The sequence below is a fragment of the Longispora urticae genome (genome assembly GCF_053902585.1).
This window is the reverse complement of record NZ_JAQZSH010000019.1, coordinates 57672-114115: the sequence shown is the minus strand read 5'-3', so window position 1 is coordinate 114115 and position 56444 is coordinate 57672. Positions and strand designations below refer to the sequence as shown.

General features: G+C 73.0%; 54 protein-coding genes and 1 riboswitch (2 of these 55 cut by a window edge). Of the genes, 25 read left to right on the top strand and 29 right to left on the bottom strand.

What is annotated here, in order from left to right; all coding sequences use genetic code 11:
• Positions 1-162: the final stretch of a BTAD domain-containing putative transcriptional regulator gene (locus PT931_RS09915; protein ID WP_456245410.1), read on the top strand. Its footprint begins 2961 nt before the window's first position; only the last 162 of its 3123 coding nucleotides appear in the window; its start codon lies beyond the left edge, outside the window; it ends in the stop codon at positions 160-162.
• 36 nt (positions 163-198) lie between these two features.
• On the opposite strand, the gene PT931_RS09910 is transcribed toward PT931_RS09915, so the two are convergent.
• The 4 genes from PT931_RS09910 to PT931_RS09895 all read right to left on the bottom strand — a co-directional run bounded on the left by PT931_RS09910 (position 199) and on the right by PT931_RS09895 (position 3061).
• Positions 199-948, bottom strand: a complete 750-nt coding sequence (locus PT931_RS09910; RefSeq protein WP_456245409.1) for an ABC transporter permease — start codon at positions 946-948, stop codon at positions 199-201.
• A complete protein-coding gene (locus tag PT931_RS09905) occupies positions 945-1883 on the bottom strand; it encodes an ATP-binding cassette domain-containing protein (protein ID WP_456245408.1) in 939 nt (312 codons plus the stop codon). The genes PT931_RS09910 and PT931_RS09905 overlap by 4 nt, the downstream gene beginning before the upstream one ends.
• Before the next feature lie 310 nt (positions 1884-2193).
• Positions 2194-2667 (bottom strand): DUF1772 domain-containing protein, encoded by a 474-nt coding sequence (locus PT931_RS09900; RefSeq protein ID WP_456245407.1) that lies wholly within the window; start codon positions 2665-2667, stop codon positions 2194-2196.
• Position 2668: 1 nt separating this feature from the next.
• Positions 2669-3061: a DUF4267 domain-containing protein gene (locus tag PT931_RS09895; RefSeq protein ID WP_456245406.1), complete on the bottom strand. Its 393-nt coding sequence runs from the start codon at positions 3059-3061 to the stop codon at positions 2669-2671.
• Positions 3062-3149: 88 nt separating this feature from the next.
• Here PT931_RS09895 and PT931_RS09890 point away from each other — a divergent pair, with 88 nt between their 5' ends.
• Positions 3150-3725, top strand: a complete 576-nt coding sequence (locus tag PT931_RS09890; RefSeq protein WP_456245405.1) for a TetR/AcrR family transcriptional regulator — start codon at positions 3150-3152, stop codon at positions 3723-3725.
• 503 nt (positions 3726-4228) lie between these two features.
• The gene (locus tag PT931_RS09885; RefSeq protein ID WP_456245404.1) at positions 4229-4747 is read left to right on the top strand and encodes an NUDIX domain-containing protein; all 519 of its coding nucleotides are present in this window, start codon (positions 4229-4231) and stop codon (positions 4745-4747) included.
• 355 nt (positions 4748-5102) lie between these two features.
• Here PT931_RS09885 and PT931_RS09880 read toward each other — a convergent pair whose 3' ends face one another.
• The 10 genes from PT931_RS09880 to PT931_RS09835 all read right to left on the bottom strand — a co-directional run bounded on the left by PT931_RS09880 (position 5103) and on the right by PT931_RS09835 (position 14225).
• Complete coding sequence (locus PT931_RS09880) at positions 5103-5537, bottom strand: VOC family protein (protein WP_456245466.1); 435 nt, start codon at positions 5535-5537, stop codon at positions 5103-5105.
• Between the two features lie 261 nt (positions 5538-5798).
• Positions 5799-6527 (bottom strand): dienelactone hydrolase family protein, encoded by a 729-nt coding sequence (locus PT931_RS09875; RefSeq protein ID WP_456245403.1) that lies wholly within the window; start codon positions 6525-6527, stop codon positions 5799-5801.
• A gap of 259 nt (positions 6528-6786) precedes the next feature.
• Positions 6787-7623: a phosphotransferase family protein gene (locus tag PT931_RS09870; protein ID WP_456245402.1), complete on the bottom strand. Its 837-nt coding sequence runs from the start codon at positions 7621-7623 to the stop codon at positions 6787-6789.
• A gap of 124 nt (positions 7624-7747) precedes the next feature.
• Positions 7748-8332, bottom strand: coding sequence for a DUF4352 domain-containing protein (locus tag PT931_RS09865; protein WP_456245401.1), 585 nt, complete (start codon positions 8330-8332; stop codon positions 7748-7750).
• Positions 8333-8386: 54 nt separating this feature from the next.
• The gene (locus tag PT931_RS09860; RefSeq protein WP_456245400.1) at positions 8387-9415 is read right to left on the bottom strand and encodes a hypothetical protein; all 1029 of its coding nucleotides are present in this window, start codon (positions 9413-9415) and stop codon (positions 8387-8389) included.
• Positions 9416-9578: 163 nt separating this feature from the next.
• Positions 9579-10445: an SDR family oxidoreductase gene (locus tag PT931_RS09855; RefSeq protein ID WP_456245399.1), complete on the bottom strand. Its 867-nt coding sequence runs from the start codon at positions 10443-10445 to the stop codon at positions 9579-9581.
• 96 nt (positions 10446-10541) lie between these two features.
• Complete coding sequence (locus tag PT931_RS09850) at positions 10542-11036, bottom strand: hypothetical protein (protein ID WP_456245398.1); 495 nt, start codon at positions 11034-11036, stop codon at positions 10542-10544.
• Positions 11037-11135: 99 nt separating this feature from the next.
• The gene (locus PT931_RS09845; RefSeq protein ID WP_456245397.1) at positions 11136-11654 is read right to left on the bottom strand and encodes a MarR family winged helix-turn-helix transcriptional regulator; all 519 of its coding nucleotides are present in this window, start codon (positions 11652-11654) and stop codon (positions 11136-11138) included.
• Positions 11655-11670: 16 nt separating this feature from the next.
• Positions 11671-12546 (bottom strand): acyl-CoA thioester hydrolase/BAAT C-terminal domain-containing protein, encoded by an 876-nt coding sequence (locus PT931_RS09840; RefSeq protein WP_456245396.1) that lies wholly within the window; start codon positions 12544-12546, stop codon positions 11671-11673.
• Between the two features lie 197 nt (positions 12547-12743).
• On the bottom strand, positions 12744-14225 hold the full coding sequence (locus PT931_RS09835; protein ID WP_456245395.1) for a diguanylate cyclase domain-containing protein: 1482 nt from the start codon (positions 14223-14225) through the stop codon (positions 12744-12746).
• Between the two features lie 284 nt (positions 14226-14509).
• Between PT931_RS09835 and PT931_RS09830 the strand changes: the two genes are divergently transcribed.
• From PT931_RS09830 to PT931_RS09810, 5 genes are read left to right on the top strand one after another with little or no spacing between them, the layout of a single operon-like run.
• Complete coding sequence (locus PT931_RS09830; RefSeq protein WP_456245394.1) at positions 14510-15805, top strand: serine hydrolase domain-containing protein; 1296 nt, start codon at positions 14510-14512, stop codon at positions 15803-15805.
• Positions 15805-16551, top strand: a complete 747-nt coding sequence (locus tag PT931_RS09825; protein ID WP_456245393.1) for a GNAT family N-acetyltransferase — start codon at positions 15805-15807, stop codon at positions 16549-16551. Before PT931_RS09830 ends, PT931_RS09825 begins: the two co-directional genes overlap by 1 nt.
• The gene (menC, locus tag PT931_RS09820) at positions 16548-17663 is read left to right on the top strand and encodes an o-succinylbenzoate synthase (protein ID WP_456245392.1); all 1116 of its coding nucleotides are present in this window, start codon (positions 16548-16550) and stop codon (positions 17661-17663) included. The genes PT931_RS09825 and menC overlap by 4 nt, the downstream gene beginning before the upstream one ends.
• A gap of 51 nt (positions 17664-17714) precedes the next feature.
• Entirely contained in the window at positions 17715-19289 is a 1575-nt protein-coding gene (locus PT931_RS09815) for a helix-turn-helix domain-containing protein (RefSeq protein WP_456245391.1), read from the top strand.
• Positions 19286-20812, top strand: a complete 1527-nt coding sequence (locus PT931_RS09810) for an N-acyl-D-amino-acid deacylase family protein (protein WP_456245390.1) — start codon at positions 19286-19288, stop codon at positions 20810-20812. The genes PT931_RS09815 and PT931_RS09810 overlap by 4 nt, the downstream gene beginning before the upstream one ends.
• A 111-nt stretch (positions 20813-20923) precedes the next feature.
• A riboswitch (M-box (ykoK) riboswitch) is annotated at positions 20924-21097 on the top strand.
• On the opposite strand, the gene PT931_RS09805 is transcribed toward PT931_RS09810, so the two are convergent.
• A complete protein-coding gene (locus PT931_RS09805) occupies positions 21077-21205 on the bottom strand; it encodes a hypothetical protein (RefSeq protein ID WP_456245389.1) in 129 nt (42 codons plus the stop codon). Its footprint overlaps the riboswitch before it by 21 nt.
• A 177-nt stretch (positions 21206-21382) precedes the next feature.
• Between PT931_RS09805 and PT931_RS09800 the strand changes: the two genes are divergently transcribed.
• Both PT931_RS09800 and PT931_RS09795 read left to right on the top strand, forming a co-directional pair.
• Entirely contained in the window at positions 21383-21670 is a 288-nt protein-coding gene (locus tag PT931_RS09800) for a hypothetical protein (RefSeq protein WP_456245388.1), read from the top strand.
• A 190-nt stretch (positions 21671-21860) separates the two neighbouring features.
• Positions 21861-23165: a pyridoxal phosphate-dependent decarboxylase family protein gene (locus tag PT931_RS09795; protein ID WP_456245465.1), complete on the top strand. Its 1305-nt coding sequence runs from the start codon at positions 21861-21863 to the stop codon at positions 23163-23165.
• A 4-nt stretch (positions 23166-23169) separates the two neighbouring features.
• On the opposite strand, the gene PT931_RS09790 is transcribed toward PT931_RS09795, so the two are convergent.
• Together PT931_RS09790 and PT931_RS09785 are read right to left on the bottom strand one after the other, a co-directional pair.
• Entirely contained in the window at positions 23170-23970 is an 801-nt protein-coding gene (locus PT931_RS09790) for a PaaX family transcriptional regulator C-terminal domain-containing protein (RefSeq protein ID WP_456245387.1), read from the bottom strand.
• The gene (locus PT931_RS09785) at positions 23967-24548 is read right to left on the bottom strand and encodes a GNAT family N-acetyltransferase (RefSeq protein ID WP_456245386.1); all 582 of its coding nucleotides are present in this window, start codon (positions 24546-24548) and stop codon (positions 23967-23969) included. The genes PT931_RS09790 and PT931_RS09785 overlap by 4 nt, the downstream gene beginning before the upstream one ends.
• A 51-nt stretch (positions 24549-24599) precedes the next feature.
• Here PT931_RS09785 and PT931_RS09780 point away from each other — a divergent pair, with 51 nt between their 5' ends.
• Positions 24600-25592 (top strand): alpha/beta hydrolase family protein, encoded by a 993-nt coding sequence (locus PT931_RS09780; RefSeq protein WP_456245385.1) that lies wholly within the window; start codon positions 24600-24602, stop codon positions 25590-25592.
• A gap of 81 nt (positions 25593-25673) precedes the next feature.
• Here the strand turns inward: PT931_RS09780 and dctA are convergent, their stop codons facing one another.
• Complete coding sequence (dctA, locus tag PT931_RS09775; RefSeq protein ID WP_456245384.1) at positions 25674-27014, bottom strand: C4-dicarboxylate transporter DctA; 1341 nt, start codon at positions 27012-27014, stop codon at positions 25674-25676.
• 142 nt (positions 27015-27156) lie between these two features.
• Between dctA and PT931_RS09770 the strand changes: the two genes are divergently transcribed.
• Positions 27157-28104, top strand: a complete 948-nt coding sequence (locus PT931_RS09770) for a TAXI family TRAP transporter solute-binding subunit (protein ID WP_456245383.1) — start codon at positions 27157-27159, stop codon at positions 28102-28104.
• Here PT931_RS09770 and PT931_RS09765 read toward each other — a convergent pair.
• From PT931_RS09765 to PT931_RS09750, 4 genes are all read right to left on the bottom strand, one after another.
• Positions 28080-29474 carry an ATP-binding protein gene (locus PT931_RS09765; RefSeq protein ID WP_456245382.1) on the bottom strand — a complete coding sequence of 465 codons (1395 nt, stop codon included), beginning with the start codon at positions 29472-29474 and terminating at the stop codon, positions 28080-28082. The genes PT931_RS09770 and PT931_RS09765 overlap by 25 nt on opposite strands.
• 13 nt (positions 29475-29487) lie before the next feature.
• Positions 29488-30153: a response regulator transcription factor gene (locus PT931_RS09760; RefSeq protein ID WP_456245381.1), complete on the bottom strand. Its 666-nt coding sequence runs from the start codon at positions 30151-30153 to the stop codon at positions 29488-29490.
• Between the two features lie 210 nt (positions 30154-30363).
• Positions 30364-30789, bottom strand: a complete 426-nt coding sequence (locus PT931_RS09755; protein WP_456245380.1) for a hypothetical protein — start codon at positions 30787-30789, stop codon at positions 30364-30366.
• A 389-nt stretch (positions 30790-31178) separates the two neighbouring features.
• A complete protein-coding gene (locus tag PT931_RS09750) occupies positions 31179-31805 on the bottom strand; it encodes a GNAT family N-acetyltransferase (RefSeq protein ID WP_456245379.1) in 627 nt (208 codons plus the stop codon).
• Positions 31806-31936: 131 nt separating this feature from the next.
• Here PT931_RS09750 and PT931_RS09745 point away from each other — a divergent pair, with 131 nt between their 5' ends.
• Positions 31937-32536 (top strand): hypothetical protein, encoded by a 600-nt coding sequence (locus tag PT931_RS09745; RefSeq protein ID WP_456245378.1) that lies wholly within the window; start codon positions 31937-31939, stop codon positions 32534-32536.
• Between the two features lie 88 nt (positions 32537-32624).
• Here the strand turns inward: PT931_RS09745 and PT931_RS09740 are convergent, their stop codons facing one another.
• From PT931_RS09740 to PT931_RS09720, 5 genes are all read right to left on the bottom strand, one after another.
• Positions 32625-34607, bottom strand: a complete 1983-nt coding sequence (locus PT931_RS09740; RefSeq protein WP_456245377.1) for an amino acid transporter — start codon at positions 34605-34607, stop codon at positions 32625-32627.
• Positions 34608-34699: 92 nt separating this feature from the next.
• Positions 34700-34999, bottom strand: a complete 300-nt coding sequence (locus PT931_RS09735; RefSeq protein ID WP_456245376.1) for a hypothetical protein — start codon at positions 34997-34999, stop codon at positions 34700-34702.
• A gap of 27 nt (positions 35000-35026) precedes the next feature.
• Positions 35027-35359, bottom strand: a complete 333-nt coding sequence (locus PT931_RS09730) for a YnfA family protein (protein ID WP_456245375.1) — start codon at positions 35357-35359, stop codon at positions 35027-35029.
• A 33-nt stretch (positions 35360-35392) separates the two neighbouring features.
• Positions 35393-36106, bottom strand: a complete 714-nt coding sequence (locus PT931_RS09725; protein WP_456245374.1) for a MerR family transcriptional regulator — start codon at positions 36104-36106, stop codon at positions 35393-35395.
• Positions 36107-36133: 27 nt separating this feature from the next.
• Entirely contained in the window at positions 36134-37561 is a 1428-nt protein-coding gene (locus tag PT931_RS09720) for a serine hydrolase domain-containing protein (RefSeq protein WP_456245373.1), read from the bottom strand.
• On the opposite strand from PT931_RS09720, the gene PT931_RS09715 reads away from it, so the two are divergent.
• Positions 37560-39851 carry a hypothetical protein gene (locus tag PT931_RS09715; protein ID WP_456245372.1) on the top strand — a complete coding sequence of 764 codons (2292 nt, stop codon included), beginning with the start codon at positions 37560-37562 and terminating at the stop codon, positions 39849-39851. The two genes, PT931_RS09720 and PT931_RS09715, sit on opposite strands and share 2 nt — an antisense overlap.
• A gap of 196 nt (positions 39852-40047) precedes the next feature.
• On the opposite strand, the gene PT931_RS09710 is transcribed toward PT931_RS09715, so the two are convergent.
• Together PT931_RS09710 and PT931_RS09705 are read right to left on the bottom strand one after the other, a co-directional pair.
• Positions 40048-40590: a hypothetical protein gene (locus PT931_RS09710; protein WP_456245371.1), complete on the bottom strand. Its 543-nt coding sequence runs from the start codon at positions 40588-40590 to the stop codon at positions 40048-40050.
• A gap of 449 nt (positions 40591-41039) precedes the next feature.
• Positions 41040-42017 (bottom strand): DUF2867 domain-containing protein, encoded by a 978-nt coding sequence (locus tag PT931_RS09705; protein ID WP_456245370.1) that lies wholly within the window; start codon positions 42015-42017, stop codon positions 41040-41042.
• A 72-nt stretch (positions 42018-42089) separates the two neighbouring features.
• Between PT931_RS09705 and PT931_RS09700 the strand changes: the two genes are divergently transcribed.
• From PT931_RS09700 to PT931_RS09650, 11 genes are all read left to right on the top strand, one after another.
• Positions 42090-42656, top strand: a complete 567-nt coding sequence (locus PT931_RS09700) for a TetR/AcrR family transcriptional regulator (protein ID WP_456245369.1) — start codon at positions 42090-42092, stop codon at positions 42654-42656.
• 214 nt (positions 42657-42870) lie between these two features.
• Positions 42871-43824 carry an NAD(P)-dependent alcohol dehydrogenase gene (locus tag PT931_RS09695; RefSeq protein WP_456245368.1) on the top strand — a complete coding sequence of 318 codons (954 nt, stop codon included), beginning with the start codon at positions 42871-42873 and terminating at the stop codon, positions 43822-43824.
• A gap of 679 nt (positions 43825-44503) precedes the next feature.
• Complete coding sequence (gene kdpF, locus PT931_RS09690) at positions 44504-44593, top strand: K(+)-transporting ATPase subunit F (RefSeq protein ID WP_363723174.1); 90 nt, start codon at positions 44504-44506, stop codon at positions 44591-44593.
• Entirely contained in the window at positions 44593-46254 is a 1662-nt protein-coding gene (gene kdpA / locus PT931_RS09685; protein WP_456245367.1) for a potassium-transporting ATPase subunit KdpA, read from the top strand. Before kdpF ends, kdpA begins: the two co-directional genes overlap by 1 nt.
• Positions 46255-46271: 17 nt before the next feature.
• Positions 46272-48416 carry a potassium-transporting ATPase subunit KdpB gene (kdpB, locus tag PT931_RS09680; RefSeq protein ID WP_456245366.1) on the top strand — a complete coding sequence of 715 codons (2145 nt, stop codon included), beginning with the start codon at positions 46272-46274 and terminating at the stop codon, positions 48414-48416.
• A 1-nt stretch (position 48417) separates the two neighbouring features.
• Positions 48418-49392, top strand: coding sequence for a potassium-transporting ATPase subunit C (locus PT931_RS09675; RefSeq protein ID WP_456245365.1), 975 nt, complete (start codon positions 48418-48420; stop codon positions 49390-49392).
• A 17-nt stretch (positions 49393-49409) separates the two neighbouring features.
• Positions 49410-51953, top strand: coding sequence for a DUF4118 domain-containing protein (locus PT931_RS09670; RefSeq protein WP_456245364.1), 2544 nt, complete (start codon positions 49410-49412; stop codon positions 51951-51953).
• A complete protein-coding gene (locus tag PT931_RS09665) occupies positions 51950-52633 on the top strand; it encodes a response regulator (protein WP_456245363.1) in 684 nt (227 codons plus the stop codon). Before PT931_RS09670 ends, PT931_RS09665 begins: the two co-directional genes overlap by 4 nt.
• A 96-nt stretch (positions 52634-52729) precedes the next feature.
• A complete protein-coding gene (locus tag PT931_RS09660; protein WP_456245362.1) occupies positions 52730-54613 on the top strand; it encodes an APC family permease in 1884 nt (627 codons plus the stop codon).
• Positions 54614-54781: 168 nt separating this feature from the next.
• Positions 54782-55045, top strand: a complete 264-nt coding sequence (locus PT931_RS09655) for a YbaB/EbfC family nucleoid-associated protein (protein ID WP_456245361.1) — start codon at positions 54782-54784, stop codon at positions 55043-55045.
• A 111-nt stretch (positions 55046-55156) separates the two neighbouring features.
• Positions 55157-56444, top strand: partial view of an APC family permease gene (locus tag PT931_RS09650; RefSeq protein WP_456245360.1) — the 5' portion only. 701 nt of this gene lie beyond the right edge of the window; only the first 1288 of its 1989 coding nucleotides appear in the window; its start codon is at positions 55157-55159; the stop codon falls past the right edge of the window.

Below are 56444 nucleotides of genomic sequence, written 5' to 3'. Positions count from 1 at the left end.
AGCGTCAGCGTGCGGGGACTGCCGGACCACGCCCACCCGGACGCGGCGCGGATCGAGCGGGACGCACGCGCGCACCTCGGCGGGGAACGGTTCGCCGAGGTGACGCGGGAGGGTGCGGGGGAGAACTGGTCCGAACTGGTCGAGGCGATCCTCGCGCCCTGAGGCCCGGCGCGCGGCCTCCGTGACGCGCTCGGGAGCTCAGGCCCGCCTGTTGAACGTGGACCGCGCCCACAGGTACCCGACGAGCGCGATCCCGACGCACCACGCGAGGGCGGCGATCGCGTCCCCCGTGTCCGGCGCCCCGTTGAGCAGCCCGCGCATGGTCTCGATGATCGGCGTGAAGGGCTGGTACTCCGCGAACTCCCGCAGACCCGGCCCCATCTTCTCCGCCGGCACGATCGCGCTGCTGAAGAACGGCAGCATCACCAGCGGTATGGAGGACAGCCCCGCCGTCTCCGGGGACTTCGCCGCCAGGCCCAGGGCGACCGTGAGCCAGCCGGCGGCGAATCCGAGCAGTACGACGATGCCGGCCACGCCGAGCCAGTCGAGGAGACCCGCCGACGGGCTGAACCCGAGCAGGAACGCCACCCCGACGAGTGCCGCGATGGCGATCAGGTTGGTCAGCACACTGGCGACGACGTGGCCCGTCAGCACCGCGCCCCGGGAGACGTCCATGACCTTGAACCGGTTGATGATGCCCTTGGTCATGTCGGAGTTCACCGAGGTCGCGGTGGCTCCCAGCCCGTAGCAGACCGCCAGCAGGATCAGTCCGGGCGTCGCGTAGTCGATGTAGTCGACGCCGACGTCGAAGGCGTCGCCCATCATGTACACGAACATCAGCATGATGACGATCGGCATCAGGACCGCGTTGAACACCGAGGTCGGGTTCCGGGCGATGTGTTTGACGTTGCGTCGCAGCATCACCATCGACGGGGACTTGGCGCTCATGTCGTGGCCTCCGTGGTGTGGCCCGTCAGGGCGAGGAAGACGTCGTCGAGGTCGGGGGTGTGCACGGAGAACTCCTCGGCGCTGAGGGCGTGCTCGTCGAGCCGGTCCAGCAGGGCCCGGAGCGACCGCGTGCCGCCGTCGCTGGGGATCCGCAGGGTCAGCGCCTCGTCGTCGCGGGTGGCACCGGGGAACAGCCGGGCGGCCGCGTCGAGTTCGGGTACGGCGGTGAACAGGAGCCGGACGTGGGTGCCGGGGATCTGGCGCTTGAGCTCGGTGGGGGTGCCCTGGGCGACGAGCCGGCCCTGGTCGAGCACCGCGACCCGGTCGGCGAGCTGGTCGGCCTCCTCCAGGTACTGGGTGGTGAGGAAGATGGTCACCCCGTCGGCCACCAGTTCGCGGATGATCGACCACATCGTGCGCCGGCTGCGCGGGTCCAGGCCCGTGGTCGGCTCGTCCAGGAAGATGATCCGCGGGTCGCCGACGAGCGTCATGGCCAGGTCGAGCTTGCGGCGCATGCCCCCGGAGTACGTCGACGAGGGCTTCCGCGCCGACTCCGTCAGGTCGAAGCGTTCGAGCAGCTCCGTGACGATCCGCTTGCCCCTGGCGGCGGGGACCCCGTTGAGGTCCACCATGAGCTGCAGGTTCTCGCGTCCCGTCAGCAGCTCGTCCACCGCCGCGAACTGGCCGGTGACCCCGATCGCCGCGCGCACCGCCCGGGCCTCGGTGGCCACGTCGTGGCCGGCGACGCGGACCGTCCCGCCGTCGGCCCGCATCAACGTGCTCAGCACGTTGACCGTCGTCGTCTTGCCCGCCCCGTTCGGGCCGAGCAGGGAGAAGATGGTGCCCGCGGGGACTTCCAGGTCGATGCCGTCGAGCACGACCTTGTCCCCGTAGACCTTGCGCAGTCCTGAGACCGCGATCGCTGGTGTTGGCATGCGGCCAACTATCGGCAGCCGGCCTGACACCACCCTGTCGCGAGCCTGACACGGCCTCTGTCACCGCGTCCTGACAGGGCCGCCAGGTCGTTGGCGTCGAGGCGCCGGGCTGCCGGGCTGGGCCACGGAGCCGTCGGGCCACCGCGTCCGTGGGCCGCTGAGCCACGGAGCCGCGAGCCGCCAGCCGCTAGACCGTGGGGCACTCGGGCTCCCGGCCCGCCGGGGCGGTCGCGTGGTCGGCGCCGGTCGCTCGACGGTGACCCGGCCCGACCCTGACCACCGGCCCCTCCGGCTCCTCCGGCCCCTCCGGTCACGGCAGCGCGAGCACAGCGCACAGCCCGGCGAGCGCGACTCCCTGCAGGACGACCCGGAGCACGATCACGCTGTCCCAGCGGGTCTGCAGCGCACGCGCGTCGACGGGTACCCGGTCCTCCCGGACCGCGGCGGTGAACTGCCGGTTGATCGGCTCGTTGACGAGTTTGTAGACCGCGAGCCAGGTGAGCAGCGCGACGGTGGCCACCGCGCCCGCCGCGAAGGCCGGCCACCGTCCCGCGAACGCCGACGCCGCGGTGGCCAGCACGGTGGCGACGATGCTGAGGATGCCGGGGACCGGGAACCGCCGGTCGCCGTAGTAGTGCGAGTGGCCGGCTACCGCGGTGAGGGTGCGGTCGTCGACCTTCGCCCAGGTGGGGCGCATGACGAGGGCGCCGAGCATGTCGGTGCCGTAGATGGCGCCGGCGGACAGTACCGCGATGACGGCGATGAGCTGGCTGAGGACGTACACGTCAGATCTCCTTCTTGGTGGTGGGCTCGCGGAGCAGCAGGCCGGCGGTGGCGGCCACCGCGACGGCGGTCAGGCCGTGGATGCCGAGGGCGACGGCGCGCGACCCGCCCTCGCTGAGCACGATCACCATGTCGCCGGCGGGGACGAACGTCAGCGCGAGCATCGCCCAGCCCAGCGCCCGGCGGTGCCCGGTGACCAGCAGGGCGAGGATGACCAGCCCGCTGGCGATGTCGCGGACTCCCTTGACGGCCAGGAAGGCCGTGCCGTCATGGGTCGGCCAGGTCGGCACCCCGAACCCGGCGGCGGTCCCGACCGGGTTCAGCAGGTAGCTGATGCCGATGTAGAGGATGAACAGGGCGCCGAGGACGGCGAGACCGGTGGCGAGGCGCTTCATGACTGCTCCAGAATCTAGCGGTGCTAGCAACTGGTGCGACGCTAGCATTAGCCATGCTCCCTTGGCTAGCGGTGCTAGGATTCTTTCCATGACCACACCCGCCCAGCAGCGTCGCGAACGCGAGCGCGCCCAGCGCCACCAGCTGATCATCAGTTCGGCCCGGGAACTGGCCGACGCCGAGGGCTGGGACGCCGTGACCACCCGCCGGCTCGCCGACCGGATCGAGTACAGCCAGCCGGTGCTCTACAGCCACTTCGCCGACAAGGGCGCCATCATCGACGCCGTCGCCCTCCAGGGGTTCACGGAACTCCTGGCCGTGCTGCGGTCGGCCAGGGAGGGCCGGGCGGACGCCGACCAGCTCGGCGCCGTCTCCGCGGCCTACCTCACGTTCGCCGACGAGCAGCCGGCACTCTACGACGCCATGTTCACCCTCGCGTCCGACCTGCCGTTCGGCACCCCCGAGGCGCCCAGCCCGCTGCGGGCGGCGTTCGGGGAACTGCGCGCGGCCTTCGCGGTGCACGCCGGCGGCCGGGACGTGGACGTGCTGACCGAGGTCGGCTGGAGCGCCCTGCACGGGCTCGCCACCCTCACCCGCGCCGCCCGGCTCCGCCCGGACCTCCGCGACCAACGCCTACCCCTCCTCCTGGACCTCCTCCGCGCCTGACCAGGTCCAACCCCGAAGCACAAACGTCATCCGGGTACCGGGTCGGCACAGCCCGAACCCCGAAGCCTGGGGGCGGGGGCCCGCAGTCGGGAGCTGGGAGCCGGAGTCCGCGGCCCGGAGCCCGGAGCCTGGAGCCCGGAGCCCGGAGCCGGGAGTCCGGAGCCGCGAGCCGGGGTCCGCGGCTCGGAGCCCGGAGCCGGAGCCGGAGCCGGGAGTCGGGAGCCCGGCGCTCGAAGCTCGGAGCCGGGAGGCGGGAGGCGGAGTCCGCGACCCGGAGCCCGCAGATCGGAGCTGGGAGCTGGAGCCGGAGCCGGGAGTCGGGAGCCCGGCGCTCGGAGCTCGGAGCTCGGAGCTGGGAGTCGGGGAGCCGGAGTCCGTAGCCCAGGTTCATAGCCCAAAGCCCGGGTCCGGAACCTGGAGCCCGCCGCCCGGACCTGGAGACGAGTCCCGGGCACGCAGGGCGGGCCCGCCGCCGGAGTGCCACGACGGATAGGCTCCCGTGTATGCATGGTCGCCTGCTCGCGGAGATCACCCATGGTGACAACCTGCTCCGGTCCGGACGGACCGTCGGACGTTCCTCGGCGCGCGGGATCGTCCGACGCGGCGGCCGGCTGCTGATGGTGTCCTCCCGCAACGGTGACTACAAGTTCCCGGGCGGCGGGGTCGAGCAGGGCGAGTCCGTCCCGGAGGCGCTGCGCCGGGAACTGGCGGAGGAGTGCGGCGCACGGGTCCTGGCCGTAGGCGACCCCTTCGGCCGGGTCGTGGAATACGCCGTGGCCAAGGAAGTCGGCTACGACCTGTTCACCAACACGTCCTGGTACCTGAGGTGCGAGATCGCCGACGAGCTCGGCGCGCAACAGCTGGAGGACGACGAGCGGGAACTCGGCCTGGCGCCGACCTGGGTGGACCTCGACGAGGCGATCGGGGTGAACTCCGCCCTACTGGCGGGGGGAGGGGCCGCGCCCCGCTGGCTCCGACGCGAGACCGCCGTCCTGCACCTGCTCCGGGACGAGCCCCACTGACCCCCGGGGACGGCACGTCCAGCACCGACGGCGCCGCCGGGACGGCACCGTCAACAACGGCGGCGCTGACCGGACGGCCCGATCACGCCGACCGCTTCGCCGGGACGGCACATCCAACGCGGACCATTCCGCCGAGACGACCCGGTCACGCCGACGTTCTGCGAGGACCTCCCGGCCACGCCGACCGCTGCACCGGGACGGCGCAGCCAACGCCGACCGCCCACCGGGACGACCCGGTCAGGTTGACGTTCCGCGAGGACCTCCCGGTCACGGCGACCGCTCCGCCGGGACGGCACAGCCAACGCCGACCACACCGCCGGGACGACCCGGTCACCCCGACCGTGGCACGGACCCCCTACACGACGCAGAACTCGTTGCCCTCCGGGTCGGCCATCACCGTCCACCCATGCCCGCCCTGCTCACCGTGCCCCGTCACGGACCCGCCCAGCTCCACCAGCCGGGCGACAGTCGCCGCCTGGTCGGGCACGTGCAGGTCCAGATGCAGCCGGTTCTTCACCGACTTCGACTCCGGGACGACCTGGAACAGCACCCGGCCGCCCTGCCCCACCGCGGGGGCGGCGACGGCCGGGTCACGGATCGCGGCGGCCGCACGGAAGGCCGGACGGCCGTCGACCTCGACCACCTCGTCGGGGCTGACCGCGCCGGCGTCGAGCAGCTGGCGGATCAGGGGCGAGTGGTCCTCGATCTCGTAGCCGAGGGCGGCGGACCAGAACGCGGCGAGCAGGTGCGGGTCGGCGCAGTCCACACAGATCTTGAACGAGGTGGTGATCTTCTCCATGTCGACCATCTTGCCCGCCGGGTACGACAAGTCGCGCCCGATCGGGTCGAAACCCCAGGCCAGGGGCACTAACCGCCCCCGGTCGCCGGCGACCCGACCGGGGCCGGCACCGCCCACGTGGCCGGGGTCGGCGCGCTCCGGGCGCGGTCGGCACAGCGACGCCGACCCCGTGCCCGAGGCCGGCCCCGCGCCCGACCGGCGAGGCGCGACTCCCTCCGCGTCGGGACCGCTCGACCCGGGCGCGTTTCCGGTCTAACGCAGGAACGCGCCGATCCGGGCCCACGCGTCGGCGGCGGCCTCGGCGTGCCCGTCCCGCCCGAAGTGGTCCCACTCGATGAAGCCGTGCGGCTGCCCGTCGAAGACCGCGATCTCGTGGGGTACGGCCGCGGCCGTCAGGTCCCGTCCGAGGTTCTCGTGTACCGAGCTGGGCACCTCGGTGTCGGCGCCACCGAACACGCCCAGCACCGGCACCCGGATCCCGGACGCGAAGTCCTCGGGGAGCGCCGCCGACGCGCCCATCGCCCCCACGTACGGGCAGATGCCGATCACACCGGCCAGGCCGAGGTCCGCGGTGCCCGCGTACAGCGCGTTGGCGCCGCCGATGCAGAAGCCCGCCGCGTACACCGGTCCGTCGCCGGACGCGCGCAGATGGGCCACGGCCGCCGCGATGTCCTGCAGCACGAGCTCGCGGTCAAAACCCTCACTGACCTTCTTGTCGTACTCCTCGCCCCGGGCGGCCGGCCCCAGCGTCCGGCCGTAGTAGTCGATGACCAGCACGTCCGCTCCGGTGCGGGCGAACCGGCGGGCCAGCTCGCGGAACGGGGAGCGCATCCCGCCGACGTCCGGGAGCAGTACCAGCCGCGCGCCGGTGGGCTCGGACGCGGTGGCCAGGTAGGCACCGAAGCGGGAGCCGTCGGCGGACGTGAGCTCGATCAGCGGCTCGGCGTCGGTGGGCACGGAGGCGTCGTTTTCAATGCACATACATGCACCCTAAACACGGGGTCAACGGAAAATCCCGCTCCCACGGACGCGGTGGCCCTTGCTGACCAGGCGCGTCATCCTTCTTGTCTGATCGCCTCCATCAGCAGCCCAGCAGCCCAGCAGCCCAGCAGCCCGGGAGTCCGGGAGTCCGGCAGCCCGGGAGCGCCGCCGGCCAGCAGCCCGAACGCCGCGGCCCCGCAGCCTCCGAGCCCCACAGGCCCCACAGGCCCCTCGGCTCCGCGGCCGCGCGGGCCCGTGGTCACCGGTAGCCGAGGAGCCCGTCGTCGAGGTTGGCGGTGTCCCCGCTGCGCGCGGCCGGCAGCGCCTGTTGGAGGGCGAAGGCCGCCTGGACGAGCTGGGCGCTCCGGAGCGTCCCGGTCGGGCAGCCGGCCTGTTCGGCCGCCTCGGTGGCGACGGCCCAGCCGTAGGTCGCGGCGATGGACGCCACGTCGTCGGCGGGACTGCCGAGGTGCAGCCCGTCCCAGTCGACGACGCCGGTCAGTCCCACCGGCGGCCCGGGTTCCCACAGCAGGTTGTCGCCGCCGAGGTCACCGTGGACCAGGACGGGAGCCCGCGGCGCGGGCAGGGCCACGACGGCGTCGAGCTGCTGCCGGGCACGCCGGCGGCCGGCTGCGGACATGAGGCCGAACAGTTCCGCCTCGACCTCGGCGGCGAAGCGCGCCCACCGGTCGGGCAGACAGGCGTCGACGGTCCCGGCCAGCCGCGGGGTGAGCCTGGACAGCGCGGCGAGGACCCTGCCGAGTTCGATACCCGTCCGGTGGTGGCCGTGGCCGGGGCCCAGGGGCTGACCCGGCACCCGGGTGGTCGCCAGGTAGCACCGGCCGACGGGCTCGTCGGGATCGACCGGCGCCAGCGGTACCGGCACGGCGAAGTCCGGACCGGCCCCGGCCAGTGCCGTCAGCACCCGTGAGCGGTGGGGGAGCAGGATCCTGGCCGCCTCGGTGCGCGGAAAGCGGTACACGGTGTCCGCGGTCAGCACCACGTCGTGGAACTGTCCCTGTCGGAGAACGCGTTCGCCGTGCGGGTGCAGTTCGTGCCGCTCACTGATCACGGCCGCGTAGCTGGACAGGTCCATGGCGCCAGTCTGCCGGGGGCGGAGGCGCACAGCCAGCGGGATTCACCCCGGTGCCGCGAGGACCAGACGGGAACGTCCTGGAAGCCGGTGGGTACCGACTTCCAGGACGTCGACCGCGGGGTGGTCAGACCGCCCAGGTCCCGACGGCCTTCTCCCCGTCCAGGATCTGGATCTTGGCACCGGTGACCTTGGCCGCCTCGGCGCCGAACACCACGAGGCCGGAGACCTTCTTGCCCGCCTCCAGGGGGCCGTCCTCCAGCGCGCCGGCGAAGGCCAGGCTGCCGAGCAGGTCGGCCTTGAACTGCTGGTCGGCCGTCGCCAGCTGGAACAGCGCGTTGGCGTCGATCTCGAGGGTCGGGCCGCTGACGTGCTCGATCTCGACCTTGGCGGTGGCGTACTTCTTGCCCTTGGACTTGAACGGCTCCTCGGTGGGGGCGTTCTCCGGCTTGACGTCACTGACGGTGACCTTGAGCTTCGTGGAGCCGACGGTCACCTCCACCGGGGAGCCGAGCTTGGCCGCCGAGCCGGCGGCCGGGGCGCCGGTGGTCGACGCCGCGCCGGGCGTACCCGTCGTGGAGGTCTTGACCTCGGGCTTGTCCGACTTGTTGTCCGAGCCTCCGCACCCGGACAGCAGGCCGAGCCCGACCAGGCCGGCTAGGGAGACGGCCGCGACACGACGGACGAGCACGGGGGACATGGATGCACGCATGGATTCTTCCTTTGTGGGGTGGGTACGAAACGGGCGGTCGCGTGTCGGCCGGACTCAGTTGAGTTCCTCGATCAGGGTCGCCGTGGTGGCGCCCTCGTAGCCGCGCTGTTCGGTGTAGGTCAGCAGGATGCCCGCGAAGGTGAGCATCGCCAGCGGAAGCTCCAGCAGCAGGCCGAGGAGCGCGGAGATCGCCCCCGCGGTGATGATCGCGGACGCGTCGTGGGTGACGTCGCCGGCCGCCGCGCCGATCTGGTCGAAGACGTTGCCGGCGAAGCTGACCGCGACCGTGGCGACGAGGAGCAGGGCCAGCCGGCCCAGGATCCGACCCAGGTTGTTGTTGAAGATGCTGAACGACCGGTTGATCGGGCTGCCGCCGCGCTCGAACAGGAAGATCGGGCCGACGAGGGCGGTCGCCGCGTAGACGTAGATGCCGGGCAGGATGCAGGCCAGGACCCCGAGCGCCGTGAGCAGTGCGACGACGACCTGCCAGCCGAACAGGCCGAGGCAACGGCGGAAGCCGTAGGACAGGGCCTCGCCGAGCCGCACCGGGATCCCGCCCGCCTGGCGGGTGGCCGCGTAGGTCGCGGCGGCGTAACCCGCCGACCGGAGCACGGTGAGGACGAGGATCACGATCAGGACGACGCCGAGCATGGGCAGCAGGGTGGACAGGAACCGGTCGTCGTCGAGCTCACCGTCCACGGGGTGTCCACCGCCGAAGGCCGGCAGGTCCAGCAGCGCGACGGCGAACACGATCCCGATCCCCGCGGTCGCCAGGATCGGCAGGATCTGGGTGATCGCGAAGATGGCCAGCAGCGACGTCCAGCTGCGCTTGAACATCGCGGCGATCCGGCGGAACCAGCCGTCGATGCCGGTGTGCGGCGGGTTGACCAGCGGGTCGTCCGCGGCCTCGGGGACGAACCCGGGGACCGTCCACTGGCCCTCGGGCGCGGGTGGAGCGCCCTGCCACCCGGGCGTCCCGGAACCGCCCTGCGACCCGGGGTCCCCGGACGGGGCCGGAACCTCGGGCGTTGCCCGGCCCTCGGGGGCGACGTGGTTCTCAGGACTGTGCGAGGGGTCGGTCACGAAGGCTCCATGCTCGGAAGGGGCCTTCATTATGTACGCGGCCGGCCGACGGCACTGCCCCGTCTGAACTGGGGCTTTTCTTCAGAATCATGGTGTTCGGAGGACCGGAGCCGTCTTCCCGGGGCAGGGGCCGGCCCGACGTGTCTCGGGCCGGCCCCGCCGGCTACCGGAACTGGTGCAGGTTCTCGCGCAGGTAGGCGGTCAACGACCGGGGCGGCCGGCCGAGGATCCGCGCGACGGTGTCGGTGGGCGTCTCCGGCCAGGTGACGGCGAGTTGCTGGATCTCGACGACGTGGGCGGCGAGCCAGTCGGGCATGCCGGCGTGGTCGACGAGGTTGCGGCGCATCGCGTCGGGCGGCAGGTCCACGTAGCGGACCGGTCGGCCGAGCAGGGAGCTGAACACCTCGGCGAGCTGCGGGTACGTGTAGGTCCGGTCACCCGTCAGCGTGTGGGACCCGCCCACGAACTCCGGACCGGTGAGGACGGCGGCGGCGACGTCGGCGATGTCGCGGCAGTCGACATAGGTGCAGGCCGCGTCGCCCATCGCGCCGAGGATGACGTCCTGTGCGGTGATGGTGGGCGCGAGGTGGGGGAGTTTCTGCAGGAACGCGTACGGCCGCAGCACCGTGTGCGCGAGGCCGGACGCCCGGAGGTGTTCCTCGATGGTGTGGTGCCAGCGGGAGAACCGCACCGGTGACGCGGGCCCGACCGCCGGGGCGGAGAGTTTCACCACGTGTCCGATGCCGGCTTCGGCGGCGATGTCGATGATCCGGGTCTCGAGTCCCACCTGCGCGGGACTGTTGGCCATGGTCAGGAACAGCTGCTCGGCGCCCTTGAACGCGACCCGCAGCGAGTCGGGGTCCCCGGCGTCGGCGGCGCGGATCTCGACCGGGCCGTCGGGGAGGCCGTCGAGGCGGGCCCGCAGGGTGTCGGGGTCGCGGGTCACCGCCCGCGACGGGACGCCGAGGGTGGTGAGCCTGGCCAGGAGTGCGCTGCCGGTGGATCCGGACGCTCCCATGATGACGATCATCGTGTGCCCTTCGGGTTGGTGCGGCGATAGCGCCGCAGGAGGTGGTACCGCGGCCGGGTTGGGTCCGGCCGTCGGTGGAATGGGCGTGGCCGCGGGTCAGGCGCCGGGCGTCGGGCCCGCCAGTTCGGCACGGCGTCGTGCTCCGCGCCACCGCCAGGGGATGACGGTCGCGGCGACCGCGGCGGACAACGGCAGGTCCCACTGGACGCGTGCCGGCAGCGGTCCGTCGAGGGGCCCGAACCCGTCCGGCAGCCAGGTCAGGGCGCCCCACGCGAGCAGGCCCGCGACGGTGGCCGCGACGGCGACGAACCAGACCACCAGTACCGGCCGGGGGGCCGTGGTGGTCCAGGGGCGCCGGACGCCCCGGCGTTGCAACCAGAGGCCGACCAGGGCCGCGACGACGGCCGAGGTGCCGGCGATCGACGTGAACGCGGCCAGCAGCAGGTCGCCCTGCCCGGTGATCAGGCCCCCGGCGCCGGCCATCACCGCCGGGGACAGGTAGGCGACGAGGACCTCGCGCCACAGGACGAACCGTCGCGGTCGGGACCGCGGGCGCCGGGCGGTGGCCGGTGACGCTGTGGTGGTGCTCAAGGTGACCCCCTGGAGATAATTAGCTGGCTAACTATATGGTCGCAGTGCGGGCGCGGTCGGATGGTTGCGTGGAGAAGAACCCTGACGGAACGGGTGGTACTAGTCCTCGGTCAGCGCCGCGACGCCCCGGGTGACCCTGCCGAGCAGCTCCAGGAACACCGTCCGCTCCCGCGCGCTCAGCCCCGAGACCATGGCCTCCAGGCGTCCGAAGTGCTCGCCGGCCAGGTCGCGGAGCTTCTGCGCGCCCCGGGCGGTGAGCACGACGACGGCGGACCGCCCGTCCTCGGCGGAGGACCTCCGCAGCACCAGGCCGTCGCGTTCGAGGCGGTCCACCAGCCCCGTCACCGTCGCCCGGGACACGCCCATGCTCGCCGCCAGGTCCGACGGGGACTTCTCGCCACCGTGGTCCTCGAGGTCGGCGAGCAGCCGGTACCGGCCCGAGGACAGGTCGAACCGCGCGAAGTGCACCTCCGCGGCCTGGCCGAGCCTGGCCCCGGCCGCCATCAGCCGCACCGCCACCAGGACCGCCTGGGGGTCGACGTCGAGACCGTACCGGCGGAGCTGGCGCGCGGCCTGGTCCAGACTCGGGGTGTCGATGGCCGGATCCTCGTTCACCATGAACATAGTATGGCAGCTAATTAGTTTGCCTGCCACTCCGGGGAGGCCGCGGCCCGCCGAGTGCGGCGAGGATGACCGGCCACGCCTCGGCGCCCAGGGCGGCGTCGGCCTCCGCCGTCCCGCCGTAGACGAACCGGCCCGGGGGACCCGACGGCCCTTCCCCCGGCAGGCGAACGCGGTGCCCGGCGTCGGGTGAGGTGACCGACCTGGCCGGCCGCCCCGCCGACGCGCGCCGCGCGGCCAGCTCCCGCGCGAAGACGACCGACGGCCACATCTGATCGTCCCCACCCGCGACCAGCACGATTTCGGCGGCCGACTCCTCGATCGGGATCACCGCCGCGCGCGCCGCCTCCGGAAAGGTCCGGAGGCTGGCCTCGTAGTGCGCCCGGTAGGCGACCGGTGCCCCGCCCGAGCCCCAGTCCTCGTCGTAGGGGACGAACGGAACGGGCTCACCCCGCCAGGTCCAGGAAGATCGATACGGGTACGTGACCCCGTCGGCTCCGGGCCCCACATTCGCCCAGGCCACGGAGGTGGGGGACAGGGCCACCACCGCCTGGACGCGCGGATCCCGGACCGCCAGCAGCAGGACGGCCTCGGCGCCCTTGGACACGCCGAGCGCGCCGATCCGCTCCGCACCCCTGGCCCGCAACAGGTCGACGGCCGCCACGAAGGTCTCCAGTGGAAGCTCACAGATCCCCGGAGGTTGGCCCCCGCCGCCGAACCAGCGGATCGACAGGGCGGTCAGCCCCTCGCGGGCGAGGACGCGGCAGCGTTCGGAGTCGACGCGGCCGCTCGAACCGGCCAGCACCAGTACGCCCGCCGGGCTGCCGCCCACCGGCTCGACCAGGACGCCCTCGAAGGGGGTGCCGACCGCGTACTCGACGACGTCCATGGTCCTCCCCGGGTGCTCGGGCCGCCGCGCGGAGCGGTTCGACGCTCCCGCCGGGGATGTCCCCGAGATTAGCTGAGAGCGCCCCAAGGCTCGGCGAACCGGCGAACCGGCGAACCGGCGAACCGGCGAACCGGCGGACCGGCGCACCGGACCCGGGTGCCACTCCCGGGCGCGGTGCCCGCCGCGTCCGCGCGCCCTCAGCCGGACTTCGCGTGCAGCATCGCGAGATCGGCGACCTCGAAGGCCCGGGTGAGTTCGGTGCGGCTGTCGAGTTCGGCCAGTCCGATCGTCAGCGTCACCGGCGTACCCGGGACGACGCCCGCCCAGTCGTGCGCCGCGACCGCCCTGGCCAGCCGGTCGCACACCTCGTCGGCCTCGCCGAGCCGGGTGTCGGGCAGGACGAGCACGAACTCGTCGCCCCCGTACCGGGCGAGGAAGTCCCCGCCCCGCAGTGTCCGGGTGAGAATGGCGGCGACCTGTTGGAGGACCACGTCGCCGGCGAGGTGCCCGTGCACCGTGTTGACGGCCTTGAACCCGTCGAGGTCGGCGACCCCGATCGTGCCGTACGTGCCGTGCCCGGTCAGGTCGGCCACGTACCGCTCCAGGTGCCGGCGGTTCGGCAGGCCGGTCAGCGCGTCGGTGTGCGCCTCGTCGGCGTACCGGGTGACACTGCCGCGCAGCTCGTCGTGGTCGAGGCGCGCCGTGATGCCCTCGAGGAACATGTTGACCATCCGGCCGGTGCTCCGGGCGAGCTTGCAGGCCACCACCCGCTCGGCGGCCAGGGCGGCGGCGTGGTCCCCGCGCGCCGTGTGGGCGAGGGACCGCAGCCGGGGCGCCTCGGCACCGCCGAGCATGCAGTAGGCGTCGGTGGCATCGTCGAGCAGCCGCAGGGCGAGGTCGGGTTCGCCCCGCCCGATGGCCAGGCACGCCTCGCCGAGCTGGCGCAGTTCGACGCACTCCTCGTACGGTTCGAGGTCCACGAGCAGGAGCGCCCGTGGGTCGGTGGCGGGCGGGTCGCCGAGTGCGGCGAGCCGGGCGGCCGCGTACCCCAGGTAGCGCAGTTCGAACGCCGACACGGTGCCGGGGCCGAGCGTGCGCACCAGGTCGCGGAGGACCCGGGCGCAGCCGTCGGTGTCGCCCTGGTGGTCGAGGGACACGGCGTAGCGGACCCGGATCTCGGGGTGCGCGAAGTCGACCGGGTCCAGGCCGGCGGCGAGGACCACCTCGTGGCAGCGTTGCTGGGTCTCGACGGCCAGTTGGGGGAAGCCGGCGCAGGAGTAGGTGACCGCCAGGTCGAGCCAGGCGACGGAGGCCTGGAAGTCGGGGGTGCGGGCCTGTTCGAGGGCGCGGGTGCCCTGGGCGAGGTGGTTCATGCACCGGCCGAGGGAGCCCTGGTGCAGGGCGACGTTGGCGGCGAGGGCGTGGAACTCGCCCCGGAGTGCGGGTTCGTCGCATTCGGCGAGCGCGGCGTGCACCCGGTCCAGGACCGGCGGGCACTCGTCGATCCGGCCGAGGTTGATCAGGGCCGCGAGTTGGATCACGCTCATCCGGACGCGGTCGACCGGGTCGGTGGCCAGGGCGGCGCCCCGCTCGGCCAGCGCGGCGGCGGCGGTGGACCGGCCGTCGCGGATCAGTTTGCCGATCTCGGTGACCGTCGGCGGGGCTTCGATCTTCTCCATCACCTAACGTCACCTCCTCTTCACTATCAGATCATCAATTGTCGCTCGCGACGCGGCCTGTCCGCTCGGCGGTTCGGTCAGCACCGGCCACCCGACCGGTAGGAAGGGTCCGGCGAACGGCCCGGACGCGCCGGCACCCCGCCCGGCGCACCCGCCCGGCGCACCCGCCCGCCGCGGCCCCGGCGCCGGCCCGGAACCCCCCTGTCCGCCGCCACCAACCACCCGGCCCCGACTGGTGCCGCCGGACCACGCGCGGGGGCACTCCCGGGTTCTAAGGTCGGGCGATGGACGACACCCAGCTCCTCCTCGACGACCTGGCCCGCCAGTACCAGGTCCCCGGCGCGGTCCTCGCGTTCCACGACGGGACGAAGACGCACGAGTACGCCACCGGGGTGCTGAACACGGCCACCGGCGTGCCGACCACCACCGACTCCCTCTTCCAGATCGGCTCGATCACCAAGGTGTGGACGGCCACCCTCGTGATGCAGCTGGTCGAGGAGGGCCGGGTGCGCCTCGACCAGCCGGTGCGGGAGGTGCTGCCGGAGTTCCGGGTCGCCGATCCCGACGCGACGGCCGCGGTCACGGTCCGCCAGCTGCTGACCCACACGTCCGGGATCGACGGGGACCATTTCGTGGACACCGGGCGCGGCGACGGGTGCGTCGAGCGGTACGTCGCCACCTGCGCCGACGTGGCCCAGATCCACCCGCCGGGCGCGACCCTGTCCTACTGCAACTCCGGGTACATCGTCCTGGGCCGGCTGATCGAGCATCTGACCGGCCAGACCTGGGACGCGGCCCTCCGCGAGCGCCTGATCGACCCGCTGGGCCTCACCCACACCGTCACCCTGCCGGAGGAGGCGCTGCTGTTCCGGGCCGCCGTCGGGCACCTGGACGGCCGGCCGGCGCCGGTGTGGGCCCCGCCGCGCTCGGCCGGCCCCGCCGGTCTGATCTGCGCCCGGGCCGCCGACGTGGTGGCGTTCGGCCGGTGGCAGCTGGAGAAGGGGCCGGCCGCGATGCGGGTGCCGCAGGCGGAGATCCCCGAGCACGGCAACACCGGTTCCTGGGGGCTGGGCTGGATGCTGGACACCTGGGACGGCCGGGAGGTCATCGGCCACAGCGGCGCCACGATCGGCCAGTACGCCCGGCTGTACGCGGTCCCGGACGCCGGGGTCGTCGCGTGCCTGGTGACCAACGGCGGACAGTCGGCGGCCTTCCAGCAGGCCGTGTTCACCACCCTGTTCGCGGACGTGTGCGACCTGCGGGTCCGCCCGCGCCCCGAGCCGCCGACGGCACCCCCCACGGTGGACCTGGAAACCCATGTCGGCGTGTACGAGCGGGCCGGCGCCCGGCTGACCGTCACCCTGGAGAACGGGGCCCTGAGCGTGTTGTCGGAGACCACCGGCGCGATGGCGGCGATGTCCCCGAGCGTGCGCGTCGAAGAGGTCGTGCCCGTCGGTGCAGGGGCTTTCGTGGGCCGGTTCCCGGGCGACCCGACCTGGTTCGCGCTCACCTTCTACCGGCTGCCCGACGGCACCCCCGCCCTGCACGCGGGCATGCGGGCCACCCCGAAGGTCCGCTGATGCGGATCGAGGAACTCGCCGACCCGGCCGCCCAACGCGAGGCGACCCACCTGCTCGGGAGCATCTGGCGGGCGCCCGTCGTGGATCCGGCGCTGCTGCGGGCCGTCGGCTACTCGGGCGGCTACGTGGCCGGCGCCTACGAGGGCACCGAACTCGTCGGGGCGGCCGTCGGCTTCCTCGGCGCGGGCGGCCACCTGCACGCGCACATCGCCGGGGTCGCCGCCGCCCGGCGCGGGGCCTCGGTCGGGTACGCGCTCAAGCAGCACCAACGTTCCTGGGCGCTGGCCCGGGGCATCAGCCGGGTGTACTGGACCTTCGACCCGCTGATCCGCTCGAACGCGTCGTTCAACCTGCGCAAGCTCGGGGCGCTCCCGGTGCGGTACCTGCCCGAGTTCTACGGGCCGATGACCGACGGGGTCAACGCGGGCGACGCCTCCGACCGGCTGTACGTCGCGTGGGACCTCACCGCCCCGCGCGTCGTGCTCGCGGCCGCCGGCACCCCGGCCGAGGTGTCCGACGACGGGGCGGAGGTGCTGCTCGACGAGGACGGCACCCTGATCCCGGGGGACGCGCCCCGGCTCACGGTGGCCGTACCCGTCGATGTCCTCGCTCTGCGGGCCACCGACCCGGCCGCCGCCCACCGCTGGCGGGCGGCCCTGCGCACGGCGCTCCTCGGCGCGCTCGACGGCGGTTACGTGATCACCGGCCTGACCCGACGGGGCCACTACCTCCTGGAGAAGTCGTGAAGATCGAGGGCGTCGAACTCCGCCGGATCCGGATGCCGCTGGTCGCGCCGTTCCGGACCTCGTTCGGGGTGTCCACCAGCCGCGAGGCCCTGCTGGTCCGGGTCGTCACCCCGGACGCCGAGGGCTGGGGCGAGTGCGTGGCCATGACCGAGCCGCTGTACTCGTCCGAGCACGTCTCGGGTGCCGCCGAGGTGATCCGCCGCTTCCTGCTCCCGGCCCTGCACGCGGCCCCCGCGCTCGACGCGCACGCGGTCGGGCCGGCGTTCGCCCCGGTCAAGGGGCACCCGATGGCCAAGGCCGCCGTGGAGATGGCCGTCCTCGACGCGCAGTTGCGGGCGGCGGGGCTGTCCTTCGGCCAGTTCCTGGGCGCGGTCCGGCCGAGCGTGCCGGCGGGCGTCTCCGTCGGCATCATGGACTCGGTCCCCGCCCTGCTCGACGCGGTCACCGGCTACGTGGCGGCCGGCTACCCCCGGATCAAGCTCAAGATCCAGCCGGGGTGGGACGTCGAACCCGTCCGGGCCGTGCGCGAGCGGTTCGGGGACGACCTCGCGTTGCAGGTCGACGCGAACACCGCCTACACGCTCGCCGACGCCCGGCACCTGGCTCGGCTCGACCCGTTCGGGCTGCTCCTGATCGAGCAGCCCCTCCCGGAGGACGACCTGCGCGGGCACGCGGCGCTGGCCCGGCTGATCAGTACCCCCGTGTGTCTGGACGAGTCGATCACGTCCGCGCGGGCCGCCGCCGACGCCATCGCGCTCGGCGCCTGCTCGGTGGTCAACATCAAACCCGGAAGGGTCGGCGGGTACCTGGAGGCCCGGCGCGTGCACGACGTGTGCGCCGCCCACGGGGTACCCGTCTGGTGCGGCGGGATGCTGGAGACCGGCCTCGGGCGCGCCGCGAACATCGCCCTGGCCGCCCTGCCCGGCTTCGTACTGCCGGGGGACACCTCCGCCTCCGACCGGTACTACGCGCGGGACATCACCGCGCCGTTCACCCTCGACGCCGGCCACGTGCGGGTGCCCACCGGCCCCGGCCTCGGCGTCGTCCCCGACCGGGACGCGCTGGACGACGTCACCATCGGCACCGAGTTCCTGTCCCCGAGCACCAACTGAAGGGGTGATTTTGGTGTCTGAGCACCAAGGGAGCGCGCGTAGGGTGCGGAGATGAGCTGTAGTCTGCGCCGGATCCTGATCGACCTGGGATCGACCGTGCTGGACGTCGCCGCGCCCGCCGGTGACCTGGACACCGAGGTCACCGGCGTGGTAATCCACGACGCGTACGACGAACCGGTCACCACCGCCGGCGGCCTGCTCCTCGGGGTCGGGGTGCGCGGCCCGGTGGCCGTGACGGCGCTGCTCGGCCAGCTCGGCCGGGCCCGCGCCGCCGCCCTCGTCGTGAAGGGCCCCGTCGAGGTCACCGACGGGATCCGCGCCGCCGCCCGCGAGTCCGGGGTCACCCTGCTCAGCCTGACCGCCGGCGCCGCCTGGGCCCAGGTCGCCGCCCTGCTGCGCGCCCTGCTCGACGAGGACGCGGCCGGCCTCGGGGACGACGCGGACGGGGACCTGTTCGCCGTCGCCAACGCGATCGGGGCGCTCCTGGACGCGCCGGTCACGATCGAGGACCGCTCCTCCCGGGTCCTGGCCTTCTCCGCCCGCCAGGAGGAGGCCGACCCGCCCCGGGTGGAGACCGTCCTCGGCCGCCAGGTGCCCGAACGCTACCGCCGCCTCCTCGACGAGGGCGGCTACTTCCACCGCCTCTACTCCGCCCGCGGTCCGGTGTGGATCGACCTCGGCGCCGACATCCTGCCCCGGGTCGCGATCGCCGTCCGGGCCGGCGACGAGCTCCTCGGCTCCGTGTGGATCACGGCGCGCGCACCGCTGTCCGAGTCCGCCGAGCGGGCGCTGCGGGACGCGGCCGGCGTGGTCGCCCTGCACCTGCTGCGCCGCCGGGCCGGGGCCGACGCCCGGCGCCGGGTCCGCACCGACCTGCTCAGCACCGTACTGGCCGGCGGGGCCGACGCCGCCGACGCGGCCGGCCGGCTCGGCATCGCCACCGGCCCGCTCTGCGTCCTCGCCGCCGAGATGGCCGACGCCGACGGGGGAGACCCGCTCGCCGTCGAACTCCAGCGCCAACGCCTCTCCGACGCCCTGGGCCTGCACCTGGCCGCGGTGCACCCGCGCACGGCCGCCGCCGGGATCGGCCGCACGGCGTACGCGGTCCTGCCCCTGCCCGACGGCGCCGACGAGTCCCGGGCGGTCCGGGTCGCCGCCAACCTCCTCGAACGGACCGGCCCGCTGAGCACGGCCATCGTCGGCGTCGGCCGGGCGGTCACCGGGCTGCCCGACATCGCCCGCTCCCGGGCCGACGCCGACCGCGTCCTGCGCGTCCTGCGCTCCCGGGGCGCGACCGGCACCGTCGCGGGCCGCGCCGACACCCACTTCGCGTCCCTGCTGCTGCACCTCGGGGACCTGACCGCCGCCGACCCGCCCCCGGACGGCCCCTACCAGCGGCTCCTCGCCTACGACGCCGCCCACGACGCGGACCTGGCCCGCACCCTGGCGGCGTACCTCGACGCGTTCGGTGACACCCGGGCCGCCGCCGACGCCGTGCACGTGCACCCGAACACGTTCCGGTACCGGCTGCGCCGGCTCGCCGAGGTCGCGGGGCTCGACCTGACCGACCCGGAGGCGCGCCTCGCCGTGGCCCTCCAGATCCGCCTGCACCGGGAGAACCGATGATCGACCTGTTGCTGCGGGGTGGCACCGTCCACGACGGACTCGGCTCGCCCGCCGTCACCGCCGACGTCGCGGTCACCGGCGGCACCGTCACCGCCGTCGGCGCCGACCTGGGCCCGGCCCGCCGGACCGTCGACGTCACCGGGCTCCTCGTCACCCCCGGCTTCCTCGACCCGCACGCCCACTCCGACATGGTGCCGTTGATGGCCGACCCGCAGCCGTTCAAGCTGCGCCAGGGCGTCACCACCGAGATCGTCGGCAACTGCGGCTACTCCTTCGCGCCGCTGTCCGCCGAGGCCGCCCGGGAGGCGTCGGTGCTGTTCGCCGACATCAGCGCCGGTATCCCGGTGGAGGCCCGCACCTTCGCGGAGTACCTCGCGGCCGTCGCCGACGCCCGCCCCACCAACCACGTCGCGGCCCTCGTCGGCCACAACACCCTGCGGCTCACCGCCAACGGCATGGACCGCGCCCTGCGCCCCGGCGCCGCCGAGCACATGGCGCGCCTGGCCGCCGAGGCGTTCGGGGCCGGCGCGATCGGCCTGTCCAGCGGGCTCATCTACCCGCCCGGCTGCTACGCCGACACCGCCGAACTGACCGCCCTGGCCCGGGTCGCGCACCGCTGGAACCTGCCGTACGCCACCCACCTGCGCAACGAGGACAACGACCTCCTGGCCGCCGTCGACGAGGCGGTCACGATCGCCCGGGACGCCCGGGTCCGGCTCCAGGTGTCGCACTGCAAGATCGCGGGCCGGCCGAACCACGGCACCGCCGGCGCGCTCCTCGACCGGCTGCGCGCCGCCCGGGCCGCCGGAGTCGACGTGCGGGGCGACCTCTACCCGTACCGGGCGGGCGGAACCTTCCTCGGCGCGCTCCTGCCCGCCGCCGCGCACGAGGGCGGCACCGGGGCTCTGTGCGCGCGGCTCCGGGACCCGGCCACCCGGGCGGCCCTGCGCGCGGCCGGCGGTCTGTTCGACCTCACCGAACCCGGGGACGTGCTGCTCACCGGCGGCCCGCACACCGGCCGCACCCTGGCCGAGGTCACCGGGGCCGGCGACGCCTGGGAGACGCTCTGCGACCTGGTCCTCGCCGACCCGGGCACCGGCATGGTCGTCACCCTGATGGCCGAGCGGGACGTCCGGGAACTGATGGCCGACCCGCTGGTGGCGATCGGCTCCGACAACGGCGTACCCGTCGGACTCCAGCATCTCCGCACCTGGGGCTGCTTCCCGCGCTTCCTCGGCACCTACGTTCGCGACCTGGGCGTCGTCGACTGGCCGGAGGCGGTTCGCAAGTGCACGTCGGCGACGGCGGACCAGTTCGGGCTGGTCGGGCGGGGTTTCCTCGGCCCCGGCGCGGTCGCCGATCTTGCCGTGTTCGACCCGGACGAGATCGGGCACGGCGGCAGCTACGCCCGGCCGGACGTGACCCCGGGCGGCATGCGGTTCGTGGTGCTCGCCGGCCACGTGGTCATCGACGACGGCACCTTCACCGACGAACGCCGCGGCCGGGTACTGCGCCCCGCGTAGCCGACGCCGGTCGGCCGTCCGGGCTCCGGGGTCGTGGGCGGGATCTCACGGTCGGCCCCGCACACCCGCTTGACAGGCGGCTTTTGCGGAGTTCATGCTGGTCGAGGTTCGAAGGCACCTCGTTAGGTGAGGCGTCTGCTCTGGATACAGGCCACTGACCCCACGACGTCGAGAGACGCCCAGGTTCAGGACAGGTCTCCCCGGCTCAAGGGGTGACCCCAAGTGGCTTCCCCACGCGGGATACGCCGGGCAGTGCTAAAGCTCTTACGAGATCAGGGGTGCGTGATCCGGGTCCCGGATCGTTTCCCCCCCGCCCTCGTGCGCGGCGTCGACGGAGTCGGCGTCCGAGTCGGAGGAGGTGAGGTCCCGTGGACGGCCCCAGTAGTCGATCATCCAGTGTGGTCACTCCTTCTCCACTCGTCCGTCGCGCACGGTAGCCCGCGCGTCGATCCGCCCCGCCCCGCGTGGTGCGGCGTTCGACCCTGCCGTGGCGGGTGGCCGCGGCACCCGCGGTCGCCACCCGTGCGCGCTGCCGGCCGTCCGGCCGGCACGCACCCAGGAGTCACAGCCATGACCCTTCTCGCCCTGCTCACCGCCGTCCGCGACGGCACCACCGTCCGCACCGGCACCGGCACCGGCGGCGCCCCGGCCCCCCGGTCGCGCCTCGACGTGCTGAAAGCCGCACTCCGCGACTACCTGCCGCACGGTCGCCGCGGCCTCGCCGACGCGCCACTGACCAACCCGGCGCTGCACGTCCTGCGCCCCCGCCCCTGCCCGCCGCGCCCGCGCGCCAGCTGGCACACCGTCACGGGTCCCGACGGCCGACCGCGGCTGGAGTCGACCTGGCACCTCGACTGAAACGCCGGGCCGGCGGTGTGGGAAACGGCCCCGCCGGCCCGGATGTCCGGCATCGCGCGCGCCGCGCTCGCCGAAACTCCCGCGCCGACCCGCCCCCGGGGCACACAGTGGGAGGGTGACCGCGCGACTGGACGCCTACGTCGCCGCCCTCGACCGGGCCGCCGCCCACGCCCGGGCCTGGCTGGCCTCGATGCCGGACCGCCCGGTCCCGCCGAGGGCCACCGCCGACGAACTCCGCGAGGTGCTCGGTGGGCCGCTGCCGGAGGGGCCGACCGCCCCGGCCGAGGTCGTGGACCTGCTCGCCGAGCTGGCCGAACCGGGCCTGATGGCGATGCCCTCCGGTCGGTTCTTCGGCTGGGTGATCGGCGGGACGCTGCCGGCCGCCCTCGCCGCGGACTGGCTCGTCAGCGCCTGGGACCAGAACACCGGCATGCGGTACGCGACGCCGGGCACGGCGGCACTCGAGGAGGTGGCGGCCGGCTGGATCCTGGAGGTCCTCGGACTGCCGGCCACCGCGGACGTCGGCTTCACGACGGGCGCGACGATGGCGCACTTCACGGCGCTCGCCGCCGCCCGCCAGCAGGTCCTGACGGCGGCGGGGTGGGACGTCAACCGGCTCGGCCTGACCGGGGCGCCCCGGGTGCGGGTACTCGTCGGGCGGGAGCGGCACGAGACGGTGGACCTGGCGCTGCGGTACCTGGGGCTCGGCGCCCCCGAGGTGGTGCCCTCCGACGGGCAGGGGCGGCTGCGGGTGGACGCGCTCGGGGACCTGCTCGGCGAGGGGCCGGCGATCGTGTGCCTGCAGGCGGGCAACGTCCACTCGGGAGCGTTCGACCCGGTCGGGGCGGCCACGGCGCTGGCCCACGAGCGCGGCGCATGGGTACACGTCGACGGGGCTTTCGGGTTGTGGGCCGCCGCCTCGCCGAGCCTGGAGCACCTGGTGGAGGGCCGCTCCGCCGTGGACTCGTGGACGACCGACGCGCACAAGACGCTCAACGTGCCCTACGACTGCGGGATCGCCGTCGTCGCCCGGCCCTACGTCGTCCGCGACGCCATGGGCGTGCACGCCAGCTACCTGGTGCACGACGGCGGGGTGGGGGACCCCTTCGAACGGGTACCGGAACTCTCCCGGCGCGCCCGGGGCGTCCCCGTGTGGGCGGCGCTGCGGTCCCTGGGCCGGTCCGGGGTCGCGGACCTGGTCGACGGGTTCGCCGGCCACGCGCGGGCCATCGCGGCGGGGATCGCGGCGGTGCCGGGGGCGGAGATCCTCAACGACGTCGTGTTCACCCAGGTGTGCGCGGCGTTCGGGACCGACGAGCGGACCCGGGCCGTGACGGCGCGGCTGCTGGTGGACGGGGTCACGTGGATGTCGGGTTCGCGGTGGCACGACAGGGATGTGCTGCGGGTGTCGGTGAGCAACTGGTCGACCGACGACGCCGACGTGGCCGCGGCGGTCGACGCGGTCCGGCGCGCGGCCGAGGCCACCGCACCGTAGCGCGTCAGGCGGTGTACCGGCGGAACAGCCGGATCGCCGGGTCGCCGCGCTCGGCGATCTCGGCGAGACACCGCCCGGCCAGCTCCCGGCCCCGCGCCCCCACCCACGGCCGGGGCAGCAACTCGGGCGGCAGCAACGGATCGGGCTCCATCGCCCGGGTGTACGCGGCGGTCAGCTCCACGGCGGCCCCGAGCAGCTCCACCGGGGACTTCCCGCCGAGGCCGTCGAGCAGCCCCCCGGCGAGGTCGGCGAGTTCCGCGTACCGCCCGGCGACCTCCTCCAACGGCCACAACCGGGCCGCCAGCCGCCCGGGGTCGCGCTCCCCGGCCACGCACAGGTCCGTACTCGTCAGCCGGGTGACCCCCGCCGCGACGCCCAGCCGGTCCACCGCGGCGTCGACGAGGTCGTCCCAGTCGTGCGGGGAGACGTACAGCCCGCCCTGGACCGCCGCCCCGCCCAGGTGGCCGAGGGCGTCGCGGAAGCTGTCGCGCGCCGCCCGGTTCGTCTCCGGGATCGCGAACGCGACGAACCGCCAGCGCCCGTCCCACGGTTCCAGTCCCCGGTCCTGCCGGTGGGCGAAGCGCACGAACTCGCTGTCGTCGCCGGTGGCGGCCGTGGCGCGCAGCAGGGCCCGGCGGCCCCGGCCCTCGTGGGTGTAGCGGCCCTCGGCGACCAACCGCTTGAGGCACAGCCGGACCTGCTGGTCGGTCATGCCGAGGAGGGCGGCCACCGCGTACAGCTCGCCGGCGTCGACCGTGTCGTCCTCCCGGACGAGCGCGTCGACGAGGGCCCGGGTCGCGATCACGGTCCGACCTTACGGCGCATCGTGGTCACCGCGCCAAATCCGAGGAGGCGGCGCAGGTAGGGGGTGTGTTCGGTGTGCGCGGCGACGAAGCCGTGCCGTTCGTAGAGGGCGCGGGCGCGGGGGTTGGCGTCGATCACGTCGAGGCGGATCCGGGCGCACCCCAGGTCGCGGGCGACGGCGCCGATCTCGTCGAGCAGCAGGCCGCCGATGCCCCGGCCGCGCAGGGCGGGGTCCACGCAGATGCCGTCCATGACCAGCTCGCCGGGGGCCGGGTGGCGTTCGAGGACGGCGAGGAGCGCGAGGCGGGGCAGGCCGCGCACCGGGCCGTACGCGCGGAGGACGTCGAGCGCGCCGCCGCCCAGCAGCGCCCGGCCCCCGTGCTGGTAGCCGGCGACCGCGACGAGTGTTTCCCCGGCCATGACCGCCACCGCGCGGTCGGCGTGCAGGTGTGCGGCGAGGAACGCGGTGCCCCGGTCGGGCGGGCCGAGGGCGGGGCCGAGTTTGCGGCCGAACGCCTCCCAGTACAGCTCGGCGGCGCGGTGGCGGGTGTGGGCGGGCAGTACCCGGAGCAGCTCCATACGTACAAGTCTAGTACGATCGTTCTTGCAACGATAGTTTGAGGGGGCGCCATGTGGAAGAGAATCGTCATCGCGGCGGTGGTCCTGGCGGTGCTCGGCGCGGGTGCCGTGGTCTACCGCAACACCTACGACCTGCGGGAGGAACGGGTCACGATCGGCACCCTCGACGCCGTCCTGGCCCTGCCCACCACCCGTGCCCGCCCGCTCGGCCTGGTGGTGTTCGTGCACGGCGACGGCCCGGTCGACGCCACCCACGACGGGTTCTACCGGCCGCTCTGGGAGTCCTTCGCCCGCGCCGGGTACGCCTCGCTGTCCTGGAACAAGCCCGGGGTCGCCGGGTCGGCCGGTGACTGGCTGGGGCAGACGATGGAGGACCGGGCCGCCGAGGTGGCCGGGGCGATCGCGTGGGCCCGGGCGCGCCCCGACATCGACGGCCGCCGGATCGGCCTGTGGGGCGCGAGCCAGGCCGGCTGGGTCATGCCGAAGGTCGCCGCGCGTACCCCCGGGCTGGCGTTCGTGATCGCGGTGGCCCCGGCCGTCAACTGGCTCCAGCAGGGCAGGTTCAACCTGCTCGCCGAGCTGCGGGCCCGCGGCGCCTCCCCGGCCGAGGTCACGGCGGCCGTCGCGCGCAGCGACCGGGAACGCGCGCTCCTCGACGCGGGCGCCAGCTACGCCGACTACCGGCGCGAACCCGACGCCGACCCGGACCTCACGGCCGGGCGGTGGACGTTCATCGCGCGCAACTACCGCTCCGACGCCACCGCCGACCTGACCGCCGCCGCGCGGGTCCCGACCCTGCTCCTGCTCGGCGGCCACGACATCAACGTCGACGTCGCCGACACGGAGGCCGGATACCGCCGGACCCTCAGGAATCTGGAGGTCAGGCACTATCCGGGCGCCACCCACGGCCTGGTCCCGAAGTCCCTGGAGGACTCCCCGGTCCTGCTGGTCCTCACCGGCCTGTTCGCGCCCCGGTCGGTGTTCGCGACGGACGTGCTGACGGACCAGACCCAATACCTCAGAACCTTGACGGGTACCGGCTGAGCCGGGCACTCACGCCGCGACCGGTCCTCCGGCCGTGACCGGCTTTCCAACCGTGACCGGCCCTCCAGCCGCGACCGGTCCTCAGGCCGCGACCGGCTCCCGCACCTCTTCGGGCGCCTTCTCCGGCTCCTCCGCCAGCAACGCGTCCACGTCGATGAGCTCCGGCCGGTCCAGCACCTCCCGGAACCGCGCGGTGTCCAACTCGCCCTGCCACCGGGCGATCACCATCGTCGCCACCCCGTTGCCCACCAGGTTCGTCAACGCCCGCGCCTCCGACATGAACCGGTCGATGCCCACCAGCAGCGCGATCCCGACGGCCGGCAGGGCGCTGTCCCCGAACGCGCTCAGCGACGCCGCGAGGGTGACCAGCCCCGCGCCGGTCACGCCGGCCGCGCCCTTGCTGGAGATGAGCATGAACGCCAACAGCCCCAGCTGGGTACCGAGGGACAGGTGCGCGCCGGTCGCCTGCGCGATGAACAGCGCGCCCATCGTCAGGTAGATGCAGGTGCCGTCGAGGTTGAACGAGTACCCGGTGGGGATGGTCAGGCCCACCACCGACTTCCGCGCGCCGGCGGCCTCCAGTTTCGCCATCATCCGGGGCAGCACGGTCTCCGAGGAGGAGGTGCCCAGCACGATGAGCAGCTCGTCCTTGATCAGGCGGACGAATGTGAAGATGTTGAAGCCGGAGAACCAGGCGATCGGGCCGAGGACGGCGACGATGAACAGCGCGCACGTCAGGTAGAACGTGCCCATCAGGGCGGCGAGGCTGCCGAGCACCTTGTCGCCGTACTTGCCGACCGTGAACGCCATGCCGCCGAACGCGCCGACCGGGGCCGCGTACATGATCGCGCGGATGATGCCGAACATGATCCGCCCGACGGTCTCGATGCCCCGGACGGCGGACGCGCCCCGCGCGCCCATGAACGACAGGGCGATCGCGACGAGGATGGCGACCACGAGTACCTGGATGATCTGGCCGTCGGTGAACGCGCTGAGGATCGACTTGGGCACCAGGCCCTGGACGAAGCCGATCACGCCGGCCTTCTCGGCGGTGTTGGCGCTGTCCAGGGTCGCCTGGGCGAGCTTCGGGTCGGGCTTGATGTTCAGCCCGTCGCCGGGCCGGACGATGTTGATCACGACCATGCCGATGGCGAGGGCGGCGACGGTCAGGGCCGTGAAGTACCCGATGGTGACCAGGGCCAGCCTGCCCGCGCGGGCCAGGTTGCCCAGGCCGGCGATCCCGACCACGACCGTGCAGAAGATCGTGGGGGCGATGACCATCTTGACCAGGGCGATGAACAGGTCGGCGAGCCACTTGAGTTCGGCGGCCCGCTGCGGGAACGCCAGGCCCACGACGATGCCGAGGGCGATGGAGACCAGTACCCAGAAATAGAGGTGGCGGTAGAACGGTCTGCGGTTCATGTTTCCTCCGGGGGGCGGAGAGGTGACGGGGGGATTGACTGTGATCGTCGTCACCGACCGGCCGGAGGCCCAGCGGCCGGCCCCGATTTAAGACCCCGCTTACACTCGGCCCCCGTGCTCGGACCGTGCCTACACTGGCGGCATGGTCACCCGACGGCAGCTCGTCGGCGCCGGGCTCCTGGCGGCCGGCGCGACCGCCGTGGGGGTCGGGACGACCGTGGCCCGGCGGCGCGGGGTCACCGGCCCGCCCGAGCTGCGGATCGCCACCGGCCCGCCCGGGGCCGTGTTCCGCGAGGTCGGCACCGCCCTGGCCGAGGTGCTCGGCGACGCCCTGCCCGGCACCCGGGTCCGGGCCATCCCGACCGGCGCCTCCGTCGACAACCTCGCCCTCCTCGACTCCGGCGACACCGACCTGGCCCTGGCCTCGCTGGACGCCACCGTCGCCGGCATCCCCGCGGGTCGAGCGCCGCACGTCGCCGCCGTCGCCCGGCTCTACGACAGCTGGGTGCAGCTCCTCGTCCCGCGCGCCAGCCCGGTCGGCACCCTGGCCGACCTCGCGGGCCGGCGGGTCGCGGCCGGCGCCGACGGCTCGGGCACCCGGTTCACCACCGAGCGGCTGCTCGCCCTGGTCGGGGTGCGCGCGGAGCTGGTCACCGCGAACCAGGACGAGGCGGTCGCGGCGCTGGCCGCCGGCACCGTGGACGCGTTCTTCACCCTGACCGGGGTGCCGACCCCGGCGGTGACCCGGCTGGCCCGGATGAGCGCCGTGCGGATGGTGCCCCTGGGGGAGTTCGTGACCGCGCTGAACAACCGGTTCGGCGAGCTGTACACGCCGGCCACGCTGCCGTCCTCCGCCTATCCGGGGGTGTCGGCGGCCGAGACGATGACCACTCCGAACCTGCTCCTCGCCCAGCCCGACCTGCCCGACGACCTGGTGGAACTGGTCGCGGCGACGCTGTTCGCGCGGCGGGACCGGATCGCGCGCGGCCATCCGGAGGCCAACCGGATCAACACCCGCACCGGCATCGCGACCGGGCCCGTACCGCTGCATCCGGGCGCGGTGCGCTACTTCCGCTCCGTGAAGGCCTGAGCGCCGCCTTCGGCCAGCTCCCCGCCGGGCAGCGCGATCCGCACCTCCAGGCCCCGGGGCTCCAACGCGTGCAGGGACAGCTCCCCGCCCCACGCGGCGACGAGTTCCGAGCAGATGGCCAGGCCCAGCCCGGTACCCGGCAGATTCTGGTGGGCGGCCCCGCGCCAGAACCGGCCGGCGGCGCGGGACCGCTCCTCGGCCGTCAGCCCCGCGCCGTCGTCCCGGACGGTCAGCACCACCCGGTCGCCGTCCAGCACCGCGCCGACCGTTAGCACCGTGCCGCCGCTGAGCCGGGCGGCGTTGTCGACCAGCTCGTCGAGCACACTGCCCAGCCCGTCGGGCGGCGCGTGCGTGGCCAGCCCCGGGGCCACGTCCGTGACGAGCCGCATCCCGGCGGCCGTGACCTGCGGGTCCCAGCGCCGGACGTGCGCGGCGAAAACGTCGGAGAGCGGTTGAGGGGTACCCAACGGCGCCGCCCCCTCGACCTCCGTCAGCGCGAGCAGCGCCTCGACGACCCGCTCCAGCTCCCCGGCCTCCGCCACCGCGTCCGCGTGCGCCGCCCGGCCCTCGGGGGCGACGTGCGGGCCGAGCACCTCCACGGCCAGCCGCAGGCTCGCGAGCGGATTGCGCAGCTGGTGCGAGGCGTCCGCGACGAACGTGCGCTGCAGCCGCAGGATCCGCGCCACGGTACCGGCCATCGTGTTGAACGACGTCGCGAGCCGGCGCAGCTCGGGCGGCCCGGTCACGGTCGCGGCGCGCGCGTCGAGCCGGCCGGCGGCGATCGCGATGGTCGCGGAGTCCAGCTCGCGGACCGGCCGCAGCACCCACCGCGCGAGCGGTACGGCGACGGCCACCACCAGGGCCAGGGGCACGAGCCCGAGGCCGAACAGCAGCCCCCACCGGCCCAGGATGGTCGACCGGAGGTCCCCGGTGGGCGCGACGAGCACCACGGCGGCGATCACCCCGCTGTCCCGCCCGACGGGCTCCACCACCACCATGGGCGCGTCCCGCCAGGGCCAGACGGCGTCGACCCGGTCCGGCCGGTACCCCGCCAGGGCCGTGGCCAGGGCCTCGGCGACCGCGGGGGAGTCGGTGCGCGGGGCCGTCCGCGAGGAGTCCAGCAGCCGCCCGTCCACGGAGAACAGGCCCACGTCGATGCCGTACAGGTCGGAGTACCGGCGCAGCTCCGCCGTCAGCGCCTCCGTCCGGTCCCGGCGCAACGCGTCGTCGGCGAGCGAGGCGAACCGGTCGGCGTCGGCCAGCCGGTCCAGGTACACCGTCTGGGTCTCCCGCTGCGCGATGTACGCCGCCAACGGCACCCCGAGCGCCGCGAACAGCCCCACGAGCAGCGGCACGAGCACCAGCAGCATCCGGCGCAGCACGTCAGACCCGCAGCCGGTAGCCGACGCCCCGCAGCGTCTCGATGGTCACCGCGTCCCCGAGCTTGGCCCGCAACGCCGCGATGTGCACGTCCAACGTCCGGCTCGGCGTCTCCCAACTGGCCCGCCACACCTGGTCGAGCAGCGCCTCCCGGGTGCACACCTTCCCGGGGTGCGCGGCCAGCGCCTCCAACAGGTCGAACTCCTTGCGGGTGAGGACGACCTCCGCCCCGGCCCGGGTCACCGTCCGGGTACCGGGATCGACCAGCAGGTCCCCGACCGTGTGCGTGGCCGCCTCCGGACGGGTGGCCCGCGCCGGCCGGGTCCGCCGGGCCACCGCCTCGATCCTGGCCGCCAGCTCACCCAGGCTGAACGGCTTGACCACGTAGTCGTCGGCCCCGCTGCGCAGCCCCATGATCCGGTCGTGCTCGGAGCCGCGCGCCGTGACCGCGATGACGGCGACGGACTCGAACTCCCGGAGCTGGCGGCACACCTCGATCCCGTCGGCGTCGGGCAGACCCAGGTCGAGGAGCACCACGTCGGAACCCGGGGCGGCGACGAGCGCGGCCTCGGCCGTGGCGACCCGGTGCACGTCGTAGCCGTGCTGGCGCAGGCCGGCCACCAGGCTCCGGGCGAGCCGGTCGTTGTCCTCGACCACCAGGATCCGCACACCCCGAGAATGTCACACCCCGCACCCGGGCGGCCCCTCGATCAACTCGGGCGGGTCGCCCGGTCGTCAACTGGGCCGGGTCGCCCGGTCCTCAGCCGGGCCGCCCCGTCGTCGACTCGGCAGGGTCGCCCTGTCATCAGTTGGGACGGGTCGCCCATCCTCAACTGGGCCGGATGGCCCCGTCCTCAGCCGGGCGGGGCGGCCCCGTCCTCAGCTGGGCCGGGTCGGCACGTCCCCGACGCGGGCGTCGGGCGCGCCCAGTTCCGTGCACCACTCCGGCGGCTCGGGCGCGACGAGCGCCCGCGTCATCGTCGTGAACCACGCCGCGAAGGACGGGAAGTCCGGACCGGCGGACTCCGGAAACTCCCACTCGCCGCTGTCGACGAACCGGGTGCGCCCCTCCTGGTCGTCCTGGTGGTGCAGGTACACCGGATACTCGCCGTTCTCGTCCGGCCGGGTGACGTCGAAACACCAGACCGCCTCGCCACCGGCCCCGGCGAAGCCGACGAGGTGGTTGGTGGACAGGAACCGGCCGTCGCCGCGATCGACGTGCTCGGGAAGGTGGACGAGGTCCGCGTTGAGCTCGGAGATCTCGTCCTCCGTCAACTCCGGCGCGCGTCGCCACGACGCCCGCATCTGGGCGTCGAGAGGGTCGCACGGGCGTCGGAGAGTTCCGGTGCCACCGGTCGGGCTGCCCTGCGGACCTGGCCGGGAACACTCCGCCGATCAGGGTCGAGTGCACGGCGTGGGGTCGCCCGGTGGGCCGGGCCCGGGCTGCGCTGCGGACCTGGCCGGGAAAACTCCGCCGATCAGGGCCGGGTGCACGGCGTGCGGTCGCCCGGTGGACCGGGCCCGGGCTGACGAGACATCAGGTGCGGCGCTGCCGGAGCGCGGCTGTCCCGAGGTGGCCGGGCTCGCCCCGCCGAGCCGGGCCGGGTGCGCGGCGTGTGGTCGCCCGGTGGGCCGATTCGCGGCGGACGAGAGCTCAGGTGTGGTCCTGACGGAACGCGGCGGTCCCGGACGGGCTACGCGCGGACGAAGGCGCACAGCGGTGCGCGCACCTGCCAGCCGAGCCTCAGGTACAGCGCCCGGCCGTCCCCGGTCGCGCCGAGCACGCCGCCGACGGCCCCGTGTTCGACCGCGTGCCGGGCCAGGCTCGCCATCACCAGGCTGCCGAGGCCGCGCCGCTGGTGCTCCGGCTCGGTGACGATCTGGTCGAAGACCACGTTCTTCCGGGTACCGGCGACCTGCCCGCTCGCCGCCAGCGCCCCGGTCGCGTCCAGCACCCGGGCCACGGTCACCGCCGCCCCGGCCGGTTCGAGCTGAACCCGGTAGCCGTCCGGCGCGGGCGGCACGTCGGCGGTCAGCGTGGTGGTCATCAGGTGGCAGAGCTCGGCCTCCACCCAGTGTGGCCCGAGGCTGGCCCGGACCTCGGCCGCCGGCGCGCACACCTTGACCCAGGTGCCGGACTCGACGAGCGGCGCGTCGATCGCCCGCAGCACGGCCGGGTCGGCGGCCGACAGCACGTACCGCGCCACGTGGCCGGGCTGGCCGACCTCGATCCGCTGGCCGCCGGGCACCGGCTCGATCGGGCCCACGCCGCGGGAGGCCGCCCAGCCGTGCGCCCAGTCACTCGCCCAAGACTCGATCATGGCCCGATTGTATGGGCGCGCGGGCGCACCGCCCACGGCGGCGACTCGGGCCGTGGTCGGGGGTCCGCTCAGGGTCCGCGCCAGGGTTGTCCCGGATTTCCCGCCACCCCGAACTCGTAGACGATCTTGGCATGCGTTCACAACGAGCACTCTTCCTCGCCGCCCCGCTCCTCCTCGCCGCCTACGGCGTCGTCCGCCTGATCGGCCGCATGGACGACGTGTACGGCCCCGGCGTCGACTGGCAGGTCGCGCACGTCCTCGGTCTGGCCGGGCTGTTGCTCTACGCCCCGGTGGTCCTCGGACTCGGCCGCATGCTGCCGGCCACCTGGTGGCGGACCGTGACCGTCGGCGTCACCCTCGCCGGGCTGGTCGCCATGGTCGTCCAGTTCGGGGTGGACATCGTGCAGGCGGCGCTGTCCGCCGACAAGGTCGAACTGAACGCGATGCAGCACGACTTCCAGGACCTTCCCGGTGTCGTGCCGGCCGTCTACTCCGTCGGGCCGCAGCTGTTCTTCGTCGGACTGATCGCCCTGACCGTGCTGCTGGCCGTGGTCCGGCGCGCACCCTGGTGGTGCCCGGTCCTGACGGTCGCCGGTGTCGCCCTGCCGCCGGTCAGCCTGGACCTGCTGCCGCTCTCGGGCCTGCTGTTCGCGGCCGCACTGCTCGCGGCAGACCGTCGGAACGGTCCGGTCGGCCATGGTGCCCAGCTGATCGCGTCGCGGCAGGCGTAAGGCACCGTGACCGGCTACCGTGACCGGCCTCGGCCACGGCGCGAACCGGTCCTCCGCCCGCCCGGGATCCACCCCGCCGGAGGTCCGGTCAGCCGCCGACGTGGATCCCGGGCCGCCGCGCCGGATCGGGTTCGCTGGACCGGATGATCTCGCGGACGACCGGCGCGGTGTCACCCCGGCCGAGGATGAGGTAGCGGAACAGGTGCCCGAGCGGGTTGCCCTCCGTCCACTCGAAGTAGGCGCGCGGCCGCACCCCGGTGGCGTCGCGGAGCGCGAGCAGGATCGCGGCGATCGCGTTGGGGGCGGCGGGGCTGTCGGCGCGCAGCACCCGGTACCCGTCGACTTCCACACCACGGACCCGGAGCACGTCGCTGAACGTGGACGGGTCGATCACGTCGATCTCGAGGAACAGCACGTCGGCGGCGTGCGGCACGGGGTTCATGCCGCGCTGCGCGCCCTCCTTCTCCGAGTACTCGGCGAGGTCGCCGGCCTGGCGCCGGTTCGCGATGACGTTGAGCTGGCCGTCGTGGGCGATCGAGTCGGTGACGAACCGGCGCGCGGCGTCGTCGAACTCGATCCGGTCGGCGCGCAGCTCGGTGGTGCGGGTGACCCGGGAGATCAGGGACACGACGATGATGCCGGCGATGAACACCGCCGAGATCGCGATCCCGGACGGCGCCTCGATGACGTTCTCCACCAGCGCGTACAGCAGGATCAGCGTCAACGCGGTGAACGCGACGGCGGCCTTGACCTGGCGGCGGCGGGCGGCGGAGATGGTGACCGCGACCGCGCCGGAGACCATCATCGCGAGGATGCCGGTGGCGTAGGCGCCGGCCTGGGCGTCGACGTCGGCGCCGAACGCGATGGTGATCCCGATGCTGATCACGGTGTAGACGATCACCACCGGCCGGACCGCCCGGCCCCATTCGGGGGCCATGCCGTAGGAGGGCAGGTAGCGGGGCACGATGTTGATCAGGCCGGCCATGGCCGACGCTCCGGCGAACCACAGGATCACGATGCTGCTGACGTCGTAGACCGTGCCCAGGCCCTCGCCGAGGAGTTCGTGGGCGAGGTACGCCATCGCCCGGCCGTTGGCCTCGCCGCCCTTGGCGAACGCCTCCTTCGGGATGAGCACGGTGGTGAGGAAACTGGTGGCGATCAGGTACACCGACATGATCAGCGCGGCGGTGGTCAGCAGCTTGCGGGTGTTGCGGATCCGCGATTCGAGGCGCTCGGCGGCGGTCTTGCCGTCCGCGGCGACCAGGGGCATCATGCTCACGCCGGTCTCGAAGCCGGACAGGCCGAGGACCAGCAGCGGGAACGCGAGAATCGCCGGGCCGACGATGCCGCCGAACCCGCCGCCGGTGGACGTGAGCGCGTCGGTCCACGCGGTCAGCGACGCCGGGTGCGCCACCAGGTGGACGACGCCGGCGACCACGACGACCGCGTTGAGCGCCAGGAAGACGGCGACCAGGGGGATCGCGACACCGACAGCCTCGCTGAAGCCGAGCAGGAACACCCCGCCCAGGATCAACAGCAACACGACCGTGATGAGTACGGCGTGCCCGTGCAGGAACCCGGGCAGGTACGGGTTCTCCAGGGCGTGCACCGTCGCGTCGGCCGAGGACAGGGTGATCGTGATGATCCACGAGGTGGCGACGAAGCCGAGGAGTACCAGGACGAAGATCTTGCCGCGCCAGAACGGCAGCAGGTTCTCCAGCATCGACACCGAGCCCTGCCCGTGCGGGCTCTCCCGCGCGACCCGCCGGTACATCGGCAGCATGCCGAACAGGGTCAGGGCCACGATCAGCAGCGTGGCCAGCGGCGAGAGGGCGCCGGCGGCGAGCGCGGCGATGCCGGGCAGGTAGGACAGGGTGGAGAAGTAGTCGACGCCCGTGAGGCACATGACCTTCCACCAGGCGTGCGGCTCGGCGTGGTCCTCACTGGCCTCCGGGCCGACCGGCTGCACCCGGTGCTCCAGCAGCCACCGGCTCAACCGGCTCCCCGACCCGCCGTTGCGGTCCGGTAGATCCACCCGTGCCGGAATCGCGAACTCTGACCCGGTCTTCATGTCTTCCTCTCCCCAGCGTGCTCCGGCCGTAGACGGTAGCGCATACCCACCAGATCGGCGCGTGACCTGCACGGTCGCCGCCGATCTGTGCATCAACGGTTCGCCGAAGGGCCATCGGGTGCCGGGATTCGACACCTCCGCCACCGCGCGCTGACCGTCCTGGCGATCCTGTGGCCCGCCGCGGCCGTGGGCAGGTCCAGTCGGCAGGCCGCGCCGCTGCCGGTGGTGCCCATGACGTCGGTGCCGTCGACGAGGACGGAGGGGGACGGGTAGTCGCCGACGAGTTCGGTGAACGGGACCGGCGGGTCGAGCTCGGCCAGGCAGACCCGCAGCGTGTCGCGGGCCGCGGGCAGGTTGGGGCAGCCGGGCACCGAGCGCAGTTCGACCTTCATGCTGTCATTCTCTCCCGATGTGCCGGCTCACCCGCGGGGTGCGTACATGATGACGGCGACGCCGAGGAGGCAGATCGCCGCGCCGGTCACGTCCCACCGGTCCGGCTCGAACCGGTCCACGACCATGCCCCAGGCGAGGGAGCCGGCGACGAAGACCCCGCCGTAGGCGGCCAGGATCCGGCCGAAGTGCGCGTCGGGCTGGAAGGTGGCGACGAACCCGTACGCCCCGAGCGCCACGACCCCGGCGGCGATCCACAGCGCGCCCTTGTGTTCGCGCCAACCCTGCCAGACCAGCCACGCCCCGCCGATCTCGGCGAGGGCGGCCAGCACGAACAGGAGCAGGGACCGGAGGATCGTCACCGTCTGACGGTATCCGTCGGCCCGGGCCTGGGCTCAGCCCTTCATGAGTTGGGCGAGGCGGTCCCAGGCCGGGGACGAGGCCTCCGGCCGGGCCGCCAGGCGGGCGATGGCCGGGTAGTGCACGGGCCGGGTCTCCGTCGCGCTGTGCCGCGTGGCGAACCAGGCGCGGGTCCGGTCGGCGAGGCCGGGGAGGCGGGGGTCGTCCCGCGACCAGTCGAAGGCGGCGTCGTGGTCGAGGTAGAGGGCGCGGAACCCGGGATCGGTGAGGAGCCCGCGCTTCTCGGCGACCCACTCGGCGGCGTCGTCGGGTGAGGCCGTCCGCATCAGGATCCAGCCGTCGCGTTCGAGCTGGAGCTGGCGTTCGCTGACGCCGAGTTCGCGCAGGCCGTCGAGGTAGCTGGCGACGTCGGGGGAGACGAAGAGCTGGTCGCCGCCGCGCAGCTGGGCGAGCTGCGCGCGGGTGCGCCGCAGCTGGGCGATGCGGTCCCGGAGGTCGCGGTCGACGGCGGTGATGGCCGCGGCGAGCGCTTCGGGGTCGGCGTCGAGAAGTTCCCTGACCCGCGCGAGGGGTACGCCGGCCCCGGCCAGCGTCCGGATCTCGACCAGGTCGACGGCGTGCCGGGCGGTGTACCGCCGGTAGCCCGACGCGTCGCGGTCGGGCTCGGGGAGCAGGCCGCGCTCGTGGTAGTGGCGGATGGCCTTGATGGTCACTCCGGCGTAGTCCGCGAGCCTGCCAATCGTGATCATGTCAGCCATCCTGCCACCCGGTTCAGGTCACGCGGAGACGCGTCGGGTCAGCCGGCCGCCGCCGTTGCGGAACCGCGCCCGGCCGTCGCGGAGGTCGTGGAAGGAGACGAGCAGCAGGCGCAGGTACCCGTCGAAGGTTTCCAAGGGGTATCCGGCCGGCGCGAACAGGCCGGGCCGGATCGGCACGTAGCGCTGCGGCGGGGCGGAGGTCGTGCCCCCGGCGAAGGCCGTGAAGATCCGCTCCTGCGAGGCGTCCGCCGGCTCGTAGCTCATCCGCTCCTCGAGCTGGCCGTCGACGATGCTGACGTCGATCCGGAGCTGGTCGGAACGGTACGTGCCCACGTAGGGGGTGAGGTCGACATCGGTTTCCGACTCGGTGACCAGGGCGGGGATCTGGACGCCGAGGTGTTCGCGGAGCAGCCAGCGCAGCAGCTGGTCCTGCAGCAGGATCGCTCCGGGGGTGTTGCCGAAGGCGGCGAGGACCAGGTCGTGTTCGGGGACGACGCACAGCAGGGAGACGCCGCCGGGGGAGGCGCCCGACATGGCCAGCACGGTGGTGTCGCCGAACGGGTACAGCACCCACCCCAGGCCGATCGGCGGGACGTTGGGGCTGGCCATGTCGAAGGAGACCTGCCGCATCAGCGCGGTCGACTCCGCCGACAGGACCCGCGTGCCGGTGGGGGACACGCCACCGTCGAGGTGGGTGCGTCCGAGGGCGAGCAGGTCGGCGACGGTGCCGATCGGGGTGCCGCCCGCCGGGCCCCAGGTGTCGGGCAGCGTGAACATGCCGGTGGGCCGGGCCGCCATCGTCTCGGGGTCCAGGAAGTGCCCGACGGCGGTACCGCGCAGGATGGCCTGCTCCGCCGAGGTGCTGGACCCGGTCATGCCGACGGGTGCGTAGACGTCGCGCTCCAGCAGGTCGGGGAACGCCAGACCGGTCACCACCTCCAGCAGGCGACCGGCGATGATCATGCCGCCGTTGGAGTAGCTGAGCTGCTCGCCCGGCTCGAACAGGACGCCGCCGCCCGCGAGGCCCTCGACGTAGCTCTTCAGGGCGTCGCGGCCCCGGACGTCGGGGAAGTACAGGTCCGCGTCGATCCCGTTGGTGTGGCCGATCAGGTGCCGGACCAGGATCCGGTCCGCCGCGCCCGGCACGGACAGGGTGAACTCGGGCAGGTAGCGCACGACCGGGGCGTCGAGGTCCAGCACGCCCCGCTCGACCTGCTGCAGGACGAGGGTGGTGGTCATGACCTTGGTGACCGAACCGTACAGGAACCCGGTGTCCCCGCGCATCGGCGCGCCGGTGGCGGTGTTGGCGACGCCGTGCGCGACGACGACCTGCTGGCCGGCATGGTGGACGCCGGCGACGAAGCCGGGCACGTTGTCGGCCTCGCAGTAGGCGGCGACCTGTTCGCGGATCCGGGTTTCCACGGTGTGCAGCGCGTTGTTGTTCATGCGGACCATCGTCGAACCCTGCCCCTGGGGCAAGGTCAAGTCCCGTGTGCCGGCGGCGTCGGAGCGGGAGCGGATCACGACGGCGCCGGGGCTCGTCCGCACCTCGCTGATCGCGGCCTGCCTGGCACTGGTCGCGGGCGTCTACGAGATCGGCCCGACCGAGCCTCAGGTCCGGTTCCGCAACACTCCGATCGCCGACGCCGCCGTCGTGCTGATGCTCGTGTCGCTGGCCCTCGCGGCGTGGGCGGTGGCGACCGCCGCCTCGGTGGCCGGCAACGCGCGGCCACTGCTCGCGGCGATCGCCCTGCTGACCTGCGGCGCCAGCTTCAGCGTGCTGGACGGCGCCACCGGGCTGGCCCGCGCCGTCGGGCAGGTGAGCAGCGCACTTCCGTCCTTCCGGGTCAGCTGGCAGCCCGTGCCGGGATGGACACAGGTGCTGATGATCGGGGCCAGCCTGGTGCCCGCGGTGGTCCTCCTGCTGCCGGACCGGCTGCTGACCCACCGGGTGACCGGTTTCCTGATCAGCCTTCCGCTGTGGGTGCTGACCGTCGTCTGGTGCCTGTCGAGCCACGCCACGAACGAGATCCCGTTCCAGCTCGCCGACGGCCTGGACCGGGACGTCGCGCCGACCCTGTCCGCGCCCCGGTCCGCGTCCGCGCTGAGGTTCTTCAGTGGGATCGCGGAGATGGGGCTCGTCGGATGGCTGGTCATGCTGATCCTGCTGTCGGGTGCGGAGTTCGCGCGTGCCCAGGTCACGTTGGCAGGCAGAGTCGCCCGGCTGCGCCTGCTGCGGCGGCGGGGTGTGCTGATCGGTGCGGCGCTCCTGCTGCTCGCTGTCCTGTCGCTCGGCTATCTCGGTGTCGTCGGTGCGAGCGAGCTGTGGCGGGTCGGCTCGATCTGGCAATGGCTGTACTGCGCCCTCGCGGCAGCCGCCGGAGCCGCGGTCCTGCGGTGGGAGTCGCGCCACCCGGTCGGTGCCGGCAGGTTGCGCGCCACCGTGAACGCCGCGATCATCGGGCTGGGCCTCCCGTCCGTGCTCCTGCTGGCCGGGTCGCTACTCCAGTTGATCCTCGGGCCGATCTTCGACGGGACCTGGGCGCGCACGGCTCTGGACTGGGCCCTGGAGCTCAGGCGGTTCAGCGGCCTCGTCGCGATCGTGCTGGTCGGGCTGGCGACCGCGCTCAGCCTGCGCGTGGACCGCCGGCACACGACCGGATCGATCTTCGGGATCGCCTTCGTCGTCTGGGCGTTGCCGAGCGCCGTGCAGATCGCCGTCCTCGGGCACGGGTTCACCGGCCGCGACCTGCTGTCCTCACCGCAACGCCTGGTGGTCCTCGTCTGCGTGGCCGTGCTGATCATCGCGGTCCGCGTGCGTCCGGTCCGTACGCCGCTGTTGTCGCGGACGCTGATCGGGGCGGCGCTCTCCGCGTTCGGACTCGACGCGCTGCTGTCCGGATCGCCCGCCACGGCCGCCGCCGTCCTGCTGGTGCTCCTGCCGGTGCTGTGGAGATTCGTCGTCGACACCAGGGAGGAACGCGAGAAGCCGGCCTGGAGGTCGGTACTGGCGATGGCCACCTGGGCCACACTCATCGGTCTCGCGGCCTTCACCATCGGGGCGGGCTCCGGTGTCGCCCTGTGGGACAACAGCACCAGAGTCGAGTGGAACCTGCTGATCGTTCCGCTGACCTTCGCTCTGTTGTGCCAGATCGAGCCGGCGCCGCGGACCGTCGGACCCGGCTGGAAGGGCGGTGCTGCGACCGGCCCGGCTCGTGCCGGCGGTCCGGTCCGGTACGCCGCCGGGGTCGTCGCGGCCGGCGTGATCGTGACGGCCGCGATCGCCGGCGTGACCCGGGTCCCGCACACCGAGGGACGACCCGTGGGGCACCGGGCCACGATCACCGTTCCGGCCGGTTGGCTGCCGGGACAGTGCGAACTCACCGACGGCGAGGTCGGGTCGATCACCTCGGCCGACAGGAGGAACGCCGTCGTCTTCGCCAACGTGCCGGAGCGGTCATTCCACGCGGCGAGCGCGGGCGGCCGGTGCCCGGCGGCGAACTTTCTGCGGCAGAACCTGACCGAGCACCGGTGTAGGGCCGCCCCCGCCGCACCGCTGACCGGTCTTCCCGGACTGTCCTGGTACGCCTGCGTCGTGGACGGCGTCCGGGTCCGTTACGGCGTCGACGACACCGGCGGTACCGTGAAAGCCATTCTGGTCGTGGCCCTCGTCGGGGCCGCCCGACCCGGCATCGAAGCCGCCGAGTCCGCCCTGACCACTCTCACCTTCGGCTAGTCAGTCTGACCGGTCGGCCACCTCGGGCGGGGACCGTCTTCGCCTGCCGGCGGGGGCGTTGCTCGGGTCGGCGACAGAGTGACCGCCGCGCTGGAGTGGGCGCTGACGCCCGCGTCGCGGACCGCGAGGCACCGGCCCGGGCCCCGCGCGCGGGTACCCGAGCCGGCGTTCGCCGATGGTGTTTCGGAGCTCCCGGTCAGCAGCTGTGGGTGCGCATGACCTCGTACGCGCTGCGCCAGCTCATGCACCCGGAAGCGGAGTGTCCGTACCAGTTGTGCCCGAACTCGTGCGCGGACAGGAGGGCGAAGTCGTTGACCCTGAAGGAGAGCGCGATCCTGCCGCCCATGTTCCAGTTGCAGCCCACGACCGTGGTGCCGCCGCCGCAGCCCTGGACGTAGCCGCTCACGCAGCCCACCGGCGTGCCGCCCGACTGGGTCTCGACGGCCCCGCCCCAGTAGTTGGCGCCTCTGCGGATGGAGCTCTCGTAGCCGCGACACGAGGACTCGATGTGGTAGTACCAGGTGGCCGCGGCGCGCGGGGCTCCCTGGGCCCGGGGAGCGGTGGGCGCGGTCGCGTCGGCGGCCTGGGGGTTGTCGACGACGGTCGGGCCGCCCGCCGCCTGGGCGGGTTGCGCGAAGCCGTACCCGGTCGGGCCGGTGGCACTGGCGGCGACGGGGAGCATGACGATGACGGCGGCGGTCAGCGCCGCGCCGGCGAGCCTGCGGAAGAGCGTGGACACAGTGGACTCCTAGGTGAGGGGACGGCGTCGGCCGGAAAGTTCCGACGCCGGGTCGGACGGGCCGGGAGGCGGCACGTCCGGCTACTGCTCCTCGGGTGATCCGCCCGTTCGATCACGGGTTTCGGGATCGGTCGGGCGGGTTCCCGGGGACAGGAGGGGATGCCTTTCTGGCGGAGCCCGGTGGGGCTCCCTGTCGCGTGATGGCATCGACAACCCATGATGGACTCTGGGCGAAGAAAAGATCAATATGTCGATTGTGCCCCTGACAATTCTGTGAAAATCATCGTCGCGGGCTGACGGCTCGAATGTCGATGCCCGTGGGTTTGCCCTGTTCAGCAGGCAGTGCGGGCGGAGCGGGCTGTCGACTGTTTCACCGCATCGAAAAGAGAATCGAAATTTCTAGCGGGGCCGACCGGCCGACCGCGGCTGACCAACCCCGCCCCGACCGGTCAGGAGGCGCGGGTGCGGTCCAGCTCCCGCCCGCCGGCGCCCGGCACGCCCAGGGCCAGGCGCCGACTGGTGCCGCGCAGCATCCTGCGGACGACGTACGGGTGCACCCGACGGACCACCGCCAGGTAGACCCGGCCCCGCAGGTTGTGCGCCCGGGCGAGGGTGGACAGTGTGACCGCGTCCGGTTCGACGAGGATCGAGGCCCGGAAGTCGAGGTGTCCGGCGTCGCTGCCCAGCAGGTGCTCCCCGGGGCCGCCGGCCAGTCGGGCGAAGGAGTCGGGCCGTGACCGTTCGATGCCGACGAGCACGACGAGCCGGTCGCGCAGCCGCATCAGCCAGCCGGGCGAGGTCTGCTGCCGACCGAACAGCTCGGCCGCCCAGACGTCGGGTTCGGCGGGCAGGCCCGGCCCCTTGGGGATCCGCCACGCGTCGGCCAGGCCGTACGGACCCGGGAGCGCCGCCCGCAGCAGCGCCGCGCGTTCGGGGATCGGCACCGGCACCGCCCGGGGCCAGCTGTACCGGTGCAGCCAGCGCGTCCGGGCCGGCCACCGCCGGGGCCGCGCGGGGCGGCCGGTCGCCGCCAGCTCGGCGTTGTCGAACAGGTCCTCCAGCAGCGCGTCGTGCAGCCATCGGATCGCCAACGGCCAGGCCAGCCGCCCCCGACCGCGGAGCCGGGCCTCGATGACGTGCCGCACGAGACAGCCACCGGGGACCGCCGCCAGGCTGAACTCGTGGTGCCCCTCGAGGCCGGGGCCGGGCTCGAAGCGGCAGCGCAACCGGCCCGGCTCGCGGACCTCGACGACGTACCGGATCGGTCCGTGCCCGCCGCGTGAGCCGGGCTTCTGGCCGCAGTCGAGCCTGAGGGGTGGCCAGGCCGGGGTGGGCCAGAGCGGGTCCGCGTCGGATCCGAGCCTGTCGAGCAGCGCGTCGACCGCCTTGACCGGGGCTGCGAGGAAACGTTCGTGGACGTTGCGCATCACGACCTCCATACGCCTGCGTATGGTTCAGCACAGTACGCTGGCGTATGGTTCCCGGCCAAGGAGGCCCCCGTGACCCGCACCACCCGGCTCAGTGCCGAGGACTGGGCCCAGGCCGCCCTGCGTGCCATCGGCGAGGGCGGCCTGGCCGCTGTCGCCGTCGAGCCGCTCGCCGCCCGGCTCGGCACCACCAAGGGCAGCTTCTACTGGCACTTCGCCAACCGCGAGGCGCTGATCGACGCCGCCCTGGCCCGCTGGGAGAACCGGCACACCGAGGCTCTGATCGCGGGCCTGGAGGCCGAGCCCGACCCCGCGATCCGGCTCCGCAGGCTCCTCGACACGGTGATCACCACCGCCGCGGAGGACCGGATCGGGACCAACCTGCTCGCCACCGCGGAGCACCCCGCCGTCGGGCCGGTGCTCCGCAGGGTGACCGAACGCCGGATCGGGTACGTCAGCCAGCTGTTCGCCGAACTCGGGTTCCCGGCCGCCGAAGCCCGGAGACGCGGGCGGATGGGCGTGGCCCTCTACCTCGGACACCTCCAACTCGGTCGGACCACGCCGGACGGCCCACCGGACCGCCGCTACCTGGACATGATCTACGGGCTGCTGATCGCCGGACCCGGTGCGGACGACTAGCGAACCGCCGCCGTGGCGACGAGGCCGCGGAGCCGGGTGCGGAGGCGGGCCGCGTCGAGGTCGCGGAGCCGCGGGCCGCGTCGGCCGGGTGGTGGCTACCCGCGTGCGTTCCCGCGAGGCGCTGAGTCGGCGGGTCCGGCCCGGGACGGGAAGTCGACACGGCGATGGGGTGATGACGGGAGCGGCCGGGCCCCGGAGGGATTAGGGTGTGCCGATGAGAGCGGTCGTGTACGACCGGTACGGGCCGCCCGACGTCCTGCGGATCGAGAACGTCCCCCGGCCGACCCCGGGCGTCGGGCAGGTGCTCGTCGAGGTCGCGGCGACCTCGGTCAACCTGAGTGACTGGGAGACCCTGCGGGGCTCGCCGCTGTACTCGCGCGTCGGTGGGCTGCGCGTCCCCGCGCGCCGGATCCTCGGCTCGGACATCGCCGGCCGGGTCGAGGCGGTCGGCCCGACCGGCTCCCGGTTCCGGCCCGGTGACGAGGTGTACGGCGACAACCTCATGCTCAAGGGCGGCTTCGCGGAGTACGCGGTCGTCCCCGACGCGGCGCTGGCCCGTAAGCCCCCGGCGTTGACCTTCGCTGAGGCGTCGGCGATCCCGCAGGCCGGTGTCATCGCGTGGCAGGGCACCGACGGCGCGGCGGCCGGGCGGCGGGTCCTGATCAACGGCGCCGGCGGAGGTTCGGGTTCGTTCGCGATTCAGCTGGCCAGGCGACTCGGCGCCGAGGTGACCGGCGTCGACAACGCGGACAAGCTCGACTTCATGCGGTCGGTCGGCGCGGACACGGTGATCGACTACCGCAGCGAGGACTTCACCCGCGGCGGGCCGTACGATCTCATCCTCGATCTGGTCGCGCACCGGTCGGTGTTCGCCTACCGCCGGGCACTGGCCCCCGGCGGCCGCTACCGCTGTGTGGGCGGATCGGTGCGCGCGCTGCTGCGCGTCCTGACGGTCGGCTCGGTGATCGGTGCGCTGACGCACCGCCGACTGGGCGTGCTCGCCGTCAAGGAAGGACCGACGCACTTCGAACCGGTGGCCGGGCTCTGTGTGGCCGGTGATCTCCGCATCCACATCGACCGCACCTTCACCCTCGACGAGGTGCCCGAGGCGCTGGCCCGGGTGGGCGAGGGGAACGCCCTCGGCAAGGTCGTCGTGAGCGTGCACTGACCGGGACGGTGCCGGGGCGTACGGCTCCGGGAGCCTCCACCTGACGCCGGCCCACTCCGCCCACGGAGGTGTGAGGGGAGCCGGGTCCTCGGCGATGCCCACCTGACGCCGGACATATCCGCGGACAGGTTAATTGCCGCACTATCAGTGTTTTCCTCCCACTGGAAGGCATTCCGGCGAGGGCCCCGTAGTGAAAACGTCAAAATCGCGGGCCGGCCCGTAGGGATCGCGTATGGACCTCTCGTCCGGGGTCTCGCCAGGGGTTCTACTTCCTGACGCGGTCGAAGGGCGATCGCGGTCGAGCGGGTCACGGGGAGTCGTCGTGTGGGTCAGGTCGGGCGGTTGGGCCGCGGAGCCGGTGGAGATCCCGTGGGGGATCACCGTCGCTCCCGGCTCGGCCCCCATCGCCTCCGCGTTCGTCGCCGCGATCATGGGCTTGACCGATATGTTGCGTTTGGGAGCACTTGTGCTGGCATTGACAACGGGGCTGGGGGAGGCGTACCGACCGGTGCGCCGCCCGCGCCGGCCCCGGCCATGGGTCAACGACCCGGCAGTCCCGCGGCTGCCGAGAAGGACAACCGACGAAGTGGAGAAGCACGGTGCCTGATCTGGCGTACGTGGTGCTGACCGTGGTCGTGTTCGCGGTCCTGGCGCTGGTGGTCAGGGGGGTCGAGAAGCTGTGAACGCTGTCAACCTCGTCGGCCTGGTCCTCGCTGTCGGGCTGGCCCTGTTCCTGGTGGCTGCCCTCCTGTTCCCGGAGCGTTTCTGATGGACACGACCACAGCCGGCGTGCTGTTCGTCGCCTCGCTGATCGCCGCCCTGGCGATCTCGTACCGGTACTTCGGCGACCACATGTTCCGCGCCCTGACCGGCACGAGGCACAACGCGGTCGAGCGCGGCGTCTACAGGGCCATCGGCGCCGACCCGGCGAAGGAGCAGACCTGGGGCACCTACGCCCGCAGCGTGCTGGCCTTCTCCCTCCTGTCGGTGCTGTTCCTCTACGGCTTCCAGCGCCTGCAGGACAAGCTGTGGCTGAACCTGGGCTTCCCGCCGGTCAAGAGCGACCAGGCGTGGAACACCGCGATCAGCTTCATGTCCAACACCAACTGGCAGTCCTACTCCGGTGAGTCGACCATGGGCCACCTGGTGCAGATGTCGGGCCTGGCGGTGCAGAACTTCGTCTCCGCCGCCGTCGGCGTCGCGGTCGCCGTGGCCCTGGTGCGCGGCTTCGCGCGGAGCCGGTCGGCCACGCTGGGCAACTTCTGGGTGGACCTGACCCGGGTCTGCCTGCGGATCCTGCTGCCCGTCGCGGTGATCGGCGCGATCGTTCTCGTCGCCGCCGGCACGATCCAGAACCTCTCGACGGGTACCGACGTCACGACGCTCGCCGGTGCGACCCAGCACGTCCCGGGCGGCCCGGTCGCGAGCCAGGAGGTCATCAAGGTCCTCGGCACCAACGGCGGCGGCTTCTACAACGCGAACTCCGCGCACCCGTTCGAGAACCCGACGGCGTGGACGAACTGGCTGCAGATCTTCCTGATCCTGTTCATCCCGTTCAGCCTGCCCCGGGTGTTCGGCCGGATGGTCGGCGACAAGCGCCAGGGCCTGGCGATCGTGGCCGTGATGGGCGTCATCGCCGTCGCCAGCACCGTCGGCGTCATGGCGCTGGAGGCGCACGCCCCGGGCACGGTCCCGCAGGCCGTCGGGTCCTCGATGGAGGGCCGGGAGACCCGGTTCGGGGTGGCCAACTCGGCGACCTTCGCGGCGGCCACGACCCTGACCTCGACGGGCGCGGTGGACTCCTTCCACGACTCGTACTCCGCGCTCGGCGGCGGCATCCTGATGCTGAACATGCAGCTCGGCGAGGTCGCGCCCGGCGGCACCGGCTCCGGCCTCTACGGCATGCTCGTGCTCGCGGTCCTCACCGTGTTCATCGCCGGCCTGATGGTCGGGCGGACACCGGAGTACCTGGGCAAGAAGATCGGCGCGCGGGAGATCAAGTTCGCCTCGTTGTACTTCCTGGTCACGCCCTGCATCGTGCTCGTCGGCACCGCGCTGGCCATGTCCTCCCCGGAGCAGCGGGCGAGCATGCTCAACTCCGGGCCGCACGGCTTCTCCGAGGTGCTCTACGCGTTCAGTTCCGCCGCGAACAACAACGGTTCGGCGTTCGCCGGCATCTCGGTGAACACGCCCTGGTACAACACCGCGCTGGGTCTGGCCATGGTCCTCGGCCGCCTGCTGCCGATCATCTTCGTACTCGGCCTCGCCGGTTCGCTCGCGCGGCAGAAGCCCACCCCGGCCTCCGCCGGCACGCTGCCCACCCACCGGCCGCTGTTCGTGGGCATGGTCGTGGGCGTGACCGTGGTGCTGGTCGCCCTGACCTTCCTCCCCGCCCTGGCGCTGGGTCCCATCGCCGAGGGGCTGTTCTAGACATGACAAGGACTGAGATGGCACACGATGTCGCCGCGGCATCGACCCCGCGGGCGCCCAGCAGGGTGTCCTCCGGACTCCTCGACCCGAGACAGCTCTACCGGTCCCTGCCGGACGCGCTGCGCAAGCTTGACCCGCGCACCCTGTGGCGCAACCCGGTCATGCTCATCGTGGAGATCGGTTCGGTATTCACCACCGTTCTGGCGATCACGGAGCCGAGCGTGTTCGCCTGGCTGATCACGATCTGGCTCTGGTTGACCGTGGTCTTCGCCAACCTGGCCGAGGCGGTGGCCGAGGGCCGGGGCAAGGCCCAGGCCGACACGCTGCGCCGGGCCAAGACCGACATGGTGGCCCGCAGGCTGGTGGGCTGGAAGCCCGGGGCCGCGACCTCTACCGAGGAGTCGGTGGCGGCGAACCTGCTGCGGCTCGGCGACCACGTGGTCGTGGAGGCCGGCCAGACCATCCCGGGCGACGGTGACGTCGTCGAGGGCATCGCCAGCGTCGACGAGTCGGCGATCACCGGAGAGTCGGCCCCGGTCATCCGGGAGTCCGGCGGGGACCGCAGCGCCGTCACCGGCGGCACGAAGGTGTTGTCCGACCGGATCGTCGTGCGGATCACCCAGAAGCCGGGCGAGAGCTTCATCGACCGGATGATCAGCCTGGTCGAGGGCGCCAGCCGGCAGAAGACCCCCAACGAGATCGCGCTGAACATCCTGCTCGCCTCGCTGACGATCATCTTCCTGATGGCGGTCGCGACCATGCAGCCCCTGGCCATCTTCGCCAAGGCCGGCTCCCCGGCCCTGGACTCCGGCGTCATCGACGGCGACGGCGTCACCGGCATCGTGCTGGTCTCGCTGCTGGTGTGCCTGATCCCGACCACGATCGGCGCGCTGCTCTCCGCGATCGGCATCGCGGGCATGGACCGCCTCGTCCAGCGCAACGTCCTCGCGATGAGCGGCCGGGCGGTCGAGGCGGCCGGGGACGTGAACACCCTCCTGCTCGACAAGACGGGCACGATCACGCTCGGCAACCGGCAGGCGAGCGACTTCGTACCCGTCGCGGGGGTCTCCCCGGAGGAGATGGCCGACGCCGCCCAGTTGTCCAGCCTGGCCGACGAGACGCCCGAGGGCCGTTCCGTGGTGGTGCTCGCCAAGAGCCGGTACGGGCTGCGGGCGCGCGAGGAGGGGATCATGACCCACGCGACGTTCGTGGAGTTCACGGCGCAGACCCGGATGTCGGGGGTCGACCTGGCCGAGGACACCGGGACACGGCGGATCCGCAAGGGCGCGGCCTCGGCCGTGATGAAGTGGGTCCGCGACAACGGCGGGCACCCCACCGACGAGGTCGGCGCGGCCGTGGACGCGATCAGCGGCTCCGGCGGTACCCCTCTGGTGGTCGCCGAGTGCCGGCCGGGCCACGACGCCCGCACCCTCGGGGTGATCCACCTCAAGGACGTGGTCAAGGCCGGGATGCGCGAGCGGTTCGACGAGATGCGCCGGATGGGCATCCGCACCGTGATGATCACCGGCGACAACCCGCTGACCGCGAAGGCCATCGCCGACGAGGCCGGCGTGGACGACTTCCTCGCGGAGGCCACCCCGGAGGACAAGCTCGCCTACATCAGGAAGGAGCAGGAGGGCGGCCGTCTCGTCGCCATGACCGGTGACGGCACGAACGACGCCCCCGCGCTGGCGCAGGCGGACGTCGGCGTCGCGATGAACACGGGCACGTCGGCCGCGAAGGAGGCCGGCAACATGGTCGACCTGGACTCCGACCCGACGAAGCTGATCGAGATCGTCGGGATCGGCAAGCAGCTGCTGATCACCCGGGGCGCGTTGACCACGTTCTCGATCGCCAACGACATCGCCAAGTACTTCGCGATCATCCCGGCCATGTTCGCCGCCGTGTACCCGGGCCTCGACGCCCTCAACATCATGCGGCTGCACAGCCCGCTGTCGGCGATCCTGTCGGCGGTCGTCTTCAACGCCGTCGTCATCGTCGCGCTCATCCCGCTGGCGCTGCGCGGCGTGAAGTACACCCCCGGCGGGGCGTCGAAGCTGCTCGGCCGCAACCTGCTGATCTACGGCCTCGGCGGCATCGTCGCCCCGTTCGTCGGCATCAAGCTCATCGACCTGCTCGTCCAGTTCCTCCCGGGGATGTGACATGAGACTTCCAACCTGGATCTCCGCCCACCTGGCGGCACTCCGCGCGCTCGCGGTGTTCACCGTCGTGCTCGGGATCGCGTACCCCCTGCTCATCACCGCCGTCGCCCAGATCCCGGGCCTGAGGGGCAACGCGAACGGCTCGATCGTCGAACGCGACGGCAAGCCGGTCGGCAGCACCCTGATCGGCCAGGCGTTCGTCGACGACAAGGGCGACCCGCTGCCGCACTACTTCCAGTCCCGGCCCTCGGCGGCCGGCGACGGATACGACCCGACGGCGACCAGCGCGTCCAACCTCGGGCCGGAGTCGGTCGTCGACACCCTGCCGGACCCGGGCAAGCCGGTCGACGACTCGGCGACCCTGGACGACGGGTCGGACAACCCGGCGTACAACCCGTACAAGTCGGCGCTGCTCAGCCAGGTCTGCGCGCGGAGCGTGGCGGTCGGCGAGTTGGAGGGCGTGGACGGCGCACGGCCGTTCTGCACCTCCGACGGCCTCGGGGCGGTACTGGGCGTGTTCCGCGAGAACGGCCTCACCGGGAAGATCACCCGGGTGGTCAGCCTGAACGAGACGGCGTCGGCCTACGACGAGAACGCCAAGTCCGCGAAGAAGGACGACAGCGCCAACCCGTTCGTCGACACATACGAGGGCGTCAGGGTCGAGCTGGCCGTGTTCGGCGAGGACTACTCCAAGGGCATCGTCACCCCGATCCGCGGATCGGCACCGGACAAGCCTGCCGTTCCGGCCGACGCTGTCACCGCCAGCGGCAGCGGCCTCGACCCGAACATCACCCCTGAGTACGCGAAAATCCAGCTCGCCCGGGTCGCCAAGGCCCGCAACGTCGACGCGGCGACCCTCCAGAAGCTCGTCGACGAGCACACCACCGGCCGCGCGCTGGGCTTCATGGGCGAGCCGGTGGTCAACGTGCTGGAGTTGAACCTGGCGCTGGACAAGCAGCACCCGGTCAAGGGTTAAGGGAAGGGGGCGGCGCCGTGACACGCGGACAGTTACGCGTCTACCTCGGGGCCGCCCCCGGCGTGGGCAAGACGTACAAGATGCTCGAAGAAGGCCACCGCCGGAGCGCGCGGGGCACGGACGTGGTGGTCGGCTACGTCGAGACCCACGGCCGGCCCCGCACCGAGGCGATGGTCGAGGGCCTGGAGGTCCTGCCCCGCCGGCACATGACCTACCGCGAGGCCCGGTTCACCGAGATGGACCTCGACGCGGTTCTGGCCCGCGCGCCCGAGGTGGCCCTCGTGGACGAGATGGCGCACACCAACGTGCCCGGCTCCGCGCACACCAAACGGTGGGAGGACATCGCCGCCCTGCTCGACGCTGGCATCTCCGTGATCACGACGGTGAACATCCAGCACATCGAGTCCCTCAACGACGTGGTCGAACAGATCACCGGCATCGTGCAGCGCGAGACGATCCCCGACTCGATCGTGCGATCCGCCGAGCAGATCGAACTCGTGGACATGACCCCCGAGGCGCTGCGCCGGCGGATGGCGCACGGCAACATCTACAAGTCCGACAAGGTCGACGCGGCACTCGGCAACTACTTCCGCCCCGGCAACCTGACGGCCCTGCGCGAACTGGCCCTGCTGTGGCTCGCGGACAAGGTCGACGACCAACTCGACCGGTACCGCGCCGAGCACGGCATCGAACGGACCTGGGAGACCCGCGAGCGCGTCGTCGTCGCGCTCACCGGCGGCCCCGAGGGCGAGACGCTCGTCCGCCGCGCCGGCCGGATCGCCGACCGCACCAAGGGCTCCGACCTGCTCGGCGTACACGTCACCCGCAGCGACGGCCTAACCGGCGCCGACCCCGCGCACCTCGCCCGGCAGCGCACCATGCTCGAGGACATCGGCGGCACGTACCACCAGGTGATCGGCGACGACATCCCCGCCGCCCTGCTCGACTTCGCCCGGGGCGTCAACGCCACCCAACTGGTCCTCGGCGCCAGCCGACGCGGACGGTTCGCGCAGATCTTCTCCCCCGGCGTCGGCGTCACCACCACCGCCGAGTCCGGCGGCATCGACGTGCACCTCGTCACCCACGAGGAGAGCAAACGCGCCCGCCTACGCCGGGTGCCCCGGCCGGCGCTGTCGGTCCGCCGCCGGCTCGCCGGGTTCCTGCTCGCCGCCCTCGGGCTGCCGCTGATGACCTGGGGGCTGACCGCGGCCCGTGACCAGCTGACCCTGCCCAGTGACATCCTGCTGTTCCTCGCCGCCGTGGTGGCCATCGCGCTGGTCGGCGGACTGTGGCCCGCGCTCGTCGCAGCGCTCGTCGCCTCGTTGCTGCTCAACTGGTTCTTCACGCCGCCGATCCACGAGTGGACGATCTCCGACCGGGAGAACGTCCTCGCCCTCGTCGTGTTCCTGGTGGTGGCCGCCGCCGTGGCGGTCGTCGTGGAACTGGCCGGACGCCGCACCATCCAGGCGTCCCGGGCCCGCGCCGAGGCCGAGACCCTGTCCACGGTGGCCGGCAGCGTACTGCGCGGCGGCCGGCCGCTCACGGCACTACTCGAACAGCTCCTGGAGACCTTCCACCTCACCAGCGTCACCCTGCTGGAAGCCCGACCGGACCTGCCGGCCGGCCCGGACCGGCAACGCGACCCGGACGCCTGGGAGGTCGCCGCGACGGTCGGCGGCACCCCGTGCGCCACCCCGGCCGAGGGCGACGTCGACGTACCGGTCGACGACCGGCTCGCCCTCGTGCTGCGCGGCCACCCGCTGGCGGCGGCCGACCAGCGGATCGTGGAGGCGTTCGCCGCCCAGGCCGCGGTCGCGCTGCGCCAGGAGCGGCTGGCCGAACGCGCCGCCGCCGCAGAGCCCCTCGCCGAGGTGGACCGGCTGCGCACGGCGCTGTTGCGGGCCGTCAGCCACGACCTGCGTACCCCGCTGGCCTCGGCGACCGCCGCCGTCAGCAGCCTGCGCAGCACCGAGGTGGAGTTCAGCGACGAAGACCGCGAGGAACTGCTCGCCACCGCCGACGAGTCCCTCGAACGCCTCGCCCGGCTCGTGGAGAACCTCCTGGACATGAGCCGCCTGCAGGCCGGGGCGCTGGGCATGCACATCGAGGCCGTCAGCGTGGGGGAGGTCGTCCCCCGGGCGGTTGACGACCTCGGGGTCCGGTCCCTGGGCGTGGCCGTCCGCTTCCCCGACGACCTTCCCGAGCTGTACGCAGACCCGGCCCTCGTCGAACGCATCCTCGTCAACGTCCTCGCCAACGCCCTGCGGCACAGCCCACCGCACCAGCCGCCGATCGTGACCGCCAGTACGCACGCCGGCCAGGTCCAGATCCGGGTCATCGACCACGGCCCCGGCATCCCCGAGTCCGACCGCGACCGGGTGTTCCTGCCGTTCCAACGCCTCGGGGACCGCGACAACGCCACCGGCGTCGGCCTGGGCCTGGCCCTGTCCCGGGGCCTCGCCGAGGCCATGGGGGGCGCGTTGACCCCGGAGACCACCCCCGGCGGCGGGCTCACCATGACCCTGAGCCTGCCCGCCGTCATTCCCGAAGGACTCGCATGACCCGCATCCTCATCGTCGACGACGAACCGCAGATCCTGCGCGCCCTGCGGATCAACCTCACCGCGCGCCAGCACGAGGTCCTCACCGCGGCCGACGGCGCCGAGGCGTTGCGGCTGACCGCGTCGCACCGGCCCGACCTGCTCGTCCTCGACCTCGGCCTGCCCGACATCGACGGGGTCGACGTGATCCGCCAGCTGCGCACCTGGAGCCCCGTGCCGATCATCGTGCTGTCCGGCCGGGCCGGCAGCGTCGACAAGATCGAGGCACTGGACGCCGGGGCCGACGACTACCTCACCAAGCCGTTCAACATCGACGAACTGCTCGCCCGGGTCCGGGCCGTCAACCGCCGGCAGTCCGCGACGGACACACCGACGACCGCACGGCTCGGCCGGTACACCGTCGACCTCGCCCTGCACACGATCCGGGCGGCGGACGGCACCGGGGACTCCGTGCACCTGACGAAGACGGAGTGGCAGCTGCTGGAGCTGTTGGTCAGCAGCCCCGGCGCTCTGGTCACCCAACGTCAGCTCCTCCAGGAGATCTGGGGTCCGACGTATCGCAGCGAGACCAACTACCTGCGCCAGTACATGGCCCAGTTGCGGCGCAAGCTCGAACCCGACCACGCCCGGCCGCGGTACCTGCTGACGGAGCCGGGCATGGGGTACCGCTTCCAGCCGTAGGCCACCCGTCAAGGCCGCGTCAGGAATGGGCCCGGCGGCGTAGAGATCGCGTCAAGGACTCTGGCGAAGTGCCCCGACCAGGCACATCGTGACGGTATGGCAAACGCTACGACCTCGGTCCCCGTCGACCCTGGTGAACGGACCCCGCCCGCGCCGTCACTCCCCGCCGCTGAGCGGCACCGGCTCGGCGTGCTCGGCGGCCTGTCGGCCCTGTCCCTGGACGCCATGGCCTCCGTCGCCTACGGCCCCGAGGCCATCGTGCTTGTCCTGGCCGCGGCGGGCGGCGCGGGCCTCGGTTTCACCCTGCCGGTGACCCTGGCCATCGCGGGCCTGCTGGCGGTACTGGTCTTCTCCTACCGGCAGGTCATCGCCGCCTACCCCGACGGCGGCGGGGCCTACGCCGTGGCCAAGTCCCAGCTCGGCCGCACGACCAGCCTCACGGCCGCCGCCTCCCTGGTGATCGACTACGTCCTCAACGTCGCGGTGTCCATCGCCGCCGGGGTCGCGGCACTGACCTCGGCGTTCCCGCAGCTCCTGCCCTACACGGTCGAGCTGTGCCTGGCGATCCTGGTCCTGATCACCGCGATCAACCTGCGGGGCATCGCGCACAGCGCCCGGGCTTTCATGGCCCCCACCGCCCTGTTCGTCGGCTCCGTCGTCCTCGTCATCGTCGTCGGCCTGTTCCGTGAGTCCCCGGCGGCCCCGCCCCTCGACCAGGCCGGTACCGTGCAGGCGGTCGGGGTGCTGCTGCTCCTGCGGGCCTTTGCCAGCGGCTGCGCGGCCCTGACCGGGGTGGAGGCCATCGCCAACGCGGTACCGACCTTCAAGACCCCGCGGGTGCGCCGGGCCCAGCACACCGAACTCGCCCTCGGCGGCATCCTCGGCGTGCTCCTGATCGGCCTGGCCGTCCTGATCACGAAGTTCGACATCCGGCCGGTGGAGGGCACCACTGTGCTCGCCCAGGTGACCAACGCGTCCCTCGGCCACGGGATCGGCTTCTACGCCGTGCAGGTGTCCACGGTCGTGCTCCTGGCCCTGGCCGCGAACACGTCCTTCGGTGGCCTGCCCGTCCTCGCTCGGCTTCTGGCGTCCGACCACTACCTGCCGCACGTGTTCGCGATCAGGGCCGACCGCCAGGTGTACCGGTACGGCGTCGTCGTCCTGGCCGTGGCCGCCGGGGTGTTCCTGCTGGTGGCCGGCGGGGACATGAACACCCTCGTGCCGTTGTTCGCGATCGGGGTGTTCGTCGGCTTCACCATCGCGCAGACCGGCATGGTCCGGCACTGGCTCGGCCACCGGGTCTCCGGCTGGCGGTGGAAGGTGGCGATCAACGCGTTCGGGGCGGTCCTCACGGCGGTGGCGGCCGTGGTGACCCTGGTGGCCAAGTTCACCGAGGGCGGCTGGATCATCGCCGTCGCGCTGCCGCTGCTGGTCATCGGGTTCCTGCGGATCCACGCGGCGTACCGGCGGATGGGGGAGCGGCTCGGCGTGGGCGTGATCCCAGCACCCCCGCGCGGCGGTACCTCGCTGGTGGTGGTGCCGGTGCACAGTGTGTCGGCGCTGAGCAAGGAGGCGTTGAGCGCGGCCATGTCCCTGGGCGACGAGGTCGTTGCCGTCCGGGTCGTCTACCCGGACGAGCCGGCCGACATGGCGCTGTTCCGCAAGGAGTGGGAGGCGTGGCACCCCGACGTCTCCCTGGCGCTCCTCGACGCCCCGCACCGGGATCTGGGCCGGCCGCTGGTGGAGTTCATCCGGGAACACGGTACCCGTCGCAGGGTGTTCGTCCTGGTCGCCGAGATCGAACCGGAGCACCTGTGGGAACGGGTGCTGCGCAACCAGCGCGGCTCCGTGATCGACCGGGCGGTGCGCCGCGACACGGACGCGATCGTGTGCCGGATGCGCTACCGGCTGGCACCGCCACCCGGGCAGCGGCTTCCGACGCGGTCCGAGGCGCACGACGTCGGGCAGGGCTCCGCGTAGGGATTTCGTCTCGACGCGTAGGGGCGCCGTCAAGATCGTGGAGTCGGGCGCGTCCGGCGTGTTTGACTCGGACCTGGCCAGCCGATCCTCACAGGTCGCCGGTCACGGGTCGGGGCCGCGGGGCTGTCCGCGCGGCTCCGGCCCGCCAGCCGTGCGGGGAGGCCGCCCATGAGAATCCCAGCAGAACCCGCCGCCAGGCCCGGGGACGTCCGGGGCGAGCTGGCCGGCCGGGGCGCGAGCTCCAACGGGCTGGTCAGCGTCGTCGTCACACCTACCGACCTGCTGCGTTCGCTGACGATCGACCCGAGCGCGATGCGCCACCATCCCGAGGACCTGGCGGACTCCGTGGTCGAGGCGGTCCGGCTGGCGGCGGAGGACCTGCGGGCCAGGATGGAGGAGGAGTGGCCGACGGACGGCCGCTTCCTGCTCTGAGCCCCGCCTGCGGGTGACCCGCGCCAAGAGGGCGTTAAGACTGCCGGCTCCGCCGTCAAGAAAGCGTCAAGATCAACAGTTGAGTACTGATCTTGAAGGTTCACTGAGGGCATGTTGGCATGGTTCAAACGGGTCCTCGTCGGCCGTCCCCTCCGCAGCGACCGCCTCGGCGAGCAGGCGCTACCGAAGCGGATCGCGTTGCCGATCTTCGCCAGCGACCCGTTGTCCTCGGTCGCCTACGCCACCCAGGAGATCCTGCTGGTCCTGACCCTGGGCGGCCTGGCGTACCTGTACATGGCGCCGTGGGTGGGCCTCGCGGTGTGCGTCCTGCTCGCGGTAGTCGTGGTGTCCTACCGGCAGGTCGTGCGCGCCTACCCGTCCGGCGGCGGCTCCTACGAGGTGGCCTCGCGCAACCTCGGCCAGTCCGCCGGGCTCGTCGTGGCCGCCGCCCTGCTGGTCGACTACATCATGACCGTGGCCGTGTCGGTGGCCGCCGGGGTGGACAACATCATCTCGGCGGTGCCGGCGCTCAACCCGTACCGCGTGGTGATCTGCGTCGGGTTCGTCGTGGTGCTCACGGCGATGAACCTGCGCGGCGTACGCGAGTCGGGCCGCACCTTCGCCGTGCCCACGTACCTGTTCATCGGCGGCGTCCTGGCCATGATCGCGATCGGGATCGGCCAGGCCGTCAGCGGCAACGCCCCAGTCGCCGAGAGCGCGGGCCTGGCGATCCGCCCCGAACAGGCCCAGGTCGGGCTCACCGGCATGGCGCTCGTCGTGCTGGGGCTGCGCGCCTTCTCCTCCGGGTGCACGGCGCTGACCGGCGTGGAGGCGATCTCCAACGGCGTACCCGCCTTCAAGACCCCGAAGGCCGAGAACGCCGCCCGCACGATGGCCGCGATGGGCATCCTGGCGATCGTCATGTTCGCCGGCATCACCGCCCTGGCCCTGATCAGCGACGTCCGCTACGTCGAGCACACCTGCGACCTGGTCGGGTTCACCGGCAACTGCGAGACCGACGCCCAGCGCACCGTCATCGCGCAGATCGCGGCGGCCGTGTTCGGCGGCACCGACACGATCATGTTCTACTTCATCCAGGCCGCCACCGCCCTGATCCTCATCCTCGCGGCGAACACCGCGTTCAACGGCTTCCCGATGCTCGGGTCGATCCTCGCCGAACACCGGTTCCTGCCCCGCCAGCTGCACACCCGGGGCGACCGGCTCGCATTCTCCAACGGCATCATCCTGCTCGCCGCCGTCGCCGGCGCCCTGATCTACATGTTCGACGGCTCCGTCACCAGGCTCATCCAGCTGTACATCCTCGGCGTGTTCACCTCCTTCACCCTGTCGCAGATCGGCATGGTCCGGCACTGGAACCGGGCACTGGCCGTTGAACGCG

What these genes read in the sequence shown, in the direction of transcription:
- PT931_RS09665 (WP_456245363.1), top strand. Translation starts at nt 51,950, where the DNA reads ATGACCCGCATCCTCATCGTCGACGACGAACCGCAGATCCTGCGCGCC.
- PT931_RS09765 (WP_456245382.1), bottom strand. Translation starts at nt 29,474, where the DNA reads ATGCTGCTGGTGCTCGTGCCGCTGCTCGTGGGGCTGTTCGCGGCGCTC.
- PT931_RS09890 (WP_456245405.1), top strand. Translation starts at nt 3,150, where the DNA reads ATGACCACACCCGCCCAGCAGCGTCGCGAACGCGAGCGCGCCCAGCGC.
- PT931_RS09785 (WP_456245386.1), bottom strand. Translation starts at nt 24,548, where the DNA reads ATGGAGCTGCTCCGGGTACTGCCCGCCCACACCCGCCACCGCGCCGCC.
- PT931_RS09855 (WP_456245399.1), bottom strand. Translation starts at nt 10,445, where the DNA reads ATGATCGTCATCATGGGAGCGTCCGGATCCACCGGCAGCGCACTCCTG.
- kdpA (WP_456245367.1), top strand. Translation starts at nt 44,593, where the DNA reads ATGGACACGACCACAGCCGGCGTGCTGTTCGTCGCCTCGCTGATCGCC.
- PT931_RS09695 (WP_456245368.1), top strand. Translation starts at nt 42,871, where the DNA reads ATGAGAGCGGTCGTGTACGACCGGTACGGGCCGCCCGACGTCCTGCGG.
- PT931_RS09705 (WP_456245370.1), bottom strand. Translation starts at nt 42,017, where the DNA reads ATGCGCAACGTCCACGAACGTTTCCTCGCAGCCCCGGTCAAGGCGGTC.
- PT931_RS09755 (WP_456245380.1), bottom strand. Translation starts at nt 30,789, where the DNA reads ATGCGGGCGTCGTGGCGACGCGCGCCGGAGTTGACGGAGGACGAGATC.
- PT931_RS09660 (WP_456245362.1), top strand. Translation starts at nt 52,730, where the DNA reads ATGGCAAACGCTACGACCTCGGTCCCCGTCGACCCTGGTGAACGGACC.
- PT931_RS09780 (WP_456245385.1), top strand. Translation starts at nt 24,600, where the DNA reads ATGTGGAAGAGAATCGTCATCGCGGCGGTGGTCCTGGCGGTGCTCGGC.
- PT931_RS09750 (WP_456245379.1), bottom strand. Translation starts at nt 31,805, where the DNA reads ATGATCGAGTCTTGGGCGAGTGACTGGGCGCACGGCTGGGCGGCCTCC.
- PT931_RS09805 (WP_456245389.1), bottom strand. Translation starts at nt 21,205, where the DNA reads ATGATCGACTACTGGGGCCGTCCACGGGACCTCACCTCCTCCGACTCG.
- PT931_RS09840 (WP_456245396.1), bottom strand. Translation starts at nt 12,546, where the DNA reads ATGGACGTCGTCGAGTACGCGGTCGGCACCCCCTTCGAGGGCGTCCTG.
- PT931_RS09825 (WP_456245393.1), top strand. Translation starts at nt 15,805, where the DNA reads ATGCGGATCGAGGAACTCGCCGACCCGGCCGCCCAACGCGAGGCGACC.
- PT931_RS09735 (WP_456245376.1), bottom strand. Translation starts at nt 34,999, where the DNA reads ATGAAGGTCGAACTGCGCTCGGTGCCCGGCTGCCCCAACCTGCCCGCG.
- PT931_RS09895 (WP_456245406.1), bottom strand. Translation starts at nt 3,061, where the DNA reads ATGAAGCGCCTCGCCACCGGTCTCGCCGTCCTCGGCGCCCTGTTCATC.
- PT931_RS09770 (WP_456245383.1), top strand. Translation starts at nt 27,157, where the DNA reads ATGGTCACCCGACGGCAGCTCGTCGGCGCCGGGCTCCTGGCGGCCGGC.
- PT931_RS09865 (WP_456245401.1), bottom strand. Translation starts at nt 8,332, where the DNA reads ATGCGTGCATCCATGTCCCCCGTGCTCGTCCGTCGTGTCGCGGCCGTC.
- PT931_RS09875 (WP_456245403.1), bottom strand. Translation starts at nt 6,527, where the DNA reads ATGTGCATTGAAAACGACGCCTCCGTGCCCACCGACGCCGAGCCGCTG.
- PT931_RS09675 (WP_456245365.1), top strand. Translation starts at nt 48,418, where the DNA reads ATGAGACTTCCAACCTGGATCTCCGCCCACCTGGCGGCACTCCGCGCG.
- PT931_RS09800 (WP_456245388.1), top strand. Translation starts at nt 21,383, where the DNA reads ATGACCCTTCTCGCCCTGCTCACCGCCGTCCGCGACGGCACCACCGTC.
- PT931_RS09740 (WP_456245377.1), bottom strand. Translation starts at nt 34,607, where the DNA reads ATGAAGACCGGGTCAGAGTTCGCGATTCCGGCACGGGTGGATCTACCG.
- PT931_RS09795 (WP_456245465.1), top strand. Translation starts at nt 21,861, where the DNA reads ATGCCGGACCGCCCGGTCCCGCCGAGGGCCACCGCCGACGAACTCCGC.
- PT931_RS09720 (WP_456245373.1), bottom strand. Translation starts at nt 37,561, where the DNA reads ATGAACAACAACGCGCTGCACACCGTGGAAACCCGGATCCGCGAACAG.
- PT931_RS09910 (WP_456245409.1), bottom strand. Translation starts at nt 948, where the DNA reads ATGAGCGCCAAGTCCCCGTCGATGGTGATGCTGCGACGCAACGTCAAA.
- PT931_RS09905 (WP_456245408.1), bottom strand. Translation starts at nt 1,883, where the DNA reads ATGCCAACACCAGCGATCGCGGTCTCAGGACTGCGCAAGGTCTACGGG.
- PT931_RS09655 (WP_456245361.1), top strand. Translation starts at nt 54,782, where the DNA reads ATGAGAATCCCAGCAGAACCCGCCGCCAGGCCCGGGGACGTCCGGGGC.
- PT931_RS09835 (WP_456245395.1), bottom strand. Translation starts at nt 14,225, where the DNA reads ATGGAGAAGATCGAAGCCCCGCCGACGGTCACCGAGATCGGCAAACTG.
- kdpB (WP_456245366.1), top strand. Translation starts at nt 46,272, where the DNA reads ATGGCACACGATGTCGCCGCGGCATCGACCCCGCGGGCGCCCAGCAGG.
- PT931_RS09885 (WP_456245404.1), top strand. Translation starts at nt 4,229, where the DNA reads ATGCATGGTCGCCTGCTCGCGGAGATCACCCATGGTGACAACCTGCTC.
- PT931_RS09815 (WP_456245391.1), top strand. Translation starts at nt 17,715, where the DNA reads ATGAGCTGTAGTCTGCGCCGGATCCTGATCGACCTGGGATCGACCGTG.
- PT931_RS09845 (WP_456245397.1), bottom strand. Translation starts at nt 11,654, where the DNA reads ATGGTGAACGAGGATCCGGCCATCGACACCCCGAGTCTGGACCAGGCC.
- dctA (WP_456245384.1), bottom strand. Translation starts at nt 27,014, where the DNA reads ATGAACCGCAGACCGTTCTACCGCCACCTCTATTTCTGGGTACTGGTC.
- PT931_RS09830 (WP_456245394.1), top strand. Translation starts at nt 14,510, where the DNA reads ATGGACGACACCCAGCTCCTCCTCGACGACCTGGCCCGCCAGTACCAG.
- PT931_RS09745 (WP_456245378.1), top strand. Translation starts at nt 31,937, where the DNA reads ATGCGTTCACAACGAGCACTCTTCCTCGCCGCCCCGCTCCTCCTCGCC.
- PT931_RS09725 (WP_456245374.1), bottom strand. Translation starts at nt 36,106, where the DNA reads ATGATCACGATTGGCAGGCTCGCGGACTACGCCGGAGTGACCATCAAG.
- PT931_RS09870 (WP_456245402.1), bottom strand. Translation starts at nt 7,623, where the DNA reads ATGGACCTGTCCAGCTACGCGGCCGTGATCAGTGAGCGGCACGAACTG.
- PT931_RS09715 (WP_456245372.1), top strand. Translation starts at nt 37,560, where the DNA reads ATGCGGACCATCGTCGAACCCTGCCCCTGGGGCAAGGTCAAGTCCCGT.
- PT931_RS09810 (WP_456245390.1), top strand. Translation starts at nt 19,286, where the DNA reads ATGATCGACCTGTTGCTGCGGGGTGGCACCGTCCACGACGGACTCGGC.